Origin of the sequence: Hyphomonas sp., assembly GCF_017792385.1 — a bacterium.
Classification (GTDB): Bacteria; Pseudomonadota; Alphaproteobacteria; order Caulobacterales; family Hyphomonadaceae; genus Hyphomonas.
This window is the reverse complement of sequence record NZ_CP051230.1, coordinates 3759087-3816757: the sequence shown is the minus strand read 5'-3', so window position 1 is coordinate 3816757 and position 57671 is coordinate 3759087. Positions and strand designations below refer to the sequence as shown.

General features: G+C 62.7%; 46 protein-coding genes and 1 tRNA gene (2 of these 47 cut by a window edge). 32 read left to right on the top strand and 15 right to left on the bottom strand.

What is annotated here, in order from left to right:
- Positions 1–402, bottom strand: partial view of a YceI family protein gene (locus HF955_RS18355; RefSeq protein WP_291077017.1) — the 5' portion only. Its footprint begins 336 nt before the window's first position; only the first 402 of its 738 coding nucleotides appear in the window; the start codon lies at positions 400–402; its stop codon lies beyond the left edge, outside the window.
- A gap of 121 nt (positions 403–523) precedes the next feature.
- Here HF955_RS18355 and HF955_RS18350 point away from each other — a divergent pair, with 121 nt between their 5' ends.
- Positions 524–2296 carry an acyl-CoA dehydrogenase gene (locus tag HF955_RS18350; RefSeq protein ID WP_291077016.1) on the top strand — a complete coding sequence of 591 codons (1773 nt, stop codon included), beginning with the start codon at positions 524–526 and terminating at the stop codon, positions 2294–2296.
- 7 nt (positions 2297–2303) lie between these two features.
- Here HF955_RS18350 and HF955_RS18345 read toward each other — a convergent pair whose 3' ends face one another.
- Positions 2304–3479 carry an MFS transporter gene (locus HF955_RS18345; RefSeq protein WP_291077015.1) on the bottom strand — a complete coding sequence of 392 codons (1176 nt, stop codon included), beginning with the start codon at positions 3477–3479 and terminating at the stop codon, positions 2304–2306.
- A gap of 123 nt (positions 3480–3602) precedes the next feature.
- Between HF955_RS18345 and HF955_RS18340 the strand changes: the two genes are divergently transcribed.
- The 13 genes from HF955_RS18340 (at position 3603) to HF955_RS18280 (ending at position 16027) form a co-directional block, all read left to right on the top strand.
- Positions 3603–4619, top strand: a complete 1017-nt coding sequence (locus HF955_RS18340; RefSeq protein WP_291077014.1) for a pseudouridine synthase — start codon at positions 3603–3605, stop codon at positions 4617–4619.
- Positions 4616–5107 carry a gluconokinase, GntK/IdnK-type gene (locus HF955_RS18335; RefSeq protein ID WP_291077013.1) on the top strand — a complete coding sequence of 164 codons (492 nt, stop codon included), beginning with the start codon at positions 4616–4618 and terminating at the stop codon, positions 5105–5107. Before HF955_RS18340 ends, HF955_RS18335 begins: the two co-directional genes overlap by 4 nt.
- Positions 5108–5155: 48 nt before the next feature.
- Positions 5156–6220, top strand: a complete 1065-nt coding sequence (locus tag HF955_RS18330) for an MBL fold metallo-hydrolase (protein ID WP_027836544.1) — start codon at positions 5156–5158, stop codon at positions 6218–6220.
- Between the two features lie 117 nt (positions 6221–6337).
- Positions 6338–7192 (top strand): signal peptidase I, encoded by an 855-nt coding sequence (gene lepB / locus HF955_RS18325; protein ID WP_291077012.1) that lies wholly within the window; start codon positions 6338–6340, stop codon positions 7190–7192.
- 89 nt (positions 7193–7281) lie between these two features.
- Positions 7282–7764, top strand: coding sequence for a histidine phosphatase family protein (locus HF955_RS18320; protein ID WP_291077011.1), 483 nt, complete (start codon positions 7282–7284; stop codon positions 7762–7764).
- Between the two features lie 78 nt (positions 7765–7842).
- Positions 7843–8088: an exodeoxyribonuclease VII small subunit gene (locus HF955_RS18315; protein ID WP_291077010.1), complete on the top strand. Its 246-nt coding sequence runs from the start codon at positions 7843–7845 to the stop codon at positions 8086–8088.
- Between the two features lie 12 nt (positions 8089–8100).
- Positions 8101–8997, top strand: coding sequence for a polyprenyl synthetase family protein (locus HF955_RS18310; protein ID WP_291077009.1), 897 nt, complete (start codon positions 8101–8103; stop codon positions 8995–8997).
- Between the two features lie 41 nt (positions 8998–9038).
- Positions 9039–10961: a 1-deoxy-D-xylulose-5-phosphate synthase gene (dxs, locus tag HF955_RS18305; protein ID WP_291077008.1), complete on the top strand. Its 1923-nt coding sequence runs from the start codon at positions 9039–9041 to the stop codon at positions 10959–10961.
- Between the two features lie 57 nt (positions 10962–11018).
- Positions 11019–11630, top strand: coding sequence for a hypothetical protein (locus HF955_RS18300; RefSeq protein WP_291077007.1), 612 nt, complete (start codon positions 11019–11021; stop codon positions 11628–11630).
- Between the two features lie 96 nt (positions 11631–11726).
- Positions 11727–12377: a hypothetical protein gene (locus tag HF955_RS18295; RefSeq protein WP_291077006.1), complete on the top strand. Its 651-nt coding sequence runs from the start codon at positions 11727–11729 to the stop codon at positions 12375–12377.
- 196 nt (positions 12378–12573) lie between these two features.
- A complete protein-coding gene (locus HF955_RS18290; protein WP_291077005.1) occupies positions 12574–14328 on the top strand; it encodes a class I adenylate-forming enzyme family protein in 1755 nt (584 codons plus the stop codon).
- Positions 14328–15338: an aldo/keto reductase gene (locus tag HF955_RS18285; protein ID WP_291077004.1), complete on the top strand. Its 1011-nt coding sequence runs from the start codon at positions 14328–14330 to the stop codon at positions 15336–15338. Before HF955_RS18290 ends, HF955_RS18285 begins: the two co-directional genes overlap by 1 nt.
- A 74-nt stretch (positions 15339–15412) precedes the next feature.
- Positions 15413–16027: a DUF938 domain-containing protein gene (locus tag HF955_RS18280; RefSeq protein ID WP_367279808.1), complete on the top strand. Its 615-nt coding sequence runs from the start codon at positions 15413–15415 to the stop codon at positions 16025–16027.
- Here the strand turns inward: HF955_RS18280 and metG are convergent.
- Both metG and HF955_RS18270 read right to left on the bottom strand, forming a co-directional pair.
- Positions 16018–17748 (bottom strand): methionine--tRNA ligase, encoded by a 1731-nt coding sequence (gene metG / locus HF955_RS18275; protein WP_291077002.1) that lies wholly within the window; start codon positions 17746–17748, stop codon positions 16018–16020. The genes HF955_RS18280 and metG overlap by 10 nt on opposite strands.
- A 224-nt stretch (positions 17749–17972) precedes the next feature.
- Positions 17973–18446 carry a hypothetical protein gene (locus HF955_RS18270; RefSeq protein ID WP_291077001.1) on the bottom strand — a complete coding sequence of 158 codons (474 nt, stop codon included), beginning with the start codon at positions 18444–18446 and terminating at the stop codon, positions 17973–17975.
- Between the two features lie 244 nt (positions 18447–18690).
- Between HF955_RS18270 and HF955_RS18265 the strand changes: the two genes are divergently transcribed.
- Positions 18691–18766: transfer RNA gene (locus tag HF955_RS18265), tRNA-Thr, on the top strand.
- A 173-nt stretch (positions 18767–18939) separates the two neighbouring features.
- Positions 18940–19875 carry a LysR family transcriptional regulator gene (locus tag HF955_RS18260; protein ID WP_291077000.1) on the top strand — a complete coding sequence of 312 codons (936 nt, stop codon included), beginning with the start codon at positions 18940–18942 and terminating at the stop codon, positions 19873–19875.
- On the opposite strand, the gene HF955_RS18255 is transcribed toward HF955_RS18260, so the two are convergent.
- The 3 genes from HF955_RS18255 to HF955_RS18245 form a co-directional block, all read right to left on the bottom strand.
- A complete protein-coding gene (locus HF955_RS18255; RefSeq protein ID WP_291076999.1) occupies positions 19872–20240 on the bottom strand; it encodes a helix-turn-helix transcriptional regulator in 369 nt (122 codons plus the stop codon). The genes HF955_RS18260 and HF955_RS18255 overlap by 4 nt on opposite strands.
- A gap of 245 nt (positions 20241–20485) precedes the next feature.
- Entirely contained in the window at positions 20486–24571 is a 4086-nt protein-coding gene (locus HF955_RS18250) for a translocation/assembly module TamB domain-containing protein (RefSeq protein WP_291076998.1), read from the bottom strand.
- A gap of 26 nt (positions 24572–24597) precedes the next feature.
- Positions 24598–26433: an autotransporter assembly complex family protein gene (locus HF955_RS18245; protein WP_291076997.1), complete on the bottom strand. Its 1836-nt coding sequence runs from the start codon at positions 26431–26433 to the stop codon at positions 24598–24600.
- A gap of 221 nt (positions 26434–26654) precedes the next feature.
- Here HF955_RS18245 and HF955_RS18240 point away from each other — a divergent pair, with 221 nt between their 5' ends.
- Positions 26655–27677: a calcium/sodium antiporter gene (locus HF955_RS18240; RefSeq protein ID WP_291076996.1), complete on the top strand. Its 1023-nt coding sequence runs from the start codon at positions 26655–26657 to the stop codon at positions 27675–27677.
- A gap of 1 nt (position 27678) precedes the next feature.
- Entirely contained in the window at positions 27679–28146 is a 468-nt protein-coding gene (gene queF, locus HF955_RS18235) for a preQ(1) synthase (RefSeq protein ID WP_291076995.1), read from the top strand.
- Here queF and HF955_RS18230 read toward each other — a convergent pair.
- A complete protein-coding gene (locus HF955_RS18230) occupies positions 28143–28772 on the bottom strand; it encodes a nitroreductase (RefSeq protein WP_291076994.1) in 630 nt (209 codons plus the stop codon). The two genes, queF and HF955_RS18230, sit on opposite strands and share 4 nt — an antisense overlap.
- 135 nt (positions 28773–28907) lie before the next feature.
- Here HF955_RS18230 and HF955_RS18225 point away from each other — a divergent pair, with 135 nt between their 5' ends.
- The 9 genes from HF955_RS18225 (at position 28908) to HF955_RS18185 (ending at position 41567) form a co-directional block, all read left to right on the top strand.
- Positions 28908–29618, top strand: a complete 711-nt coding sequence (locus HF955_RS18225) for a TetR/AcrR family transcriptional regulator (protein ID WP_291076993.1) — start codon at positions 28908–28910, stop codon at positions 29616–29618.
- Entirely contained in the window at positions 29615–30799 is a 1185-nt protein-coding gene (locus HF955_RS18220; protein ID WP_291076992.1) for an efflux RND transporter periplasmic adaptor subunit, read from the top strand. The genes HF955_RS18225 and HF955_RS18220 overlap by 4 nt, the downstream gene beginning before the upstream one ends.
- A 5-nt stretch (positions 30800–30804) precedes the next feature.
- Entirely contained in the window at positions 30805–33924 is a 3120-nt protein-coding gene (locus HF955_RS18215) for an efflux RND transporter permease subunit (RefSeq protein ID WP_291076991.1), read from the top strand.
- A gap of 70 nt (positions 33925–33994) precedes the next feature.
- Positions 33995–34807, top strand: a complete 813-nt coding sequence (gene cysE, locus HF955_RS18210) for a serine O-acetyltransferase (protein WP_027836523.1) — start codon at positions 33995–33997, stop codon at positions 34805–34807.
- A gap of 204 nt (positions 34808–35011) precedes the next feature.
- Positions 35012–36157 (top strand): OmpA family protein, encoded by a 1146-nt coding sequence (locus HF955_RS18205; protein ID WP_291076990.1) that lies wholly within the window; start codon positions 35012–35014, stop codon positions 36155–36157.
- A 30-nt stretch (positions 36158–36187) separates the two neighbouring features.
- The gene (locus HF955_RS18200; protein WP_291076989.1) at positions 36188–37936 is read left to right on the top strand and encodes a hypothetical protein; all 1749 of its coding nucleotides are present in this window, start codon (positions 36188–36190) and stop codon (positions 37934–37936) included.
- A 116-nt stretch (positions 37937–38052) separates the two neighbouring features.
- Positions 38053–39783 (top strand): SUMF1/EgtB/PvdO family nonheme iron enzyme, encoded by a 1731-nt coding sequence (locus HF955_RS18195; protein WP_291076988.1) that lies wholly within the window; start codon positions 38053–38055, stop codon positions 39781–39783.
- A gap of 3 nt (positions 39784–39786) precedes the next feature.
- Positions 39787–40194 (top strand): hypothetical protein, encoded by a 408-nt coding sequence (locus HF955_RS18190; protein WP_027836521.1) that lies wholly within the window; start codon positions 39787–39789, stop codon positions 40192–40194.
- Entirely contained in the window at positions 40191–41567 is a 1377-nt protein-coding gene (locus tag HF955_RS18185; protein ID WP_027836520.1) for a hypothetical protein, read from the top strand. The genes HF955_RS18190 and HF955_RS18185 overlap by 4 nt, the downstream gene beginning before the upstream one ends.
- 15 nt (positions 41568–41582) lie before the next feature.
- Here the strand turns inward: HF955_RS18185 and HF955_RS18180 are convergent, their stop codons facing one another.
- Positions 41583–42605, bottom strand: coding sequence for a TIM barrel protein (locus HF955_RS18180; protein ID WP_291076987.1), 1023 nt, complete (start codon positions 42603–42605; stop codon positions 41583–41585).
- 307 nt (positions 42606–42912) lie between these two features.
- Between HF955_RS18180 and HF955_RS18175 the strand changes: the two genes are divergently transcribed.
- Positions 42913–43119 carry a DUF3126 family protein gene (locus HF955_RS18175; protein WP_027836519.1) on the top strand — a complete coding sequence of 69 codons (207 nt, stop codon included), beginning with the start codon at positions 42913–42915 and terminating at the stop codon, positions 43117–43119.
- 86 nt (positions 43120–43205) lie between these two features.
- Here HF955_RS18175 and HF955_RS18170 read toward each other — a convergent pair whose 3' ends face one another.
- From HF955_RS18170 to xseA, 3 genes are all read right to left on the bottom strand, one after another.
- Positions 43206–44258 carry a glycerophosphodiester phosphodiesterase family protein gene (locus tag HF955_RS18170; protein WP_291076986.1) on the bottom strand — a complete coding sequence of 351 codons (1053 nt, stop codon included), beginning with the start codon at positions 44256–44258 and terminating at the stop codon, positions 43206–43208.
- Positions 44259–44320: 62 nt separating this feature from the next.
- A complete protein-coding gene (locus HF955_RS18165; RefSeq protein ID WP_291076985.1) occupies positions 44321–46756 on the bottom strand; it encodes a TonB-dependent receptor in 2436 nt (811 codons plus the stop codon).
- A 343-nt stretch (positions 46757–47099) separates the two neighbouring features.
- Complete coding sequence (gene xseA, locus HF955_RS18160) at positions 47100–48515, bottom strand: exodeoxyribonuclease VII large subunit (protein ID WP_291076984.1); 1416 nt, start codon at positions 48513–48515, stop codon at positions 47100–47102.
- 121 nt (positions 48516–48636) lie between these two features.
- On the opposite strand from xseA, the gene HF955_RS18155 reads away from it, so the two are divergent.
- Positions 48637–49644: an HWE histidine kinase domain-containing protein gene (locus HF955_RS18155; RefSeq protein WP_291076983.1), complete on the top strand. Its 1008-nt coding sequence runs from the start codon at positions 48637–48639 to the stop codon at positions 49642–49644.
- Here HF955_RS18155 and HF955_RS18150 read toward each other — a convergent pair.
- The 3 genes from HF955_RS18150 to HF955_RS18140 all read right to left on the bottom strand — a co-directional run bounded on the left by HF955_RS18150 (position 49637) and on the right by HF955_RS18140 (position 54025).
- Positions 49637–51493, bottom strand: a complete 1857-nt coding sequence (locus HF955_RS18150; protein WP_291076982.1) for a PAS domain S-box protein — start codon at positions 51491–51493, stop codon at positions 49637–49639. The genes HF955_RS18155 and HF955_RS18150 overlap by 8 nt on opposite strands.
- A gap of 232 nt (positions 51494–51725) precedes the next feature.
- Positions 51726–53141: a pilus assembly protein gene (locus HF955_RS18145; protein WP_291076981.1), complete on the bottom strand. Its 1416-nt coding sequence runs from the start codon at positions 53139–53141 to the stop codon at positions 51726–51728.
- 188 nt (positions 53142–53329) lie between these two features.
- The gene (locus HF955_RS18140) at positions 53330–54025 is read right to left on the bottom strand and encodes a hypothetical protein (protein WP_291076980.1); all 696 of its coding nucleotides are present in this window, start codon (positions 54023–54025) and stop codon (positions 53330–53332) included.
- 227 nt (positions 54026–54252) lie between these two features.
- On the opposite strand from HF955_RS18140, the gene HF955_RS18135 reads away from it, so the two are divergent.
- The 3 genes from HF955_RS18135 to HF955_RS18125 all read left to right on the top strand — a co-directional run.
- Complete coding sequence (locus HF955_RS18135; RefSeq protein WP_291076979.1) at positions 54253–54906, top strand: fatty acid desaturase CarF family protein; 654 nt, start codon at positions 54253–54255, stop codon at positions 54904–54906.
- Between the two features lie 58 nt (positions 54907–54964).
- Positions 54965–56254 (top strand): phosphoribosylamine--glycine ligase, encoded by a 1290-nt coding sequence (gene purD / locus HF955_RS18130; protein WP_291076978.1) that lies wholly within the window; start codon positions 54965–54967, stop codon positions 56252–56254.
- 97 nt (positions 56255–56351) lie between these two features.
- Positions 56352–57671, top strand: the 5' portion of a protein-coding gene (locus HF955_RS18125; protein ID WP_291076977.1) for an amidohydrolase family protein. The gene runs 114 nt beyond the window's last position; only the first 1320 of its 1434 coding nucleotides appear in the window; it begins with the start codon at positions 56352–56354; its stop codon lies off the right edge, out of view.

The following is a 57671-nucleotide window of genomic DNA, read 5'->3' as shown; positions in this document are numbered from 1 at the left end:
CTGGGCGTTCCAGGATTCGTACGGGGAATCGGCATGGCTGGCCTTGTAATCGCCCGGATAGTCGGTCTCCACGGAGGCCGGATCAACGGTGACGGTCAGGGACGTGGCGCTGGCATCGTCCGGATTGAATTCCAGGGTGGCGTCCATCTTGGTGAAGCGGGCTGTGTAGCTGGACAGGCCGAAATGGTCGACGGTCCAGGTAAGGGAGGCGTGAGTCGGATCCAGCACATAGGTGCCGGCCGGGCCGATTTCCGGGGCCGGCTCTGCGGTTTCTGCAGGCGCCGCGGTGGTTTCAGCGGTTTCGGTCGCCGGGGTTTCCGCTTCGGCGGCCGGGGCGGTGGTCTCGGCCGCGCCGCAGGCGGCGAGGGCGAGCAGGGATACGGATAGAAGGGTGGTGCGCATGATGAGTCTCCTGGAGTGCTGCTTGAAACGTCCCAGTGATTATAGGGCGCAGTTGGCGCCGGGCCATCCCCGCGCTAGACGTCACGCAGGATATAACTTATTCAGATTCTAGGAGTAATCCATGGCATATGATGCCCCGCTGAGCGATATGGCATTCGCCCTTCAATCCGTCGCTGGCGTCTCGCGGCTGGAAGGGCTCGCGCCCTTTGCGAATTATGACCCGGACCTGATTTCTCCCATCCTGGAAGAAGCGAACAAGCTGGCGCGGGACGTTCTGGCCCCGTTGAACATGGTCGGAGATGCCCATGGCGCCCAACTGACCGAAGACGGGGTGAAGGCGGCGCCGGGCTTTGCAGACGCCTATGCCCAGTTCCGCGACGGCGGCTGGATGGGCCTGTCGGCGCCGGAAGAATGGGGCGGCCAGGGCCTGCCCAAGGCGCTGGCCCTGGCCGTGATGGAAATGTTCCACGCTGCGAACATGTCGTTCGGTCTCTGCCCGATGCTGAGCTTCGGCGCGATCGAGGCCCTGCTCGCACATGGCACCGATGACCAGAAACAGACCTATCTTCCAAATCTCGTCGCCGGCACCTGGACCGGCACGATGAATCTGACCGAGCCGCAGGCCGGTTCGGATGTCGGCGCGCTGAAGACCAAGGCGGTGCCGAATGATGATGGCAGCTATGCCATCAGCGGGCAGAAAATCTACATTACCTGGGGCGATCATGACATCGCCGAGAACATCATCCATCTCGTGCTCGCGCGTCTGCCGGATGCGCCGGCCGGGTCTCGCGGCATCTCCCTGTTCATCGTCCCGAAAGTGATGGTGAACCCGGATGGCAGCCTGGGCGACCGGAATGCCGTGAAATGCATCGGTCTGGAAAAGAAGATGGGCATCCACGCTTCGCCGACCTGTGTCATGGAATATGATGGCGCCACGGGCTGGCTGATCGGGCAGGAGAACAAGGGGCTTGCCTGCATGTTCACGATGATGAACTCGGCGCGCCTGAATGTCGGCCTTGAAGGAGTCGCCGTCGGTGAAGCGGCCTATCAGACGGCTTTCGAATACGCTCAGGAACGCAAGCAGGGCAAGGTGTCCGGTGTGGACGGGCCTGCCCCGATCCTGCACCATGCCGATGTGCGCCGTACCCTGACTACCATGCGGGCCCGCGTCGCTGCCGCTCGGTCAATTTGCTATGCGTGCGGCGTGGCGGCAGATCTGGCCGAGGCGGCTGTAGACGAGGAAACCCGCAAGGCTGCGAAGATGCGCGAAGACCTGCTGACGCCGATCGCGAAGGCCTGGTGTACGGACATGGGAGTCGATGTGGCCAGCCTGGGGGTCCAGATCCATGGCGGCATGGGCTTCATGAATGAGACGCTGGCTGGTCAATTGTATCGCGACTCCCGGATTGCGCCGATTTACGAGGGCACGAATGGTATTCAGGCCATCGACCTGGTCGGCCGCAAGCTGACCGGTACCAATGGCGAGTCGATGCGGGTCATGCTGGGCGAGGTGGAGGCAACCGCCGCCGATGCGCGCGCCACGAACGATCCGCAACTGGTCCAGATTGCGGACCGTCTTCGCGCCGGGGCAGATGCCCTGCGCGAGGCAAGCGACTGGATGCTGGAGGCGATGAAGGATCGTGATCAGGCCAAGGCGCTTGCCGGGGCAACCGCCTATCTGGCGCTGGCGGGGGATGTGATTGGCGGCCACTTCCTGACGCGGGCCGCAGTGGCGGCGCGCAGCGAAGATGGCAGCTTCCGGGCCCGTCAACTGGCGCTGGCCGGGTTCTTTGCAGAGACGGTTCTGGCCACCGCGCCGGGGCGTGTGTCCGGCATCACTGATGGCGGCTCCCCCTTCCTCGAGAACAGCGAAGCCCTGTTCGGCATCGCCTGACCGGGCCTCAGGCCTCCAGTTTCGGCAGGGCCAGAAGGCAGAGCACCGAGGCACACGAGACCGCAGCGGCGACGGCCGCCAGCGGGGCTGCGCCAAGTGTCACGACCGGGGCGGCAAGGGCCGTTCCGACAGCCGCCGTGACCAGAATGGCCACCAGTACCAGGGCGGATCCACGCGCATCGTCTCCGCGGGCCGCAATGACGGCGCGGAAGAATCCCGGGGGTCCCCGAAAGCCGAGGCCGAGGTTAACCGGGACGAACAGCGCTGCCAGCACAAGCGGTTCCGCGCCGCCGAGCAGGGCGAAGGCCAGAACGCTGATCAGTCCGCAGGCGGACAGGATCGAGCCGAACAGGATCATGGTTTCCGGACCGAAGCGCTGGGTCAGTTTGCCGGCCAGGTTTGACCCGATGATGAAAAAGGTAATGCCTGCCACCTGCATGATGATGAAGTCATTGAGGCTGCCGTTCATGCCCTTTGTGATCATGGCAGGGGCGCCGAACACGAAGATCAGCAGCCCGCCAAGAGTGAAGGCCTGGCTGAGCGCGTAGCGCAGGAAGACGGGATTGGTGAGATGCCGGACATAGCTGCCCGGCGCACGCGTGGAGGGCGGTGGCGGCATCCGGTGGCGCAGCAGGGCGACCGACGCGGCCACTGCGAGGCTGAGCCCACCGAGCGCGAGGAAGGAGCTTTTCCATCCGAAGGCCATCAGCAGCCAGACGCCGAGCACGGGCGCGAGGGCGGGGATGAGGGATTCGATGCTGGCCATGAAACCCAGTGCCCCCACGGCCTTGTCTTCCGGAAACATGGCCCGGATCATGCCGGGCGCGAAGACGGCGGCTGCCGATCCGGCGAGGCCCTGAACGAAGCGCAGACCGACCAGGACCGGCAGGCTGGGCGCGATCATGCAGGCCAGGGAGACCAGCGCATAGGCGACCAGGGAGCCCACCAGAAGGGATCGCTGGTCGATGCGGGCGCCCAGTTCTCCAAAGGCCAGCAGGCCGATGCAGCCCCCCGCCACGAAGGCCGCCAGCACAAGCTGGGCCATTGCCTGGGTGCCGCCCAGCGTATCCGGCAATGACGGCACCGCCGGCAGAACGAGGTCGGTTCCGGCCAGGCCGAGGATCGTGCCCAGAACGATCAGGGCAAAGGCAATTCCGGGGGTGGCAGCGCGGGGATCAGACATCGGACAGGCTCTTCGAACGGGGCGCCCGCCTATGCCGCAAATGCGCCAGCCTGTCGACCGCGAGTTGCGAGCAGCGCGCCACGCCGATAAGACGGGCCGCAACAGTGCAGGAGGCGCCCCGTCATGGCGTGGACCAAGACCTATACCGGCGATGAGCCCTTGCGGATCAACAAATGGCTGGCGCTTGAAGGCGTGTGCTCGCGCCGCGAGGCGGATGCCCTGATCGAACAGGGCCTCGTCAAGGTGAACGGCGAGACTGCGATTTCCGGCCAGAAGATCGAGACCGGCCAGACGCTGGACTTGGCGCAGAAGGCCTCCCGCCGGCTCGACAATCAATTGTCCATCCTCTTCCACAAGCCGGTGGGCATTGTGTCCGGCACGCCGGAAGGTGACGAGATCCCGGCGGTGCGCCTGATCACGTCTGAGTCCTTGTCTGGGAAGAGTCATGCCATTCCGGGCCGCTACAACAAGCTGGCGCCGCTGGGCCGGCTCGACAAGGATTCACGCGGCCTGCTCATCCTGTCGGAGGATGGTGTTCTGGCGAAGGCCGTGATCGGCCCCGAAAGCCAGCTCGACAAGGAGTATATCGTCAAGGTCAAGGGCGAGGTCACGCCCGAACGGCTGGCGAAATTGCGCCACGGCCTGGAACTGGATGGGCGCAAGCTGAAGCCCGCCATTGTCGAGCAACTGAAACCGCAGGAGCTGAAATTCGTCTTGCGGGAAGGTCGCAACCGACAGATCCGGCGCATGTGCCAGCTGGTCGATCTGCGCGTGGTGGACCTGATGCGGGTGCGGGTCGGACCGCTGGAACTGGCAGGCCTGCCCGAGGGCAAATGGCGGCCGATCAGTGGCCGGGAACGCGCCGCCCTGCTGAAGGGCGAGGCGCCACGGGCCCGCAAGCCCCGGACGGACCGGCCTGATCGGCCCGGACGGCCCGAGCAAGCGGACAGGTCAGACCGGGATGCCCGGCTGGACCGGCCTGCGCGCGGCGAACGCTCGTCCCGTCCCGGCAAGCCCGGCGCACGCAGCAGCGGCAAACTGGCCTCCGCCCCTGCACCGGACCGGAAGGTGTCGCCCCTGAAAGGCGAGAAGTTCAAGCGTACGAAGCTGAAACCGCGCAAGCGCACGCCCATCAAATGACGGACCTCGTCATCATCATGGGCGTGGCCGGCAGCGGCAAATCGTCGATCGCCGAAGCGCTCGCTGCGGCCGGAGGATGGCCGTTTACCGAGGCAGACGACCATCATTCCGCGGCCAACAAGCAGAAGATGGCCTCTGGCACGCCGCTCACCGATGCTGACCGGGCAGACTGGGTCGGCAGCCTGTGCCGGGCCGTCTCCGCGCGACCGGAGGCACGGGTCATCCTCGCCTGTTCGGCGCTGACCCCCTACGTCCAGGACGGGTTGCGCGCTGGAGCCGGACGGGCCTGCCGGTTTGTCCTGCTGGACGTGCCGAGAGAGGAACTGGCGCGGCGTATCGCGGCCCGCCAGGATCATTTCATGCCCGTCTCGCTGCTCGACAGCCAGTTGGAGGCGTTGCAACCCCCGGATGACGTTCTGGCGGTCGACGGCACAGGCCGTCCGGACGTCCTGTTGGCGCAGATACAGGCAATTCTTGCAGAGGCATGACCTTGCGGTACGGCTCGACGGTGGAGAAAAGCTGCGTATCCTCCTGATATGGACGGTACAGAACTCAGCAAGCCGAAACGGCCGCGCCTCGAATATCCGCTTGGCCAGACGGTGCCGGCAATCGGAGAAATGAAGGAGGTCGCCCCCGGCCTGCACTGGGTGGCCATGCCGCTGCATTTCTCGCTCAAATCCATCAATGTCTGGCTGATCGACGATGGCGACGGCTGGACGATCGTGGATACCGGCATTCCATATGATGAAACGCGCGATGCCTGGCGGAGCCTGCTGACGGACCGCATCAGCGAGGCGAAACCGCTCAAGCGCGTGATCGTGACCCACATGCATCCTGACCATGTCGGAACCGCCGGTTGGCTGTGCCACAAATGGGGTGCCGAATTGTGGATGACCCGGCTGGAATACACGACCTGCCGCATGCTGGTGTCGGATACGGGCCGCAGCGCGCCCAAGGCCGGCCTGGACTTCTATCTGAAGGCTGGCTGGAACAAGGCCCAGATCGACCAGTACAAGGAGCGTTTTGGCGGATTTGGACGCGGTGTGATGCCGTTGCCGGATTCGTTCCGGCGCCTCGTCGATGGCGATACGTTCGAGATGGCCGGACAGGTCTGGGAAGTCGTCACCGGCAGCGGCCATTCGCCGGAACATGCCAGCCTGTTCTGCCCGTCCCTGAACATCGTGATCTCGGGGGACCAGTTGCTTCCGAGAATCTCCTCCAATGTGTCGGTGCACCCGACCGAGCCCGCGGCCAACCCGCTGCTCGACTGGCTGGAGAGTTGTGAAAAGCTGAAGGCGCGCCTGCCGGAGGACGTGCTCGTCCTGCCGGCCCATAATGAGCCCTTCACCGGCGCCCACAAACGCCTGCAGCACCTGATTGACGGGCACCATGTGGCGCTGGACCGGCTGCTGCAACGGCTTGGCCGGGGGCCGATGAAAGCGGTCGACACCTTCACCACCCTGTTCGGACGGTCGATTGCCGATGACGAGGTGTCCATGGCGACCGGCGAAGCGCTGGCGCATCTGAATTACCTGATCTATCGCGGCGATGTTTCGGTGAACCGCAGCGAGACCGGCGTGGACCTGTACAGCCTGAACTGACCATGACGGTCTCACCCGGCCAGCTTTTGCAGCGCCGGGCGTGTTTTGGTGTTCGCAATCGCCTATCCTTTCGTCTAAGACAGGGCGCACGTCCAAACGGCGATGAATGAGGGTCCCATGGCATCAGACAGCAATTCTGCGGCAGAAAACGGCGTGTCTGAAAAGCCGAGCCTGGGAGCCAAGCTGAAACAGGAATTGCGGGAATGGGGCGCCACGCTGGCCGTCTTCGTGCCGGTGTTCCTGCTGTTCTCCGGTCTCGCCTACGAGCAACGTGTGATTCCGTCCGAGAGCATGGTGCCGACCCTGCAGGTGACCGACCGTGTGGCAGTGGCGAAGTTCGCCTATGGCTATGACCGCTACTCGCTGCCCTTCTCGATGGGCCGGTTCATCCCTCTGCCGCCGGGCCGCATCTTTGCCAGCCAGCCCAAGCGCGGTGATGTGGTGGTCTTCGAGCACCCGCATACCGGCCGGGTCATGATCAAGCGCCTGATCGGCCTGCCCGGGGATCAGGTCCAGCTGATCGGCGAACAATTGTTCCTGAATGGCGAGCCGGTGGAAACCGAATATGAGCGCACCGTACGCTTCGTGCCGCACCGCGGTGTCGCCATTGAGGCGTCGCATGAATGGCGCGAAACCATCGGCGACAAGAGCTGGTCGACCTATCGTCAGGAAAAGGGCGGCCGGGGCGACAATACCGACCTGTTCATCGTGCCCGAAGGCCATGTCTTCATGATGGGCGACAATCGCGACAATTCCCTCGACAGCCGGTTTCCGAGCGGGCACTGCCCTGCCATTGACGGCGTGATCGACCGCGCCGGCTGCCAGCCGCGCGTTCCAGCGGTTGAGGCCTCCATCGGCTTTGTTCCGATGGACCATCTGATCGGGCGGGCGGAAACCGTTCTGGTCAGCTTCCACAAATGCAAGCTGCAGGACGATGAGCCCTGCCGCAAGCGGGTGTGGAAAGGGCTGTAGTCCGCTTGGCCCGATGGAGACGCCGCGCCGGTTGAGGTGAAACGCGCCTTGCCCGGCCGCACCAACCCCGTTAGGGCATTTTGGAACGAGTGGTCACTGGGGGCCCGCAAGTCTGCCCGCTGGCGGATGACCAGGACGCGCCGGATGCGCTGAAACAGGTCGTGGCCGATGCGGACATCGTGTTCGCTTCCGCCCGCCTGCGCGCCCAGCAGACCGCCGCCAAGGCAGCCCCGCACCTTCAGGCGCTGTATGATCCGGTGTTCAACGAGGCGCCGCTGCCGCCGCCTTTGCTGCCGGGGGTGCGCTATCTGCCGAAGACATGGAATGTGCTGGCCCGGGCCGTGTGGCTGAACGGCCATGCGCTTGACGGGGAAAGCGTAAAGGAAGCGCGCCTGCGCGCGGCATCTGCCGCCGCCAAGCTGGATGAGGCCTCCAGCGAGGGAAAGGTCTATCTGGCCGCACATGGCTGGTTCAATCGCATGATCCGGCCGGAGATGAAGAAGCTGGGCTGGAAATGCACCTTTGATGGCGGCGATGCCTATTGGAGCTTCCGGGTCTACGAGTTCAAATAATTCTGCCCCTAAAATGGTTGTGGACCACAGGTGGGCGAATTAGTGTCACGGAAATTTCAGGAAGGATGAGGCGGCAGAATGGCTGACGCGAAAGAGAAACCAGTCGACAAACTCAGCTTCGAGGAAGCCCTGGCGGAGCTGGAAGTCATTGTGCGTCAGCTGGAAGCCGGTGAGGTCGAACTGGAAAAATCGATCGCGATCTATGAGCGCGGTGCGGCCCTGAAGGCGCATTGTGAATCGCGCCTGAAATCCGCCGAACTGAAAGTCGAACAGATCGTGCAGGGGGCCAAGGGGCCGACCACTGAAACCGCCAGTTTCGACTAGAGGGGCGTCGACATGGGCGATGCCCAGGAATTCGAGCAGCGCCTGAAAGAGGTCGCCGACCGGGTCACCGTGGCCCTCGACCAGTTGATCCCGCCGGCCAGCGGGCCCGAGGCCAATCTGATGCGCGCCATGCGCCATGCCGCCCTGGCCAATGGCAAGCGGATGCGGCCTTTCTTTCTTCTCGAGACCGGGGCCATGTTCGAGGCCCCGGAAAAGACCTTGCTGAGGGCGGCTGCGGCGCTTGAATGCGTGCATTGCTATTCGCTGGTGCATGATGACCTGCCCTGCATGGATGATGATGATTTCCGGCGCGGCCAACCGACCGTGCACAAGGCCTTTGACGAGGCCACGGCGGTCCTGGCGGGTGATGCGTTGCTGACGCTGGCATTCAAGATTCTTGCATCCTCGGAAACGCATGAGGATGCCGGTATTCGCGCGATGCTGATCGAGCGCCTGGCCGACGCGTCCGGCGCACGGGGCATGGTGGGCGGCCAGATGATTGACATGCTGGAGACCGACAGCCCCCGTGATCTGAACACGATTACCCGGATGCAGCGCCTGAAGACAGGCGCGCTGATTTCCTATGCGACCGAGGCCGCTGCCATTGTCGGGCGGGCCCGTGAAGCCGAGCGCAATGCGCTGGCCGGCTTTTCGAACGATCTCGGGCTGGCCTACCAGATTGCCGACGACCTTCTGGATGCGACCGGCGATGAAGACCGGGCCGGCAAGCCGCTTCGCACTGATGAAGCTGCAGGAAAGGCCAATTTCGTGACCATTCTGGGGATTGAGGGCGCCCGCCAAAGGGTGCGTATTTTGGCCTCACAGGCGAAGGAACACCTCGCAATCTTTCATGAAAAGGCCCATATACTGCTGCAATCGGTCGATTTTGTGCTCGATAGAACGCATTAAGACCTGGTCAGAACAAGAATTCGAACCGAGCAAAGACTGGAATGACCGACGCCCGCCCCAACAGACTGCTGGATTCCATCCAATCGCCGGATGACCTGAAAGGCCGGTCGCGGGCGGAGCTGAAGCAGATTGCCGACGAGGTGCGGGACGAAGTCATTGATGTCGTGTCGGTCACCGGCGGGCATCTCGGATCCGGTCTTGGCGTAGTGGAACTGACCCTGGCCATCCATGCCGTGTTCGACACGCCGGATGACAAGCTGATCTTTGACGTCGGCCACCAATGCTATCCCCACAAGATCCTGACCGGACGCCGCGACCAGATGCGCACGCTGCGCCAGGCGGGCGGCCTGTCCGGGTTCACGAAACGGTCGGAAAGCGAATACGACCCCTTCGGCGCGGCGCATGCCTCCACCTCGATCTCGGCCGGCCATGGCTTTGCCAAGGCGCGGGACTTGCAGGGGGGCAAGAATCACGTCGTCTGCGTGATCGGCGACGGGTCGATGTCTGCCGGCATGGCCTATGAGGCCATGAACAATGCCGGGGCCAACAAGTCGCGCCTGATCGTGATCCTCAACGACAATGACATGTCCATCGCGCCGCCGGTCGGTGCGATGAGCAACTATCTGTCGAAGCTCGTCTCGTCGCGGCCGTATCGGGGGCTGCGCCGGATTGCCAAGAAGGTGGTCTCGCCAATGGGGTTGGAAAGCCCGGCGCGCCGGGCGGAAGAATATCTGCGCGGCTTTGCGATGGGCGGCACGCTGTTCGAGGAACTCGGTTTCTATTATGTCGGCCCGATTGACGGGCATGATCTCGATACGCTGCTGCCGGTGCTGGAAAACGTGAAGGCCATGCGCGATGGGCCGATCCTGATCCATGCGGTGACCCAAAAGGGCAAGGGATACGCCCCGGCAGAGAATTCCGCCGACAAGTATCATGGCGTGTCGAAATTCTCGGTGATCACGGGTGAGCAATCCAAGCCCCAGCCGAAGGCGCCGAATTATCAGAAAGTGTTCGGCCGGACGCTGGCCCAGCTGGCAGAAACCGACGACCGGATTTGCGCCATTACGGCCGCCATGCCGTCCGGCACCTCGACGGATATTTTTGCAAAACAATTCCCGGACCGCCATTTTGACGTCGGCATTGCCGAACAGCATGCGGTGACGTTTGCGGCCGGACTTGCGGCGGACGGCATGAAGCCATTTGCGGCGATTTATTCGACCTTCCTTCAGCGCGGCTATGACCAGGTCGTCCATGATGTGGCGATCCAGAAGCTGCCGGTTCGTTTTGCCATCGACCGGGCCGGCCTGGTAGGCGCCGATGGGGCCACCCATGCCGGAAGTTTCGATATCGGCTATCTCGGCGCGCTTCCGGGCATGGTCTGCATGGCCGCCGCGGACGAGGCCGAACTGGCGCGTATGGTGGTGACGGCAGCCGGGATCGATGATGGTCCGTCTGCGTTCCGTTATCCCCGCGGAGAAGGCACCGGCGTGACCGTGCCGGACAATCCGCAACCTCTCGAAATCGGCAAGGGCCGCATCGTCCGTGAGGGAACGAGTGTCGCAATCCTGTCCTACGGCACACGCCTCGGCGAAGCCGTGAAGGCCGCGGAAATGCTCGCCGCGCAGGGCCTGTCCGCCTCGGTGGCCGATGCGCGTTTTGCCAAGCCGCTGGACGCGGATCTTGTTGAACGCCTTGCGCGTGAGCATGAAGTCCTGATCACGGTCGAAGAAGGTGCCATGGGTGGTTTTGGAAGTTTCGTGCTGGAACACCTGGCCCGCGCCGGCGCATTGGATGGCGGGCTGAAAATCCGCCCGATGACCCTGCCGGACACGTTCCAGGACCAGGACAGCCCGTATCAGATGTACGAGACAGCGGGGTTGAACGCCCGCCATATTGCGGCGCAGGCAATCGAAGCGCTGGGGCGCGGTGACCTTGCCGAACTGGAGCGCGTGGCCAGCGCCTGACTATCTTGCTGAAAAGCAATTTGCGGCTGCGCGCGAACCGGTCTTATGTGCCGCCCCATGAGACGTCTTCAAACCAGTACACTACTTGCCGCCGCGCTGTTTCTGGCCGCCTGCGCCACCGCGCCGGATCCGGTCGATCCCGGTCTGCCGCCGGAAACTGTGATCGCGCAGGCCCTGTCGGAACAAAACCCCTATACTGCCGAGCGCCAGCTAAGCGGTCTCCTCAATCGTGACACGCTGACGACGGAGCAGAAGGTCCAGGCTTTGTACCATCGGGGCAGCCTGCGTCGCCAGTCGGCCGACAATCGGCGCGGCGCCGTTGAGGATTTCGAGGCGATGCTGGCCCTGGCTCCCGACCATGCGCTGGCCGCCAATGCCCGCACCGAACTGGACTATGCGCGTACCGATGTGGAACGGATTGAAACGTCCATGAACCGGTTTTTGAACCTGCCGGACTGGTTTGACGGCATGTGGGTGCTGGGCGAGCATGAGGCGGCCGTGGCCCGGTTTCGCGACTCCGGTCTCGCGCCGACCCCGGAACAGGTCGAAAAACTGGTCGCCGCCGGCTATGTCTGCGATGCGGATGATCCCGATGCCCGTCTGCACACCTATGGCGACGATCGCGACGATCTGAAGGGCCTCGACTGGTGCGCGGCACTGACCGGATAAAGATCACATAAAATCCACAATACCGCCCTGTCCGCGCGCAGGTTGGCAGATTAGGACTGGTGGTCGACCCCTTTCACTTCCTGCTGGAGACGCCCCATGATTCGTATCAGCCTTCTTGCTGCTGCTTCCGCCCTGGCCCTTGCGGCCTGTTCCTCGACGCCTGCGCCGGCTGGCCCGGATGCGACAGCGCCGTCCGTCGCAGACGCCCCGACCGGGTACACGCTGGCCATGATGACCGTGGAGGGCCTGCAGGAGGCTGGCAACACACAGACCGCGATTGACCGCCTTACCCAGCTGACCGGCGACCCCAAACTGTCGCGCGAGGAACTTGCCGAGGCGCTGGTTCGCCGCGGCGAGCTGCGTATGGGCGCTTCAGGCTATGATGTCATGGGCGCCGTGGACGATTTCGAGGAAGTCGTGAACACGCTCGACGACACGCCTGCCTACAACCGCGCCCTGCCGCTGCTCGAAACGGCGCGCGGAAAGGCGGATTCGCTGATGACGCTGCTCAATCAGCCGGAGACGACCCGCCAGCAGAAATTCGACATCCTTATGCAGCTGGGCCGGCATGAGGACGCCATCGACCTGATGATCGCCAGTGACCTGACACCCGACAATCAGACGCTGATCGCCATGTACCAGATCGGCTATCTCTGTGATGGCGACGAGCTGACCGGACGGGCCTATGATGCGGTCGAGCCGGATGGAACCGAGCACGCGCTGCGATTCTGCGATTTCGGGAAATAAACCGAGACTTTTTCAGGTCCTGGACCGGAAACGCTGCGGGCACCGTCAAACCGGCGGTGTCCGTATTTTGCCTGTGGCGACGGGCGGCGGAATTCGCTCTTCCTCGCGAAAAATTGTCGGCTGAACGGACAGTTTTTCCTTCAACAGTCGGGTCCGGCGTGATTGTGTGGAGGAAACACACATTCAGAGGAAACCCATGCCCGCAGACACCTTGCCGAACTGGCCCGCCATGTCCATCGCCCAGGCGAACGACCTCCTGGCCGGACCAGGCTCTCCGCTTGAACTGGTTGATGGCGTCGTCGATGGCGTCGAGATGAAGCTCTACAAGAACGCGCCGCCTTCCGTGCCGCTGATCCTGCAACTGGCGAGCGTCCAGTACGCCGACCGTGACTATATCGTCTATGAGGATGAGCGCGTCACGTTCAGCGCACTGGCCAAGGCGGTGGTGAAACTGGCCGGGGTCATGCAGGAAACCTATGGCATCCAGAAGGGCGACCGTGTCGCGATCATCATGCGGAACTATCCGCAATGGCCCGTGGCGTTTTTCGCTGCATCCATGATCGGCGCCATCGCAACGCCGATGAATTCCTGGTGGACCGGCGAGGAGCTGGAATACGGCCTCTCCTTTGCCGGCGTGAAGCTGGCGGTTGTGGACCCGCAGATCTATGAGCGCATCCGGGCGGCATGGGAAAACCTGCCGGACCTGAAAAATGTGATCATCGCGCGCGACCCTGAAGGCGAATATGGCGATCCGCGTGTGGCCCAGATGGAAACCCATATTGGCGGAGCGAATGACTGGGCAGGCCTGCCCGACGTGTCCTGGCCGGCGATCAATGTCGGGCCCGATGACGACGCCACGATCATGTACACGTCCGGGACGACCGGAAAGCCGAAAGGGGCGCTCGCCACCCATCGGGCGGTGGTGTCCAACATGTTCAATTCGATGACGTGTCAGGCCCGCATGTTCCTGCGCAAGGGAGAGCCGGTGCCGGAGCCCGATCCGAACGAGCAGCGTGCGACGCTTCTGGCCATTCCATTCTTCCATGCGACCGGCGCGTTCGCGATCATGATCCCGTCCCTGATGCGCGGTGACAAGATTGTGTCCATGTACAAATGGGACGCCGGCAAGGCCCTGCCGATCATCGAGCAGGAAAAGGTCACGGCGGTCGGAGGAGTGCCGGCAATCGCCTGGCAGCTTCTCGAACATCCGGACCGGGACAAGTATGACCTGTCCTCGATTGCCGCCATTTCCTATGGGGGCGCGCCATCCGCACCGGAACTCGTCTCCACGATCAAGAAGCGCTTCCCGGATGCGGCGCCCGGCAATGGCTGGGGCATGACGGAGACCTGCGCCACGGCCACGCTGAATATCGGCGAAGACTATGTGAACCGGCCCGGCAGCGCCGGGGCGCCGCCCAAGGCGGTCGAACTGAAAATCTGCGATTCGGATGGCAATGAGCTGCCCCAGGGCGAGGTCGGCGAACTCTGGTGCAAGGGTGCAATGAACTGCAAGCTGTACTGGAACCGTCCGGACGCCACGGCGGAAACCTTCCGGGATGGCTGGGTCGTGACCGGAGATCTTGCGCGTCTGGACGAAGAGGGCTTCCTGTATCTGGTTGACCGGGCAAAGGACATGCTGATCCGCGGTGGGGAGAATGTCTACTGTATCGAGGTTGAAAACGCCCTGTACGAACATTCCGCCGTTATGGACGCAGCCGTCGTCGGCATCCCGCACAAGGTGCTGGGCGAGGAAGTTGGCGCGGTGGTGCAACTGAAGCCGGGTACGTCGGTGACCGAGGATGAGTTGCGCGCTCACGCCGCTGGTCATCTGGCCGCGTTCAAGGTGCCGGTGAAGATCATTTTCATGGAGGAGCCGCTGCCGCGCAATGCAAACGGCAAGATCCTGAAGCCGGTCCTGCGCGAGCTGTTCCAGAAACCGGAGCCGGCCTGATGGCGCCGGTACGGCAGGTTGGCGGCCGGGATGTCTTTCCGGTCGGCCTGGGCTGCATGAACATCACGCACGCCTATGGTCCGCCCATGGACGAGGGCGCGGCCAAGGCATTGCTCGTGCGTGCGCTCGATCTCGGCTATGATTTTCTGGACACGGCGACACTGTACGGTTTTGGCCGCAGCGAAGAACTGATCGGCGAAGCGCTTAGGGACCGCCGCAGCGAATACCTGCTCGCCAGCAAATGCGTGCTTGGCTTCAAGGACGGCCAGCGCACGCTGGATGCCCGCCCGGAATCCATCAAGGCGGCCTGCGAAGCCAGTCTCAAACGTCTCCAGACCGATGTGATCGATCTCTATTACATGCACCGGCCCGACCCGAACGTGCCCATCGAGGATTCTGTCGGTGCGCTTGCCGATCTCGTGCAGGAAGGAAAGATCCGCATGATCGGTCTGTCGGAAATGGGGGAGGCGGATCTGCGCCGGGCCCATGCCGTCCACCCCATCGCTGCCATGCAGAGCGAATACTCCCTATGGGTGCGCAATCCGGAAATCGCCATTCTGCAGGCATGCCAGGAACTGGGCGTGGCACTGGTGGCCTTTTCGCCGGTTGGGCGGGGCTTTCTGGCAGACCCTCCAGTCGATCCGGCCAAGTTCCACGCATCGGATTTGCGCGGCTCGATCTTTCCACGCTTCTCCCCGAAAAATTATGCAGGGAATTTGCCATTGCTGGACGTTGCGCGCGAATGTGCCGGAGATGTGGGGTGCAGCGTCGCTCAACTCGCGCTCGCCTGGACGTTGGCAAAGGGCGACCACGTGGTTCCAATACCGGGCACGACGAACTTGCAGCATCTCGAGGAGAACTGGCGGGCAGGGCAAATTGAACTTTCAGGCGACATCGTCGCAAGGCTTGATGCGCACTTCCTGCCGGAGAAGGCCGTTGGCCCGCGCTACAATACGATGGGCCAGTCAGTGGTGACCACGGAAATGTATCCGTTCGAGCAGACGCAATGAACGGCGATCCGGATCAGGCCTACCCGAAATCTGAAAATGGCAAGCCGGTCGCCCTCGAGGCGCGCGGCGCGGAAATGGATGGCCGCCGCTTCTCGCCGTCCGTCGCCCGCAACCGTGACCCGATCCTGAAAGTATTCCGGGAGCATGTGTGTACGGATGGTCATGTCCTGGAGGTGGCATCCGGCACCGGCGAGCACGGCGCCTATCTGACGGAAGCGCTGACGGACCTCCACTGGACCTATTCCGACATCGACCCGGAAAGCCGGACCAGTCAGGCTGCGTGGCGGAAAAGCGCGGCGCATGACCGTCTTTCGGGCCCCCTGATCCTGGATGCCAGCAAAAGCGATTGGGGCGAAGCCGAGCGACCGGGGCACTGGGATGCGATCGTGTCGGTCAACATGATCCACATTGCGCCTTTCGAAGCCGCGCTCGGCCTCATCGCAGGCGCGGGCCGCCTGTTGAAGCCCGGTGGCCGCCTGTTCCTGTACGGACCCTTTGCGCGCGATGGTGACATCGCGCCGTCAAACGCGGCGTTCAGTGAAAATCTTCAGGCGCGTGATCCCGCCTGGGGCGTCCGGGATCTGGATCGCCAGATTGTTCCAATGGCAGAAGAAGTGGGGCTGTCAGTGGCGGGCATTCTGGAGATGCCCGCCAACAATTTCAGCGTGGTGTTCCGGCGTCAGGCCTGATCACCACCACCGAAGCGTTCGGTCCACTCCGCGACCTGGGTATCCTCGATTTTCTGGAACAGGACGTCCGGCGGCGAAATCTCCATTCCGTGGGGTAGGCTGTCGAGCAGTCCGGCAATGTCGCGGAACCCGAAAGTGCGATGCTCTTCCGGAATGCCGAGAGCGTCCAGAATCTTCTTTCCGGCCTCGGGAATGATCGGCAGAGCGAGAATGCCAAACAGCGCAGCGAGGTTTAGGCCGGTGCGCACGCCGACCGCGGCGGCATCGACATCCGATTTGTACTTCACCCAGGGTTCGGCCTTGGTCAGGTATTCATTGCCTGCGGCCCAGATGGCGCGGGTCTCGGCGGCGGCCTTGCGGAATTCCATCGCTTCATAATGCTCGATCAGGCGCGGCAGCCGGTCTTTCAGTTCGGCGACCATCCAGGCTTCTGCCTCACCGGCCTGTCCGGCTTCCGGCACCTTGCCGTCGAACTTGGACACGGTGTATTTGGTGATCCGGTTGACGAAATTGCCGAGCACGTTTGCGAGGTCGGAATTGATGGCAGCCTGGAAGCCTTCCCAGGTGAAAGCAGCGTCGGAGCCTTCAGGCGCATTGGCGATCAGGTACCAGCGCCAATAATCGGCCGGCAGCAGGTCCAGTGCCTGATCCATGAACACGCCGCGCTTGTTCGAGGTCGAGAACTTTCCGCCATACCATGTGACCCAGTTAAAGGCCTTTAGCTTGTCGACCGTCTTCCACGGCTCGCCGGAGCCCAGCAGCGTGACCGGGAAACTGACCGTATGGAAGGCGACATTGTCCTTGCCCATGAACTGGACATATTCGGTCTCGTCTGCGCCCTTGTCGGTGCGCCACAGGGCTTCCCAGTCATTGCCCGTGGCTTCGGCCCATTCCTGGGTTGCCGCGATATATTCAATCGGCGCATCGAACCAGACATAGAAGACTTTGTCTTCGAATCCTTCGCGGGGGGCGCCGTCTTTTCCGACGACCGGGACACCCCAGCTGAGGTCCCGCGTGATGGCCCGGGCGATCAGGCCCTCATCCAGCCATTTGTTGGCGATGGAGACGGCGAGGCTGGGCCATTTGGCGCCCTTGCTGTTGACCCAGTCGCGGATCCTGTCCTGCATCCGGCCCTGAAGCAGGTAGAGGTGATTGGTGTCGCGGATTTCGATATTGCGGCTGCCGGAGACCGAGGAATACGGGTCGATCAGGTCGACCGGGTCGAGCAGGCGTCCGCAATTGTCACACTGATCGCCGCGCGCTTTTTCGAACCCGCAGGTCGGGCACGTCCCTTCGACATACCGGTCCGGCAGGAAACGGCCGTCATCAATCGAATAGACCTGTTTGGAGGTACGCTCCTCGATCAGCCCGTTCTGTTCCAGAACTTGTGCAAAATGCTGTGTCAGCACGCTGTTTGCCGGGCGTGAGGAGCGGCCGAACCAGTCATAGGACAGGTGAAAGCCTTCGCCCGCCTTGCGCTGGATTTCGTATTGCTCGTCGCAATAGGCCTGTACGCTCATTCCTGCCGCCTGGGCGGCCAGTTCGGCCGGCGTACCGTGCTCGTCAGTGGCGCAGATATAGGTCACGTCATGGCCCATCAGCCGCATCACCCGGGCATACACATCGGCTGGCAACATCGAGCCGGCCAGATTGCCGAGATGCTTGATGCCGTTGATGTAGGGCAGGGCGGAGGTGACGAGGATGCGCCGGGTTTGCGTCATGGAGATGCGGTCTTTCCCAAATAGCGTTACAGGCAGAGCCGGGCCGGGTGCCCGACAGCCCAGCACGTTTTAGCGGCGCGCGCAGGAAAGGAAAGAATGCCCGGCTGTGAAATGTCAGGCATTTCCGGGGAAAAGAACGCCCCGAACGGGCTGCAATCCATTCGGGGCGAGGCAGCTCCGGGATGCGGTGACGTGTCCGGAGCCTGTGGGAGGAAGCTTGATGGCTACAGTCCGTAGCTGGTCGACGCCTTGACGGTCAGGTCCACACGGCGCGCCATGGGGACGGTGAGGTCCTCCGACGGATTCGCCAGATGGGCCGGTACAAAATCGGTGTGGATGTCACGGGCACGGATGCCGCGGGCGTTCAGCGCTTCGAGCACCACGGCAGCGCGCGCTTCGGACAAATTGGCCGCTTCGGAATTATCGGCCGCATCGGCGGAGACAACCCGCGCCTGGATATCGGTCACGGCGCATCCGGCCAACTCGTCCCCGGCGGTATTGAGCGACCGGACAGCATAGGAAGAGAGGATCGATTCGTATTTCGAGAAATAGACGGTGATCTGCCTGTCCTGGCATGTCTTTTCGTACGGCACATGCACCGGCTCGGAGGGGGGCGCCTTGGGCGCATCCGACATGGCGGGAAATGCCAGGGCGATGGCGGCGATGCTGAATCCGGCGAGGAGTTGCGCGCGTTTCATGTGCAGTCTTCCTTCAGGCTTGTTGTGTCGGCTGACACCCATCCACGCCACATCTGTCGTGTGGCCTCATGACAAACTGGATAGACGTTCAATGGGGCGGAAATGTGCGGCTGGCAGGGCGATTGGGGCAAACTGGCGGTTTTAGGAAGGATTCTGCGCGCTGCTGCAGGAAGCGTGATAACGGACTGGCGCTTTCACTTGCGCCGGCTGCACGATCGAAGTAGTGACAGCGGTTCCAGCGGTGGCCGGCTTAGCTCAGCTGGTAGAGCATCTGATTTGTAATCAGAGGGTCGGGGGTTCGAGTCCCTCAGCCGGCACCATCAGACAGTCATCAGCTGCAAAATCCTGCATCAGCTGGTGTCGTGTCATTGTAAAACCCCGCCTGTCAGGTAGTATTTTCTTGTAAACACCGTATTCGCCTGTGGCGAAGCAAGTTCTTTGCGTGAATGCTGGGCTCATTCCTCGAAGTTACTTGCCCTAAGCTGGATGCAACATGACGAACCTTCGCATCGATTGGGACAAGCTGCGTGTCTTCAAGGCCGTGGCCGAGATCGGCAGCATGACGTCTGCGGCGGCCAGACTGAAGGAATCGCCTCCGACGGTGAGCCGCAAGATCGATGAACTCGAGGAATTCCTGAACAGCAAATTGTTCACGCGATCGACGCGCGGGGTGGAACTGACAGAAACCGGCAAGGTGGTGTTGCGCTATGCCCAGTTGATGGAAGACGCCGCCAATGAAGTGCTCAGCCAGGCCATCGGGAAAAGCAGCGGCCTGGAAGGGCGGATCCGGATTGGCACGGGCGATGGTGTCGGCCCTTACTGGATTGCGCCGCGCCTGAAGGAGTTCCAGGAAGCTCATCCCAGCGCACAGATACGTATGCATATCGATGAGCACGAACCGGACCTGTTGAACGACGAGGCGGACATATCCATCCAGTTTTCCGAACCGCGCGATCCGGAAATCATCAGCCACAAGCTGGGAACGCTGCATTATATCGGCTTTGCCTCGCAGGAGTATCTCAACTCACGCGACAGTCAGCCGTCCAGCCTGTTCGAATACCATCATCACCGCTGCATCCTGCACGAATCATACGTCCAGCAGGTCGAGCGTTGGGCGCCAAAGGCCGAAGAATTGAAGAAGATGATCGATTTTGCCTTCGTCACCAATTCGGCCAGCGCCATGATCGAGCTTTGTCGGCAGGGCGGGGGAATCGCCTTGTTGCCGACCTATCAGCAGGACGTCTTTCCGGACCTTGTTGCGCTCGACATGTCGGAAGTCGCGCCGATCCAGTTCTGGATGGCGTATACCGAGCAAACGCGGCGGTCATTACGGATGACTTCATTCATCCCAAACAGGTCGCAAAACTGCGGCGGCAAACGGGCGGCAGCGCCGCCCGGCTCACGGCATTCTGAAGGACCGGGAGCCTAGTCTGCCGACATTGCCCGAAGGACACGCGCCATCATGCTGAGGCGTTCCTTCGACGGCGTCCGGTCAATCCAGGAATGGCATTCGGCGCGCACCTTGGCAGAAGGGTCTACCTTCTTGCCATCGTTTGCATTTTCGTCCTCAAACAGGCTCGCAATGGAGACGCGCAATACCTCCGCGACATTGGCCAGCATGCCGGCGCTCAGGCGGTTGGTGCCGGTCTCGTACTTCTGAAGTTGCTGGTGGCTGATGCCCAGCTCCGATCCCAGTTCGGCAAGCGTGAGATTACGGTCAAGACGAAGTTTTCGGATCTTCTCGCCAACCATTTGATCGACCGCGGTCGGGGCTCTGGAAGTAGATTGCTTCATGTCTCTGTCGCTCCGTATCTCCATCAGAGGTAAACAATTTTCGCGCAAAGGGTGTTATGGCAAGATCACCAATACCCAAGAAAACGGAATGCAGCGCGGAATCTGTATTACATCCTGATATCCGTTCCGATATTGGACTAATTTTTTCGGCCAAAAAACCCAAAAAAAGCAGCGTCTTGTGTAATTGGCTGATTTAGATCAACTTAACCGGCATCCCACTTTTGGTGGATGCGCCTGAGCGAAATTTAATAATCCTTCTTCCACTCTACGGAGAGCTTTGCCTCGCCATCTGTAGTAGTTTCTGAAGTAACAGAGACTTGAGGTCTTGGTTCCCACTCAACTTCAACGGAGCTTCCTGCAGCTCCTGCGGAGTTCAACTCGAGATATACATCCTCTGCGATGTATTGTCCGACACCTACTTGTGCCGTTCCTTCTTCGGATGTGCCAAAAGACAGCCGGTCGACCCCCAAAGCCGCCTGAATCTGCGAAGTCGGATCGAATCCCGAGCCATTGCCACTGAGTCGCGCAATGGAATTGGCGAGTTGGGCGGCCTCCAGCGCCGACAGGTCAACCGAGGATCGCCCGAACAGGAGTCGCGAAAGAATCTCGTCTTCCGGCAGATCGGGCGAACTGCTCAATTCGATGCTCGGATTGGTGGGCGAGCCAGTCAGGTTCACCTTGGCTTCGAAGCCATTCACCGTGCGGTCGGCTTCGATATCCAGCCGGGCCCGCTGAATCGGGCCGTCAAAGGTGATGGTTCCCGAATCAAACACGAACGGGCGTCCGGCCAGGTCCAGCGTACCGCGCCGCATCGTGGCTGTTCCATTCAGGCGGGGGCTGGCGGCCGTGCCGGACAGTTTCAGGTCTGCTCCCCATTCGCTCTCCAGGCCGCGCCCGTCGACATATACGCGCCGGTCGGCCGTGATCTTGATGTCGAGCGTCAGGGACTGTCTCAAGGCACTTTGAGCGGAGGGTTCATCGCCATTTTCCTTCCAGTGCACATCAATGGCCTGGGCCCGTGAGGAAGGCAGATTGTCCAGGTTGAAGCGTGCCGATTGCACGGTCACCGTTCCGGACACGTCACGTCCGGTCGGCGTTCCGGTGATCGTCACCTCGCCGCCGGCCACCAGGCTGTCACCGTCGCGATCATAGACCAGGAGGTCGGTGAAGTCCGTTCTCAAGTCTGTCGATTCGCCTGACACCTTGCCGGAAACACGCGCTGTGCCGCCTTCCGCGCCTTTCCCCGTCCCGTTCACGGTGAGGACCTGATCTGCGTATCGGGTCGCAAGGTCGAGATCGACAAGGCGGAGACTCGTGGCGCCGAATTCGTAAATACCGTCCGTCACGTCCGCACTGGCGTCCAGACGCGGTTGCCGCAAGGAACCGGACAGGCTGGCCGACGCGTCGATTGTTCCGCCAAGATCGTGCCCGTAGGCCAGCGCCAGTGATCGCAGGTCCGACAGGTCTCCGGCGAGGCGGGCAGTGCCCGAAACCGGCTGGTCCAGATCGAGCCGGGCCATGCGATCCGGTTGGGCCCTCACCGGCAGGACGGCGGTGCCGTCAAGATGCAGGGCGCCATAGTCGCCGTCGCCCGTGACCCGCAGCGCGCCATCGCGCAGCCGCCCGGTGACATCCACGGCCAGGGTCCGTTCCAGCCCCGGCAGAGGGCCCGCCACCACAAGGTCGAACTGGCCGGTCGGGTTCGCGCCAAACAGATCGAATTCGCCTTGGCCGTTGACCATGACCTGCCGGGTCGCCAGTCCGGCCGACGCAAACAATGGCGCGAGATCGACCTCATCCACGCTGAGCCCCAGCCGGGGATTGCGGTCGTCTTCCGATATGTCTGCGCGGATGGTTCCCCCGAACAGCGCGAGATGGGCCTCGATGGCGGGCGTGTCGCCCAGTTGCCAGTTGACCGGCTGGATGGACCGGACCTGTTCCCCGAGCAGCGTCCCGTCGAGTTCGATTTGGCCGCCCGTATACTCAGCCGAGAAGCTGGCCTCGCCCATCAGGCTTAGGTCGGTGGGGCGCGTGTCATGGGACCGTTTCAACTGTACGGTAAAATTGTAGCCTTCCGGCGCATTGCGAACCTGACCGTCCACGGAATCAAACCGCAGGGACGGCGACAGCCATATGTCTGCCACCTGCCCGGAGGCGATGATGGACACATCCGTGTCCGGAGCGCGGTCAACGGCCAGACGTATGTCAAACGCTCCGATACGGCGATCCCCGAAAGCGAAGCGGTCGCCCGCCAGGTCAATATCCAGGTCGAGGCCGGTGTCTCCGCCATAGGAAAGTTCGCCGGACAATTGGGCGGACTCGTAGTCGGACCGGATATCGCGAAGGGCAAAGATCCCCGATTGCCAGGAAGCGCCGGCGGTTATCTGAACCGGCTGGGTGTCCATCAGTCCTGCCACGGCAATTGGCCCGGCCCACCCATCCTCTCGGCGTGACAGGGATACATCCGTCGTCAGGGCATCGATATCTATTCCGCTGCGCTGGAAGTTGCCGTCATCCGAGGTCAGGCGGATCTCGTGCATGCCGTTCGAGCCGGACACATCGAAGCTGCCACCAGACAGATCGATTTCCGTGCCGGACAATGTGACTTCGCGCGCCTGAGTGAACCGGCCGCGGATCGCGACCGGGCCGCTCGGTGTGTACTGTCCGGACGCGGTTGCGGACACAACCTCTCCCTCAAGTGTGGCGGAAAGGATGCGAAAAGCGTCGCCTGATTTCTCCGCGGTCGCTTTCAGACGGGGGGCGCTGCCAAGCAATTCGGCCAGGGTCGTGTTCAGGGTTTCAAGATTCCGGATCGTCAGGTCGGTTACTGCGCCCGGTGCGGAGAAGTTCCCCGCCAGGCGAACACTTCCGGATGCGGAAACAGATGGCGCCGACGCGACAAACCCGGAGACCCCGTCCAGCCGTGCGACCAGATTCAGGGTGCGCGCGCGTGTGTCGACCGTTCCGTTTGCAGCGATGGCCCCGCGGGCAAGGCGCGCGGTTGACGGGGACAGTGTGAGCAGGCCGCTGTCGCGATTGTATCTGGCCGCGATGTCCGCGCGTGGTGTGGATCCCAGAATGCGCCGCGCCGTCGAGTTGGATTTCAGAAGACCGGCGGCGGCGAGCGAGGCCGTCAGGTCTACATCCGAACCGTCAGTCTGGACGGTTACGGGTCCTTCAAGCCGCTCAAAGGGAAGTCCGGAGTCCGCGGCGGCGGCCAGGCTGGCAGTGCCAGCCAGCACGGGACTCCCTATCGGACCGTCCACTGTCCCCTGGAAGGAAATGCGGGCATCGACGTCTGACAACTCCTTGAGGCCGTCGAAGGCGACATCAAGGGAAACGGGGCCGTCAAAGTCTGATGTACGGCGTCGATAAGTGCCGCCGGCGGCGACGGTTCCGGCCTGTCCTGCGGCAGACACGTCAAAGGGAATGTTCCGCTTTCCGATTGTTGCGTCGAGCGTCATGCTGGCTTGAGGGCCAATCAGTTTCGTCAGATTGTCTGGCAGCGGCAATCGACTCCCGTTGACATTCGCACTGGCCCGCAAATCGCTGTCGCTGATCTTGCCGGTAATTTCGCCCACGGTCTCACCGGACAGGCTGACTTCGGCAAAGCCGTCGCCCTCCCGCAATGTGCCACTGGCGCGGGCAATGATTTGCGCGCTTTCTCCTTCGGGAAGCCCGGCCAGAGAAGCCAGCGTGCCGCCGGCTGGGGCCTTAATCTCCGTATCGAGACGGTAGGCGCCGGAAACCGCGCGCTTCAGCGTTGCGTCGATCCGGTCGCCTACGCCCTCAAGAGGCAGGGCGGTAACCGACAGGTCGAACGTCTTTTCCTTGGGCAGGCGGAACCGGCCGTCTATCGTGAACACGGCGCGCGGCCCGGCGACTCCCTCCTGCAACAGCAATTCGTCAATCTTCAACTGGTCGAGCGACACGGCCCAGTCGCCGGAAGAGCCATCAGTCTGCTTGTCGCGTGTTTCCGTGACGGGGCGCCGGCGGATGTCCACCTTTCCGGCGCTGACAAGGTCGAGCTTTACCGTTCGCGACATCAGCCGGGCGGGTGACCAGGCCAGATCAACATCCTCGATGGACAGCCAGACCCCTTCGGCATCTGTCAGGGTGATCCGCGCGGCGCCGAACCGATCAAGTGGGTCGCCTGACAAGCCTTCTATGTCGATCCGTCCGAAGCTTCCCGCCTTGCGTCCGTCGATCTGCGATTCGATGAAGGCGCGTCCGCCGCTGGACCCGATCCAGAGGCGCGCTGCGGCCAGGCAGGCCAGCACGACCATCAGGACCGACAGGCTCACCACCAGCCAGGGGCGACGACGAACCATTCCAAGGAGCGGCGAGAGGACTGACATCAGAATGCCTGCCCGATCGACACATAGATCTGAACCGGATCTTCACCCTCCTGCCGGTCCAGCGGCGTCGCAATGTCGAACCGGATCGGACCGAACCCCGGATAGAAGCGAATGCCGAAGCCAGCAGACATGCGCATCTCGCTGATGGCCTCATCAATCGAGCCAGCGGCGTAACCCGAATCCACGAAGGCGACGTATCCCCAGCGGTCGGAGTGCCGGAACCGGAGTTCCGCGGACGCTGCAAACATCGCATCGCCGCCAATGATGTTGCCGTCGGTATCGGTGGGAGACAGGGATTGATATTCGAAGCCACGGACAGAGCCGCCGCCTCCGGCGTAGAATTTCCGGTCCACCGGCACATCATCATCGCCAAGGAAAGTGCCGGCCTCGGCGCGGACAGCCGCCACAAGCCGGTCGGTAATCTTTCTGTAGGTCGATGCCGATGTCGTAATGCGTGTGAAGGGCGCCTCGCTGTCGCCAACTGAGACGCCCGGCTCTACACCCAGTGCGATACGATTGCCGGCCTGCGGGTCCAGCGGCTGTTTCACCGTGTCGTAGGTCGCGCCCAACGGGAACGAAAAGGTGACCTGTTCGACATATTCATCCTGGCCGGCGGATCGCAATTCATAGTCGGTTGACCGCGTCGCGTCGATTGTTGCGCCTGCGGACAATGTGAAGTGATCATTGAAGGGTTGCGACAGGCTGGCTGTGGCACTGACGCCCTGCAGGTCGTAGGCATCCGTTTCTTCCGCACGAATGCCGGTCTCGGCTGAGAAATCGCGGCCATATCTGCCGATGTTCGGGCGTTCATAGCTCAGTGTCAGTTCGCTGGTCAGGGTGGCGATCTGGGCGTCCACGCCCAGCGTGTCGCCGACACCGGTCAGGTTGCGGCGTTCCCAGCTGGCCGTGGCGCCCGCGCCTTCCGAAGTGGACACGCTGAGACCTGCGCTGATCGACCGGCGTTTGCCTTCCGAGAGCTGCAGCTCAACGGAGTGATACCCGTCAGTTCCCGGATTTTCAGCAATCTTGACCCCGATCCCGTCGAACAGGTCCGTGCTGCGCAGGCGCGTGCGCAGTGTTTCCATTGTGTCCGGCTTGTAGAAGTCTCCGGGTTGCCAGTTGCGCAGGGTGCGGATGGCGCCCGGACGCGTTTTCAAGTCCACCGGAACAATCAGGTCTCCCAGGCGGACGCGCGGTCCGGGGGAGAGCGAATAGGTCAGCTCCAGTGTCGAATCCGCCCGGGATGCCAGCGCATCAATCCCTTCGCTTTCGGCAAAGGCATAGCCGGCCTTGCGCAATGTGGTGACCAGGCGCTTGTCGAGACTTTCGATGTCTTCGGTCACGGCCCAGGTGCCGATGCCCAGCTCATCTGAGACAAGCTCAAGTCGGGTCAGCACCTCCTCCGGCAGGTCGCCGGTGCCAGCAAGAGTGACCGATGCGATGGTGAAACGCTCACCGGGATCAACATCCAGCCGGGGCGTCATGTCCATGTCTTCGACCAGATCAGGCGTGACGACCGCAGCGAAATAGCCTTCGGATGCGAGGTATTCCTGAAGGGTGTCTGCGGCCTGATTGGCTCTCCGGCGAACGTCCAGAAGACTGGTGGGGGCACCCGCCCGGATCGATACGGCATCGCGTGCGCCGTCTTCCAGGGAGTTTGGTACACCGTCGAAGGTTACGGGCATATATGCCGAACCGGAGGTGGCAGACTCGCCAGTTCCGTTTCCGCGCAGATACGCACAAGCTGGCAACAGGCCGAGCGCCACGCAGCACACAGCCATTCTGCCAAGTTGCAGGCGGCGCGTGTCGGTCAGGCGTTCTGCCCGGTTTACCATGTCGACGTCAGTCCCTGAATATTCACGGCGAATTGTGCGCCATTGAGCTGAGTGTACGGTGAACAAGTTTGCTGAAATTTGTCGCTTCCAACCCGATAGCTGTTTTTTTTGCGGCTTTGCGACGCCAACCGTTCCCGCAGAAATACTTGGCAAGGGCCTGATTGCGGCGCGTCGCGCATCCCCCCATATTTGCACTTCAACTTTTTCCCACGGGGATTTTCATGACATATCTGATGGTTCTTGGCGGCCTCGTCCTCCTGTTTGTCGGGGGCGAAGGGCTTGTCCGGGGATCGGTGAGTGTTGCGCGCAAGCTCAATATCTCCGAACTGGTGATTGGTCTGACACTCGTCGGCTTCGGAACTTCGGTGCCGGAACTGGTGACCAGCCTCAATGCCATCAACGCCGATGCCGTTGGTATAGCGGTCGGAAACGTGGTCGGTTCCAATATTGCCAACATCCTGCTGGTACTAGGTGTGGCGGCCGTAATTCATCCGATCATCACCAACCCTCGCGCCCTCATGCGGGACACGCTTCTGATGTTGTTGGCCACGCTGTTGCTTTGCACGATGATCTGGTTCGATCTTTTCTCGCGGCTCGGTGGTGCGCTGCTCGTTACTGCTCTAGCGATCTATATTGTGTTTTCGCTGATGGCAGACCGGGCCAGCCAGGGCGCGGTGGCCGAAATGCATGCTGGGGAAGGGGAGACGGTCGAGGCGAATTACGGCGTTGCGCTGGGCGCGCTGATTGCGTTGGCCGGTCTTGCGGGTGTTGTGCTTGGCGCCAAATTTCTGGTAGATGGCGGCGTCGTCATCGCGCGGGAATTCGGTGTCAGCGAAACCGTGATCGGCCTGTCGATTGTTGCAGTCGGCACCAGCCTGCCGGAACTCGCGACGTCGGCCATCGCCGCTTTCCGGGGCAAGGCAGACGTCGCGCTGGGCAACATCATCGGCTCGAACATCTTCAACATTCTCGGCATTCTGGGGCTGACCGCCCTTGTGCACCCGTTCAGCGTGCGCCGCGAACCGAGTGGCGATGTCACCGCCGATGCAATGGCCTCCGGCATCGGCAACAGCCTGATCAGTGTGGGCGATATTGCGGCGCTGGTCCTGTCGGTCGCGCTGATGGTGGTGTTTGCGATTACGGGCAAGCTGGTGGCGCGCTGGGAGGGAGCGGTTCTCCTTTTCGCCTATGCGCTCTATATGGGGCTCACCTTCAACCTCATTCCCGTACCGGCGATCCTCTAATATGGCTGACAATCCGATTTATCAGGGGCTGGGCCAACTCGGCCAGCAGACCCACCAACCGCAGAGTCCTGAAGAGGCCCGGCTTGAACGTGTGGCCAATCCCCATGCGGACACATTGTACCTGACCCGGTTCGTGGCTCCGGAATTCACATCGCTGTGTCCCGTGACCGGCCAGCCTGATTTTGCCCATCTGGTGATCGACTATGCGCCCGGAGAGTGGCTGGTCGAGTCCAAAAGCCTGAAGCTCTACCTCACCAGCTTCCGGAATCACGGAGCCTTCCATGAGGAATGCACTGTATCCATCGGCAAGAAGATCTTCGACTTCACCGAAGCGAACTGGCTGCGCATCTCCGGATACTGGTATCCGCGCGGCGGGATCCCGATCGATGTGTTCTGGCAGTCGGGTGATGTGCCGGCAGGACTCTATGTGCCCGAGACCGGCGTCGCGTCCTATCGTGGCCGGGGCTAGCGCGACCAGCGTGTGACGATGTCTGACATGCAGGCGCGTCCGCGTTCGGGCGGGGCGACCCTGGATGTGCCGAGATAGATGAAGCCGGCCACGCGCTCCGTGCCCTCCAGGCCGAGTGCGTCGGCAACTTGCGAGTCAAAGGCCGGCCACTCGCTGAGCCATGCGCCCGCCCAGCCGCTGGCATTGGCCGCCAGCAGAAGATTGTAGCAGACGGCACCGGCAGACAGCTCCTGTTCCCAGACAGGTGTTCGCCCGTCATCTTTCGGCGAGGAGATGACGGCGACGACAGTGGGGGCGCGCAGGAACAGGCCGGCGGCTTCCATCAAGTCCCGGGATTCTGCATCTTCAAGCGTTTCGCCGCGAATGCGGGCGAGTTCCTGACCGAAATCCGCGCGGGCCTCGCCCTCGAACACAATGAAACGCCATGGAGTCAGTTTGCGATGATCTGGCACGCGGGCGGCGATTTCCAGCAACTCGTCGAGCGCGTCCGGTGATGGGCCTGGTTCGTTGATGAAGTGCTTTCCAGCAGACCGGCGGCGGGCCAGGAGCTGGCGTGCCTCGGCGCTGGGACGGGTGGCCAGCATGGGCGTACCAATGGCGGGGGCGGGGGGGAATCGCTTTGTCATTGCCGCAACATAGGTGCCGCCGCGATGATCTTGAAGGCGGCCATTAACGAATTGCGTGTTGTGATTTCAGGTGGATGGGAGTACAAGAGTGAACAGTGTTCACTTTCTGAACACTCTGCTTGAGCGCTGGATCAAATGGAAACAGACAACGCCCCCGAGGTAACGCCGGCTGACCGCCGCCGCCTGCGCGTGCGGGAGTCGATCATCTCGGCTGCCGAGCGCGTTTTTGCGCGGGAAGGCGAGACAGGGCTGTCGATCCGGCGTCTGGCCGACGAAATCGATTATTCACCGGCAGCGATCTACAAGTATTTCGGTTCCAAGGAGGAATTGATCGACGAATTGAAGGAGGCGTTCTTCGAACGGCTGCTCGAGAAGGTCGACAACAGTTCCAGCGCTGACCGACCATTTCTGGAGCGCGCGAAAGCGTGTGTCGCGACCTATGTTGAAACGGCCGTGACGCGTCCTTTCCATTATGCTGCGGCCTTTTCCAGCATCCAGCATGACCTTCCCGAGAACGGAGCCGGTATCCTGTCCTGGGAGGGCTTCGTCGCATCCCAGAAAGGGCAGGCATTCGGCGTGCTGATCAGCATGGTCAGAGAGGGACAGGAACTGGGCGTGTTCGATCCCGTACTGGACCCGGTCATGGCGGCAAAGTCCCTCTGGGCGGGGTCCCACGGGCTCGCCCAGCTGCTTATTCACGTGCCGAAATTCCACCAACTCGTCCCGGACGAGAACCCGATTTCGGCAAGCGATTTCATCGAGTTTCATGCAAGCCTCCAGATCCGCAGCCTGTTGAAGCCTGCGGTGACGGACACCAATGGCGACCTTCCAGGACATACTTCATGACAGAGACTGATCCCCACACCGGAGACGTGTCGCGCGACAAGCGGCCGACAGCCCTGAAAGGGTTGTTCTTCATGATCGTTCTGGCGTTGGTCTGCGCCGGTCTCGTCTTTGCTGCGACCCGTCTGCGCAGCGAGGAGGGGCCGAAGATTGCCAAGGCGGCCCCGGCGCCCATGACGGTTCAGGTTGCGCCCGTCGAACTGGTCACAGCCTTCACGCTGAACGAGACCTATTCCGGTCTCGCGGAAGCCAGACGCAGCAGCGCGCTGGGATTCTCCAGTGGCGGGCGGATCGAGACCATTGCGGTAGATGTCGGCGACCGGGTCAAGCGCGGCAGCGTGCTGGCCAGCCTGGATACGCGTGGTCTGCGGGCCCAGCTTGCGTCAGCAGACGCGGTGATCGAGGAAGCTCGCGCGGCGCATTCTCTTGCCCTCAGCACAGTTGAACGGCAGCGGAAGCTGAAAATGCAGGGACATGTGTCCCAGCAGGCGGTCGACGAAGCCGAAGCGCAGGCTGATACCGCTCTGGCTCGAGTGGAAGCCGCGAAGGCGCAGGCCGACATTTTCCGGGTCCAGATTGACCTCTCCCGTATCACAGCCCCCTTCGACGGAGTGGTGACAGCCCGCCTGGCCGACGAGGGCACGATTGCCGGAGCAGGCCAGCCCGTGCTGGACCTTGTGGAAGCCGCGCATCTGGAAGCGCGCATCGGCTTGCCGGCCGGGAGTGCAGCGCGCCTGAGCCCTGGCGAAACCTATCAGCTGCAGGCAGACACCGGTCCGGTGGAAGCCGTTCTACGCAGCGTGACCGGTGTCATCGATCCGGCGCAGCGAACCGTGGCCGCCGTGTTTGAAATCGACAATACCGGCGCTGTGGCCTCTGGCGCCGTCGTGCGCCTGACCATGCAGCGTGACATCGATGAGCCGGGCTTCTGGGTGCCAGTGAAATCATTGTCGACCGCTTCCCGCGGCCTGTGGACGATTTATGTTGCCGAGCCGGCCGGATCCGGCTGGACCGTTGCCACACGGCCCGTGGAAATGGTGCACACCGACGGGGACAGGGCCTTTGTACGCGGCGCAGTCGAGGCCGGAGAAAGAGTCATCACGGACGGCCTGCAGCGGATTGTGCCTGGCTTGCCGGTGGAACCGCGCGACGTTCATCGCGCGGCGGCTGTGAACGGCGGCTGAAGGTCATGTCGACGCTGTTCTTCAAGTTGCCGCGCCTGGCCATTCTCGCCATCCTGGTGGTCCTGATTGGCGGTCTCGGGGCCATGCTGACTCTGGGGCGCCAGGAGGATCCGACCCTGATCGAGCGCTACGGCTTCGTGCTGACGCCGTATCCCGGCGCAGATGCGGAACGCGTCGAGGCGCTGGTCACCGAGCCGGTCGAGGCCGCCTTGATGGAGCTTGCCGAGATCGAGGAAGTCACGTCCACCAGCCGGGCCGGTTTTTCGCAGGTCCGCATCCAGATCCGCGAAGACCTGTCGGAGGGCGAAGTGGACGATACCTGGACGCTGATCCGGGGGCAGGTCGAGGAGGCGCAGGCGCAGTTTCCCGCAGGCGTCGGATCGCCGGAAGTGGAGCGGCTTTATGTGGGCGCGGCGACGCTGGTCGTCGGACTGACCTGGACGGGCGAAGGCGATCCGCCCCTCACCGTCATGCGCCGATTGGTGCTGGATCTCGAGGACAAGTTCCAGCGCCTGCCCGGCACGGAGGAAACCGAAACCTACGGCCTGCCCGAAGAAGAAGTGCGTGTGGTGGTCGACCCGCAGGCGCTATCGGCAGCCGGCCTGTCCTTCCGCGACGCGGCGGGACTGATCGCATCGGCGGACAGCAAGACTCCGGCCGGGCGTCTGCGCGGGCAAGGCGGTACAATCGGCCTGGAAGTCGGCGGTGAATTTGATGGCATATCCCGGGTCCGTCAGGTGCCGCTTCTGCAGCGCGCCGACGGATCGGCCGTGCGCGTTGGCGATGTTGCCCGGGTCGAGAAAGGCTATGCGGACCCGGCGACGAAACAGGCCTATGAGAACAATCTGAGGACGGTGCTGGTGGGTGTGTACATTTCACCCGGGCAGCGTGTGGACAGATGGGCGGAAAGCGCGCGGGCGATCGCGGACGAGTTTGCAGCCTCTGCACCGCCGGGGCTGAAGGTCGAGACCGTGTTCGACCAGAGCCGCTACACCAATGACCGGTTGAACGGCCTTGCGCAAAGCCTGCTGTTCTCGGCCTTCATCGTCGTGCTTGTCCTGTTCGTCACGATGGGGTGGCGCTCGGCCATCGTGGTCGGCATGGCCATCCCGCTGACGATCAGCCTCGTGCTGATCCTGTTCAGCGTGTTCGGTCATCCGCTCCACCAGATGTCGGTGACCGGCCTCGTCATTTCGCTTGGACTTCTTATCGACAATGCGATTGTCGTGGTTGACGAGTTCGACCAGTTGCGGGCCAAGGGGAAGAACCGGTTCGAGGCCATCCGGCAGAGCCTTGGCCATCTGGCTGCGCCGCTGGCGGCGTCCACACTGACCACAGCCCTGGCGTTTGCGCCGATTGCCCTGCTTCCCGGCGGCGCCGGAGAATTTGTGGGCATGATCGGCCTGTCGGTTGTGTTCTCGATTTCGGCTTCCTTCATCGTCTCCATCACCGTGATCCCCGCCATGGCCGGCTGGTTTGACCGCAAGCGCGGCTGGGAAACCGGACAGGCGAAACGCCCGCGCCGCTGGTGGCGGGACGGCGTGATGAACGATTTCATCTCGGATGGCTATCGGGCCTCCATCGAAGCGACGCTGCGATTCCCGCTGCTCGGCATCGCCATCGGCGTGGCGCCGGCAATCTTCGGGTTCTGGCTGGTGGGTCAGTTGCCCTCTCAGTTCTTTCCGCAGACGGAGCGCGACCAGTTTCAGGTGACGTTCCAGCTGTCACCTGAAGCGGACATACATGACACGGTCGATGTGGCGCACCGCGCAACGGACATGATCAGTGCCATCGAGGGGGTGGAGGATGTGACCTGGGTGCTCGGCCAGCCATCTCCGCGTGTCTATTACAATGTCCTCAACAATACCGAAGGCGTTGAAGGGTTCGCCACCGGCTGGATTCAGCTGGATTCGAATGAGCGCACGCACGAGATCGTCGGCGAAGTGCAGCGCATGGTGCGTGAGGAGTTTCCAAGCGCGCGCTTCCTGGCCCTGCCATTCGAACAGGGACCTCCAGCGGATGCGCCGATCGAGTTGCGCATCATGGGCAATGATTTCGATACGCTGGACAGGATCGGCGACGAGATCCGCGGCGTGCTCGGCCAGACGCCGGGGATCACCTACACGGTTGCCTCGCTCGAGCTTGGCGCGCCGACCATGCGCCTGCAGGCCGATGAGGCCGCTTCTGCCATGGCGGGCGAGCGTCTGACGGATATTGCTGCAGATCTGAGCGCGGAGCTGGAAGGCGTCCGGGCCGGCTCCGTTCTGGAGGGCACCGAGGAACTGCCGGTGAAGGTGATTGCCCCCATGTCGCGTCGATCCGGCATGGCGGATCTGCGCTCCGCCACGGTTGGCACCGGTGCCGGCACGCCCATTTCGGCCCTGGGCGATGTCACGCTCGTCCCGGAGACTGCCGTGATCACGCGGCGCAATGGCCAGCGCATGAACCAGATCCTGGCCTATCTCGATCCCTATACCTTGCCGGCGCCTGTGCTGGCGGATTATCAGGCGCGCTTCGCGGACACCGGATTCCACATCCCGGCGGGCTATGACGTCGTGATTGGCGGGGAGGCGGAGAATTCCAGCGACGCCCTCGGCAATCTCGCCGCTGTTGGCGTGCCGCTGGTGATGGTGATGGCAGGGGCGATCATGCTGGTGTTCAATTCCTTCCGCATGATGCTGCTGGTGCTGGCCTCCGGGTTCCTGTCGCTGGGCTATGCCTTTTTCGGCGTGTGGCTGTTCAACCTGCCATTCGGGTTCAATGCGATCATCGGCGGGCTGGGCCTGTTCGGCATTGCGATCAATGGCTCCATTGTCGTTCTGTCATTGTTGAGGGCCAATCCCGGCGCCATGGCGGATGATGTGATCGCCCAGCGCGAAGTTGTGGTGGATGCCACACGGCATATCGTGGCGACCACGTTGACCACGATGGGCGGTTTCGTGCCGATCCTGCTGACCGGGGATTCTTTCTGGATGCCTTTGGCGGCGGGCATTTCCGGCGGGGTCGGCGGCTCGGCACTGCTGGCATTGTACTTCACGCCGGCCATCTTCCGGATCACGACGATGAAACCGGTGCGGAAGGCCCTGCGCCATATGTTCGGCGGCCGCGAAGTGCCAGCAGAGTAAACCGGCAACAGGGGTTGCACTCGGGCCAAAACGGCCCATTTCGATAGATCAGGGACCGGAAGGAAGAGACATGCCAGAGAACCCGGATATCGGCGCCCCGGCGCCCGCCTGGAACCGCCTCAGATTCGAGGCCCGCGCCGCTGCGGCAGATGAGCCGACCCTGGCGAGCTATCTGAATTCGGCCATCCTGGCCCATGCCACACTGTGTCAGGCGCTTTCATTTCATCTCGCGGAGAAGCTGAAAAGTCCGGTGATGAGCACCCAGCAGGTGCGTCAGATCCTGGGCGAGACCTATGACACCCATCGCTCGCTGGTCGATGCGGCGGAAGCCGACATGCAGGCCGTGCTGGAGCGGGATCCGGCCTGCCGTGGCATGTTGCAGCCCTTTCTCTATTTCAAGGGCTTCCTCGCCCTGCAGACCTATCGCGTGGCCAACCTCCTGTGGCGCGAAGGGCGGGAGACACTGGCCTTCCATTTTCAGAGCCGCGCTTCGGAACTGTTCGGAGTGGACATCCATCCGGCCGCCCGCATCGGCACCGGCGTCATGCTCGACCACGCGTCCGGCATCACGATTGGTGAAACGGCGGTCGTGGGCGATGGCTGTTCGCTGCTGCATGGCGTCACGCTGGGCGGCACCGGCAAGGAAGTCGGCGATCGCCATCCGAAGATCGGCAAGGGCGTGCTGCTCTCGGTCGGTGCCAAGGTGCTGGGCAACATCCAGATCGGCGACGAGGCCAAGGTGGCGGCCGGCAGCGTTGTGCTGAAGGATGTACCGGCGAAATGCACGGTGGCCGGTGTTCCGGCGCGCATTGTCAGCGGCCCGTCCTGCTGTCATCCGGCAGAAACCATGGACCAGACGATTCCCGACGACATCGGCAAGTAAAGCCCCGGTTCGCGTGACAGGCGTTTGCCTTGATTACAACTCTCGCCCCGGCTGAATCCCAAGAAGAATTGTCAGCAATATTGTCTTCGCGGACGTTTCATTTCGGGATCGGAATGTTGTTGGAGCCCTTTGTTTCGGCTAGTGTTTGACGCAATTCCCGAAATCGGGTGGGGCGTGGATAACAGGCGTGATGAGGGTTGCAGTTTGAGTGACAGCACCGGCACCGGGGGACGGTTCCTGCAAACGCGCAAGGTGCGGCGGGCATCCGGCGAGCCTGTGCCATTCTTTCCATTGGGCGGCATTCCGCTGATTGCGCTGGGGCTGTTGTTGCTGTTCGCGCTCTGGCCGTTCGCCTTTGGCGTTGTGCAGTCGACCGCCGGGCGGACAGCTGCCGAAGCCCTGATCGAGGCAGATGCCGCGTGGGCCCGGGCCAATGTTTCGGGACAATGGATCACGCTGGAAGGGCGCCCACCCAGCCGGGAGGCTGCCGAAGCGGCCGTCGCCGCCGTGCGGCGGGCTCGCGCACCGACCCTGTTCGGATCTGCGCGCCCGGTCACGCGTGTGCGGGACGCGTTCGATTATTCAAACCTGGGCGAGGGCACTCCGGCCACGGCAATCGACTGGTCGTTCCGTGTCGCCAACGGCGTGCTGACGCTGGACGGGGACATGCCGGACAATTCCGTCCGACAGCAAATCGTCTCCGCAGCCCGGGCGAAAATCGATCCGCCGCGTATCCTCTCGATTCAGGACAGTCTGTCGATCACCCAGGATGCGGCGCCGTCCGGATTCTTCGAAGTGGCGCAGCGCGGCCTGAACACGGTGACGCGGTGTGACCGGGGCGTGGCGGGGTTCAATGACAACCGGTTCTCGTTGAGCTGTGAACTGCCGGGGGCCGAGGCTGCCGCGGTTCGCGAGATGGCAATTGCGCCGATCCCGCTGGGAGAAGTTGGCGCGGTGGACATCATCGCGCACGAGGCCGTGGCGACTTGCGAATCCTCTCTCGCCGATCTGCTGGGGGACACGCGGATCGAGTTCCAGTCCTCGAGCGCCGTGATCGGTGCATCCAGTGCGGGCCTGCTGGACAGCGTGGCGGAAGCCGTGCGGTCCTGTCCGGGGACTCTGCGTATTGCGGGCTATACGGACAGTACCGGATTGCCGGACATGAACCGCGCGCTGAGCCAGGCGCGTGCAGAGGCAGTGCGCAATGCGCTGATTGCGCGGGGGGTGCCTCCCGGCCGGCTTGTGGCCACGGGCTATGGGGATGCCAGCCCGGTTGCCTCCAACACCACACCGCAAGGGCGGGCCCAGAACCGCCGAATTGAAATACGGGTGATCCGTGTTTCCGAATGATTTCCTCCTGATACGTCGAAAGTAAACATCATGTGGTTCCTTCTCATCCAGATCTTCCTGCTGATGCTGCTTGCCGCCCTGGCAGGCGCTGCGCTGGCCTATTGGTGGTTCCGGAACCGCTATGAGGATGTCACCGAAACCTACGAAACGCTGATGGATGAGAGCGCCGAAGCCGACGCCCTGCCGGCCGTGTCACGCGACGAAATCGCGTCGTATTTCTCCATGATCGAGGAGCGCATTTCGGCGCTGCCATCGCCGGTCACGCGCGATGAGTTCCATGCCAATATTCACAGTATCGGTGACCGGCTGACCAGCCTGCCGCTTCCGGACATTTCGCCCCTGCATGCACGTCTTGATGCGATCGAGGCCCGGCTGACCGACAGCGGTGCCGGCTTCGACCCGGTCCTGTCGCGCCTGTCCGACCTGGACCTGGCCGTGGGCCAGCTGAAGAACACCGACCTAGAGGATATCGAAGGCCGTCTGTCCCGGATCGAGGACAATGTGAATGTTCTGGTCAATTCGGAACCGGCGCAGATGCCGGAACCGGACCTCGGCCCGATTCACAGCGGGCTGGCGCGGCTGGAACTGGCCATCGAGAATCTCGACCTGCCGATGACCGACCTCGAGCCGATCCGCAGCGATTTCGGCCAGATGGAATCCCGGCTGGCCGAGTTTGCCGAACGGCTCGACGCGCAGCGCAAGGCGGACAATGAAAGCATGACCATTCGTCTGCAGACCCTGTCATCCTCGCTTGCCTCCCTGCGCGTGCCGGATGTCGACAGTCTTCGCGACCGCCTGGCCAAGCTGGAAACCGCCATTGGCGAGCTGTCACTTCCGGAGCCGGATTTCGGGCCGATCACGGAAACGCTGCGTCAGATCGAGCGCGATTTGAAAACGGCGCCAGACCACGTGCGGGTCACCAACAACAAGCTGGCGGATCTGGAAGGCGGCACGGCGGCGCTGCATTCCAAACTGGCCTCGCTGGAGGCTCATGTCTCGACGCTGGATCGCACGCCGGTCGATTTCTCGCCCCTTCAGGCGCGTCTGGCAAATCTCGAATCCTCGCTGGCAACCCTGCGCATCGACATGCAGGCGCTGCCGGATGTGGCACCGCTGGAGCGCCGTCTGGCCGCCCTGCAGGAAACGGTGGTCACGCTGCAGGACCCGGACCTGTCGAGCATCACCAATTCCCTGCGCAAGATGGAAGCGCGCCTGAACATGGGCGCCGTGGAAGACCGGCTGACCTCCATCGAGTACGGCATGGCGGCGATGCATCACATGGTGCGCACGCTGCAGGAAACGGCGTATGCCCGCACGGATATCGATATCAGCCAGCGTGTGCCCCTGTCGCAGGCGCGGTTCACCCAGACGACCGTGAACGAAACCCCGGCCGCCCCGCCGCCGCCTCCACCGCCTCCACCCCCGCCAGCGCCGCAACCCACGACCACAGTGCGCAGCGTGGAGATCCTGCGGGGGCAGGACCCTGTGCGTCAGGCCATGCGGCCGGATGACAAGGCCAACCTGCTGGTCGAAGCGGCCTTCGGGCAGGAGGACGATCTGGAACGGGTCAACGGCATCGGCCCGATGCTGGCCGAATTGCTGAACGAGATCGGCGTCTATTATTTCTGGCAGATTGCCGAATGGGGGCCAGACGAAATCCAGTGGGTCGACGACAAACTGGAACACTTCAAGGGCCGGATCCTGCGGGACGACTGGGTCGGGCAGGCGAAACTGCTCGCTGCCCAGCCCGATGTTGCCCAGCGCCCCGGCGCGGCCTGACCCCCTGGCCCGGACGGGCCGATCCAACTGACCCCTTTTCTCGTGCCGGGAATTGGGGTTAGTTAACGCAGCGCGCTGGGGAGGGATGTCGCGACTTGCGGAAGGGGACGCCCGCCATGCTTCGGACCATTGTTTCAGCCCTGTTTTGCCTGATGCTGGGGCCACTCGCCCTGTCGCAACCGGCTGACGCGCCGCGCTATGCGCTGGTCATCGGCAATTCCAACTATCAGCAAACCGGCTGGCAATTGCCCAATCCGGCCCGCGATGCCCAATTGATGGCGGACACGTTGAGCACGGTCGGCTTCACGGTGGACCTCGTGATCGACGGTACCGAAGACGAGATGGAAACGGCCTTTGCCGCGCACGGGGCCCGTTTGAAAGCGGCCGGGGCGAGTGCGGTGGGGCTGATCTATTATGCGGGACATGGGGTGCAGTCACAGGGGCTGAACTATCTGGTGCCGGTCGATGCGAATGCCCGCTCCGAACAGGATATCTGGCGACAGGCACCGCGCCTGGGCGATGCGCTGCGCTATGTCGAGCATGCCGGGAATGCCGTCAATTTCGTGATCCTGGACGCATGCCGGGACAATCCGCTGCCCAGCGCCACACGCAGTGCGGCCGGGGGGCTTGCGGAGGTGAAGCCGGCGCGTGGCCTGTTGATCTCCTATTCCACAGCGCCCGGCTATGTCGCCTATGATGGGGAAGGCCGCCACTCCACATTTGCCGTCGCCCTGTCCGACACGATCCAGCAGCAGAATCTGATCGCCGAACAGGTGTTCAAACGGGTTGCCGACCGTGTGAACCAGTCGACCAATGGCCTGCAGACGCCTTTCTACAATTCCGGCCTGACCGGCGCCGATTTCTGCTTTGCCGGCTGCAATGGCGGCGCGGCGCCCCAGCCCGTACCGGTCACCTCAACTTCGCGGCTGCCGCCGCACGGCGCTCGCACGTCCGCTGCCCGCAGCGCGGGAGATACGCCCGGCACGCCCGCCAGTGAAGACATTGCGCCGGGATTTACCGAGGTGTCGACCCTGCTGCGCCGCGCCGCTTTCACCGCGGCCGCGGCTGGCGGATCCATTGAGGAGCGCACATTCCGCGACTGTACCGATTGTCCGGAAATGGTGGCCATTCCAGGCGGTGAGTTCCTGATGGGATCGCCCGAGAGTGAGGCCGAACGCAAGGACAATGAAGGTCCGCAATGGCGGGCCACCCTTGCGCCCTTTGCCGCTTCGGCGACGGAGATTACCTGGGCCCAGCTGGACGCCTGCATCGCGGATGGAGGCTGCGCAGGCAACAAGGCCGCCCAGGAAACCCGCAGCCAGCAATGGCAGCAACCGGGCCTGCCCGTGATCAACATTACCTGGGTCGAGGCGATGGCCTATGTTGACTGGCTGAACACTCGCGTGGAGGGCGAACCCTATCGCCTGCTGAGCGAGGCGGAATGGGAATATGCGGCCCGCGCGGGAACCCGCACGCCGTTTCACACCGGAGAGACGCTGAGTGACCAGCAGGCAAACTTCAATGCCGGGCGCATCTACAACAATGGCCCCAAGGGCAGTTGGCCCCGGCGGCCCATGCCGGCCGGCTATTATCCCGCGAATGGATTCGGCCTGCATGAGATGCATGGCAACGTCGCGGAATGGGTCGCGGACTGCAGCGTGCGGAGTTATCTCGGCCGGTTCGGTGCGGCGAGCGTGTATGACGAGCAGGGCTGTCGCAGCCGGGCTGTGCGGGGTGGCAGCTGGGAGAAAATTCCCTCCTATGTCCGTTCGGCCTTCCGGGACGCCTTCCCGGATACCGGGCGCGATGACGGAATTGGCTTCCGGGTCGCGCGGGATGGGGAGTAGGGCATGAAGACGATCAGCCCCCTGATCAGCCACCACCGGGCCGAGCTCAAATCGGAAGCCCGGCTCAACAGGTACTTGCTGCTGGGGGCCATCTTCATGGCGCTGGTTTCGTTCAGCGTCTTCGTGTCGACCCTGCTGGGCCATTATCCATTGCCGGTGGGGGAAGACCTGTTCGCCGACAATCCCGAGCGCATGATCGGCGCGTCCAATTTCTTCGTGGCCACGGCCATCGGCGCCGCCCTGCGGATGTGGCGCAAGCGCCAGATGCGCATCAAGCTGCTGATTGCGGAAGCCTTCATCCGCGAGGAGGATTCCGACACGGGACTGCGCCTCCTGCTGGAGCCGGTGTTCGGCCCCTCGGTCTGGGACGGCAGCGACCGGCCCATCCTGTCAGAAAGGCCTGTCGCATGAGCCCCGTTTCCGACTCCGCCCAGAGCCCGGTCACCTCTCTTGATCTGCTGCGGGAATTGCAGGGAGAGCAGAAGGCGTTCCGTTTCCTGATCCGCGCGCTTGCCGTGCTTCTGGTAACTGCGGCCGTCATCGCTGTCGGCAGCGTGATCTATTTCTACATGGCCCTGCAGGGACTGAAATCGGAATATGCCCATCAGGCCCGTCTCAACGAGATCAATCTGCGCATCGTCGCCGGAGAGGCGAGCCGCCAGCGCGAATCGACCCAGGCGCAACTGGTCGCGATCCGCGAGGAGAACGAGGCGGCGCGTCGCCAGGCCGAACTGTCGCGCGAATTGCAGCAGGCGGGCTCGGCCCGGCAGATCGCGGCCTACAAGGACCGCGCAGTCAACATTGCCCGCAGTCACGTATTGGGCAAGCCGATGAATGATGTCACCTCCCAGGTGGTGAGCATGGTGTTACGCGCCGATGATGGCGATGTCCGTTTGTTGAGGGATGAGGAACACCTGTTGCTGCAGGCGGCCCTGAACGATTGGGGCGGGGAAGTTGAATCCAGCGATGTGCGCGCGGCATTCCAGCAATTGATGGCGGCGGACGCGCTGCCCGACCAGGCGATGGGCGCAGCCGGTCTGGCCATGCTGGAATATCGCGAAGCCAATGACGCGTCCCTGATCTGGAACCGCGGATGCTCGACCGTCGTGGACTATGTGAACCAGGCCACGGCGCGGGATCTGGACGCGCCGATGCTGCTGCTCTGGAAGGGGCAGTGCCTGCGCAAGCGCGGGGATGCGCTGCTGGCCTATCGCGCCTTCAGCGAAGCGGCGCACCTGATCGGGGCGGACCCCGAAGACATCACTCTGGAGCAGGAGCAGATGGCCCACCATGGCGTCGGCACGACGCTGGTGGCGCTGGCGGCGCAAAGGCAATTGCCGGAAGGCCGCTTGTATGAAGAGGCGCTGCAGGAAGCCCTGTCGGAGCTGCGCACGGCGGCACGTATCCGGGCCGAGCGCGGCGCAACGCAGGTCGGTGTGGCCTACACGGAAGAGAATATCGGGTTCATCCATGTGCTGGACGAAGACTGGCCGGCCGCGCTGGAACACACGCAGCGCATTGATGACATCCTGCCGCTGGCGTGGAACCTGACAGTACGCCACATCGCGGCGCGGGAGAATGCCGCCGCCTTGATGCAGGCCGGCGCCAGCCGGGAAGCGCTGGATGCCATGCAGACCATTCAGGACGAGACCGCCATGGTCCTGTCCCTGATGGCGTGTGACCAGATCGACAAGGCGGAGCTGCAGCGCCTGTTGCCGGCCCGGTTCGAAACCGTGCTGGAGGACTTGTCGGCGCACTGCACGGTGGAGACCGGGCGCACCTGAGCGGCGCGTGACTCGCTAGATCGACTTCAGAAGGCCATCCAGACGGCGATAGGTGAGGATCAGGTCTTCCTCTGCCGCCGGGTCGATCGAGGTCACGCCATGCTCCATCCCCAGCACGCCGCGATAGCCCTTCTTCCAGACATGCTGCAGCACATTGGCATAATTGGTCTCGCCCGTATGCGGCTTGTTCCGGCCAGGATGATCGCCGAGCTGGAAGTAGGCGATCTCCGACCAGCACGCATCCATGTCCCGGATGATGTTCCCGTCCATGATCTGCTGGTGGTAGATGTCGAACAGCAGCTTGCACTCCGGCCGGTCGACGGCCTTGCTGATCAGGAAGCCGTCCGACGTCCGATTGAGAAACACACCTGGAAAATCGACATTGTTGATCGGTTCAACGACCATGGTCAGCCCGTGCGGCGCAATGCGGTCGCAGGCCTCGCGCAGGGCATCGACGATATGGGCCATCTGGTACTGGCGCCGCAATCCGGGCGTGGCAAGGCCCGGCAGCACGGTCATCCGGGTGGCGCCGGTCCGCTCGGCCACGCCAATCGCATTGTCGACCTGGGCCATGAAGTTCCTGCGGGCCTGCGCATCGCCGGATGTGAGGGTCGGGCTTTGCCAGCCTTGCCTGTCTCCCAGAACGAAGACGCCCATTTCGATGCCAAGCTCGCGCATTGCGTTGCCCAGCCGGATCTGGTCGGCGAGCGGGCGCACGGCCATGCTGTTGTCTTCCCAGGCACGGAACCCCTGATCATGGGCGAATTTCAGCTGGTCCACGAAGTCTGGACCGGCCAGGCCCTCGAACATGCCGAAATGCGGTGCGAACCTGGCCGTGAACGGGCCGGTGGAAGGTGGGATGTCCTGAAGGGTGCCAACCGGACGGTATGCCCCCTCGCCGACGCTGAATCGGTCAAGCAGCGGCTCGGCGGTCTCGTCACGCCGGGAACAGGCGGCGAGCGACAGGGCCGGAATGAGGCCGCCCAGCAACGTGCGCCTCGACAGGCGGCGGGTGATGGGCAAGGGGCGATCAGGCATGGGCGTGTGGCCATTTCTGCAGGCCCGGGAATCTCGCCAGTCGGGCAGACTGGCCATATGCCGGGTCAAGTCACTGATTTCGTTCAATAGTCGTGATGAACGATGCGAGATTTGTGCCATATCGGGAAGCTTCGTCCCCCGAACTGCAGATGCCCGCAGCGAAAGCCTGGACGGGGTCATCCGACCCCTGTGACGGGACGCAAGGAGGGTGCGGGCACGCGCAGCTGATTTGCAGGCTTTGCGGTTGCAACGCCGGTCAAAATCTCTAGGTTCGCGGCGAACCCGAAGCCCCAGAGGAGCCCGATTTATGGAGCGCGAAGAAACGCTGCGCCTTGAAGCCTATCTCAAGGAAAAACTGCACCCGGGCCTGCGCCTGGTTGCGCGCGACAAAACCGATGATTCCGTCGAGTGCTATCTCGGCGCGGAATTCCTGGCCGTGGTCTACAAGGATGTGGACGAGGGCGAGACATCCTACCAGTTCCAGATGACGGTTCTGTCGGAAGACATCAGCTAGGCTGTCTCCGCCTCGACAGATGCACAGGAAAAAGGCCGGCGCTCCTTTCTGGAGGCCGGCCTTTCGCTTTTTGAAGCGCTGTCGTGTTAGTCGATTTTCTGTCGGACGGTCACGGCAGTCTCGGGATAGTCGGTCCAGATGCCGTCGACGCCGGCTTCGATCAGGACGGTCAGCTCCTGCTCAGCCGTTTCAAACCCTTCGGCCGGGTCGTCATCGCGCACGGTGTAGACGTGTACAAGTTTTCCGAGGGCGTGGGCGCGCTCCACGAAGTCTGTCGTCCCGCCTTCCGGCGTCAGGATCATCGCCTTGTGGGCACCGACGCCTGGTGTCGGAATATCCTCCAGCTTCATGTCCAGGCCGAGCAGGGCAGCATAGGGCGGACCAACGAGGTTCTGCACGAGGGGCAGATCGCTTTTGGCGGCGACCTTGGCGAGGAAGTCCGGTTCGAAACACTGGATGAAGATCGGGAACCCGGCTTCGACGAGACCGCGCTCTTCAATCGTGTTCAGGATGGGGTCCACCATGTCGAGACCGGCCGCCGAGAAATTGGATGGCCATTTGGCTTCGATATGGAGGCCGACCTTCCGGCCTTGCGCCGCATTCTCCTCGACGAGGTCAATGATCTCGTCAAAGGTCGCGATCCGGAACTGGTCATTAAAGTCCTGCGGACGGCCCTCTACGCGCTGAATGGCGTTCAGCGTCTTCAATTCGGCGAGCGTAAAATCGTCAGACCACCAGTCTTCCTTGTCGCCAAGGGGTGTCTGGCGGACGCTCTTGCGGTCTGCGAATTCTTCGTGATCGGCAATGTCGGTTGTATCGGAGAGATAGCCGTCATGATTGGCGATCAGCACACCATCCCTTGTCATCACCAGATCGGGCTCGATGAAATCGGCGCCCTGGTCGATGGCGACCTGATAGGCTTTCAGCGTGTGTTCGGGATAGAGCCCGCTGGCACCGCGATGGGCGATGATGATGGGCGGGGCGCCGGTCAGCGTCTTGAATGCGGCTTCGGTGTCGCTTGCATCGGCCGGGGCTGTCTCTGCTGGCGCTTCAGCTGCGGGCGCCGCGGGTGCGACCGTTTCGGCTGCGGGATTGCAGGCCGCCAGCAACACGCCGCCGAGGATGAGATATTTCTTCATGGATCAGGATCCTGTCTGGAAATGACGGGGCGAGCTCAGACCCGCCCCGATAGGACATCAGCCTAGAACTTGATGTAGGCACCGGCTTTCAGCATTTGCGGCTTGCCGCGAATGATGGTGTGCAGGCCAAAAGCACCGCCAGTGTTGCCCACATCGATCAGATATTCCTCATCGAAGAGGTTCTCACCCAGGAAATAGACCCCCCACTGATCGTCTGCGCTGTCGAATCCGATGCGGAGATTGGCGATGCCATAGGCGTCCTGCTCTTCCTCGACAAAGGTGCCGTCCGGATAGGCCTCACGGACCCGGACAAACCCACCATTTCCGTCAGCGGCATAATTGTAGCCATTGTCGTCTTCGAAATAGTGATGATCCTTCCACACATAGCTCGGCACGATCGAAAAGTCGCCACGTTCGCCAGCCGGGATCGTGATGTCAGCCGCCAGCGAAAAGCTGTGCTCCGGGCTGATCCGGAAGCTGTTGCCGGCAAATTGGAGCGGGTTTCCATTGTCGTCTTCATCGTCATATTCCGAATGCGTGTAGGCATAGGTGCCGAGCAGGCGGACATTGTCGGTGATGAGGGCCTGGCCGTCGAATTCGAAGCCGTACTGGGTGGCGTTGCCGGAATTCTCCGTGATGAACACACCATTGATCGGGTCGAAACGCGTGGTCTGGAAGTCCTTGTATTCGCCATAGTAGATCGAGCTGGTCATCTGGACACGGTCTTCCCAGAGTCGGGCAAAGACCCCCGCTTCCACATTGTCCAGTGTTTCGGCGTCGATGACATTGTAGGTCGCACCGGAGGCCGACAGCACTTCGGGACGGCGGCCCCGGCCATAGGCGACCCAGGTGTTCACATTGTCGGACACGCGATAGGCGGCATTCAGTCGCCAGGTGAAGGCCCCGTCGGTTTCTTCCGATGCGGAGGCCTTGTTGTTCAGCGTTTCAGAGCTGAGCAGCAGGGTTGGCGCCAGGGTGACGCCGTTCAGGCCGCCGAGATACGGATTGGACTTCAGCACATAGCCGACCGAGCTGGCCGCAAGGTCTTCCTTTGTATAGCGCAGACCGCCGGTCAGTTCGATTCGGTCGGTCAGTTGGTAGGTCACGTCGCCGAACAGGTCATATGTATCGCGATCATTGGTCGATATCTGCTGTTCCAGATGCTCGTCATAGAGCGGTACGAGAGCGCCCTGCAGCAGGGCGGCAAGGGCGGAATACTGGAGCGGATCGTCGAAGCTGCCGAAGTTTGCACCGCCCGGAACGCCTGCCAGGGTGAGTGCGCCCTGGACCTGTCCGACTGTCAGTCCGGCGGCGCCTGCAAGGTTGGGCGCGAACAGGGACTGGGCATAGGCCTCATCGGTGGAGAAGCGCAGTTCGTCCTTGCCGTTGACGGTGAAATAATTGCCGCCGAAGAAGGCAGACAGCTTGCCGCCGGCATCATAGTTCAGGCGCAATTCCTGGCTGAACGTATTGGCCTGACGTCCCTGGTAGAATTGCAGCAGGTTGAAGGCGGCGCCATCAGAATCCCATGCCTCGTTCGAGAACAGGTTGCGATAGTCGGTCAGGGAAGTCAGCGACCAGTCATCGTTCAGGTCATACTCCACATTGGCGGTGACATAGAACAGTTCACGGTCATTGCCGAGCTTGCCGCGGACCTGATCGTCATTCACGTTCATGGCGGTGGCACCATACGGATCGACCTTGCCGTTCACTTCGAAATAGCCGGAAGTGAACTGGGTGCCGGTGGAGTCGTCGTCCTGATAGTTGATGAACAGGTCGGCGCGCAGCTGGGGGCTCGGCTCCCAGTGCAGGGCGGTGCGCAGGGCAAGCGTGTCCTGTCCCATCAGGTCCGGCGAGTTGGCCGTATTCGGCACATAGCCGTCCATGTTCTTCAACTGGCCGGCCACGCGCAGGGCGAGCGTGTCATTGATGACATAGTTGTAGTGGCTTTCCGCGCGGACGAAGCTGTAGTCGCCGCCTTCGATGGAGGCTGCGCCGGAATTGCCGGACAGGGAGGCGCGGTTCTGGATGAAGTTCACGCCGCCAACCAGTGCGCCCTGACCGAACAGGGTGGCCTGCGGGCCTTTGACGATTTCGACGCGCTCCATGTCGTAGATGGCGAGATTGGTGGCGAAGGAGACGTTGCCGATGGCGACACCGTTCTGGAACATGGCGACGCGGGGCGTGCCGCCATCGGAGACGACGCCGCGCAGGGAATAGCTGGGCGCATTGAGGCTCTGGGCCTGAACCTGAAGGCCTGGCACGAAATTGCCGAGGTCCTCGAAATCATCGGCCGCGAGCAGGTCGATCAGGGCCTGGTCGGCCACAGACACGTTGATCGGAACGTCGATGAGCGCCTGCTGCTGCTTCTGCGTCGTCACGGTGACGACGTCCAGATGGCGTGCCTTCTCGGCCCCCGCTTCCTGTGCGTGAGCGGACAATTGTCCAAAGAGCCCAAGCGCTGCAATTGCCGTTGCGGTGAGATAGGAATGTTTCATGATTTGACCCGTTAACTAGGCGCACTGTGCGCAGTCGGGCGCTGCCTACTCAGCGGTTCAGAGTGGCTCAAATCAAAGTTTTACAACAAGAAATTCGAGAACATTTCAGATTTCCCAATGTGATGGGCTTTCGTCGAAAACATCACAAAACCTTGTTGAAGATGCTCTTTTTCGTACGGGGTGAGTGTATACGGATGAAGGAAATCAGACATTCGACCGAATGTCGAAAGTCTTGTATTTTTTCCGTATGTGCAGCGTTGATCAAATAGCGTGCACATTGCGAAGAACGATGGGATGAACCTTCCGTAGGGGGAGGTCAGGGGTGCCGATTTCCTGATTCTCCCTAGAACAGGGAGCCCTGGTCCGTTTTCGGCTTGGCCGGTTTTGCTGCTTTGGGTGCTGCAGGCGCAGGCGGGGGAGGCGGCGCCTCTCCGTCCGGACGGGCCATGACATCGCCATCGCCAAAGCTGACCTTGAAGCTGGGGGCGCCTGCAGCCGTACTGGCAGAGCGAATGAGATTGCCTGCCGGATCCCGCACGATGGCGTAGCCCCGCTTCAGCGTGGACTGGTAGGACAGCGTCTCCAGCAGCTTGCCTTGCGCGGCAAGCGTATTCCGGCGCGCCTCGATCAGGCGGGTGAGGGCCGGACGCGCGCGGACGGCAGTGTCACGCAGGCGCTGTTTCGAGGCCCGTATCTCGGCGTTGAGGCTGGCCGGACTGATGGCCAACCGGGAGACGCGCAGGCGGGCCTTCTGAACGAGCGCGAGCGCGGCCTTGGGCAGGCTGGCGCTGGCATAGTCGAGCCGCTGGCGTTTGGCCTGCAGCAGGGATTCCGGCCGGGGCAGGCGGGCCGCCGCCAGCTTGTCACGAGACTGGCCGGTGCGCCGGGCAAGGGCGCGTTTCAGGCGCTCGCCATGCTCTCCCGTCATCAGCAGCAATTCGGAGCGAACGGGCACCGCGATTTCGGCCGCGCCGGTCGGGGTTGGCGCGCGGGCATCAGACACATAGTCGATCAGGGTCGTGTCGGTTTCATGCCCCACGGCAGAGATCAGCGGAATCTCGCTGTTGAAGGCTGCGCGGACGACATTTTCCTCATTGAAGGGCCAGAGATCTTCAATCGAGCCACCGCCGCGGGCGACGATCAGCACGTCGGGGCGGTCTGCGCCGGTCATGGCGTTGAACCCTTCGATGCCTGCCGTGATCTGGCCTGCCGCGCTGTCGCCCTGGACCAGCGCCGGCCAGACGATGACGCGCACCGGGAACCGGTCGCTGATACGGTGCAGGATGTCACGGATGACGGCGCCGGTGGGGCTGGTGACCACGCCGATGGTGCGGGGCAGGTAGGGCAGCTTTTTCTTGTGGACAGGATCAAACAGCCCTTCCGCCGCCAGCTTCTTCTTGCGCTCTTCCAGCAGCGCCATCAGAGCGCCGGCACCGGCCGGGCGCATGGAGGCGGCAATCATCTGGTAGTTTGATCGGCCCTCATAGATGGACAGGCGGCCGGTGGCGATCACTTCAAGCCCTTCCTCCGGCTTGAACGGCAGGCGATTGACCTGACCTTTCCACATCACCGTGTTCAGCACGGCCTTGTCGTCCTTGAGGTCACAATACATGTGGCCGGACCGGGCAATGGTCACCCGGCCAAGCTCGCCTCTCACCACAACATGATCGTAATTTGTCTCGACGGTTCGCTTCAGGCTGGCTGACAGCTCCGAAACGGACAGGGCAGCATCGTTTGGCGTGGGGGAATCCTGCGGCATTGCCCCAGTCATAAGGCGCGCGCGCCGGAGGGCAAGAGCTGCTTTGCGGCCTGGTCCGGTCATACGGGGTTAACGTCTGTCCGGAATGATCCTGGAAGCTTGAGTCGAGGACAGACGCATCATGGATGAAGAGTCAGCCAAAGCCGAAACGCGGGCGGATCTGAGGTTCCGGCAGGTCGCAGACCAATGGTCCCTGCCGCTGATGGCGCTGGATCGGGACCTGCGCTTTGTCTATGCGAACCATGCCTATATGGAAACGACCAATACGGACTGGGCGACTCTGAAGCACCAGTTCATCTTCGATGTCTTTCCGGATGTGCCGGAACGCAGGGATCCGGTGGAAGCCAAGTTCCGCAGGGTATTTGCCGGCGAGCAGACTCGTCTCGACGCCCAGCCCTATGAGCTGAAAATGCCGGACGGCAGCATCTCCACCCGCGTCTGGCAGACCATTCAGGACCCGCTGTGTGACGAGACCGGCAGGGTCACCCACATGATCCAGCGGGCGGAAGATATTACGGCGCAGATGGAACTGAAGCGCCAGAACGAATTCATGGAAAGCGAACTGGCGCACCGGATTCGCAACATGTTCGCGGTGATCATGGCAACCTCCCGCATTTCCGGTGCGGTGGCGGAGGACACGAAGACCTTCATTCACGACTTCAACGACCGGCTGGCTTCCATGAGCCGGGTCTATACGAAGCTGACCGAGAATGACTGGCGCGGCCTGGACCTGCGACAGGTGATGCAGGATGAGCTGGACGCCGTCACCCGCCGGAGCCGGCATCGCTACACGCTGGAAGGCAGGAGCGTGATCCTGACAGTGAAAGCCAGCAAGGACGCGGCGATGATCATTCACGAACTGGCAGCGAACGCCCGCAAATATGGTGCGTTCCGGTATCCGAACGGGCATGTGACGGTGAAATGGGAGGTCTCGGATCAGGTGTTGACGGCGGTCTGGACCGAGAGTGGAGTGGGTGTAGTGCCTGAGCCTGAACGCAAGGGGTTCGGCACGATGCTGTTCGACATGTTCCCAAAACTGACGATGAAGCGCGAGTTCGGGCCGGACGGGGTACAGGTCACCATCCGGGTCCCGCTGCTGAAATCCCCGATCGATCCGCCGGTCAGCTGACCGATGCCGCAGGCGCCGGCACGAGCTGGTCAAGCTTTGCCAGAAGCTTGCTGGTGATGATCGGCTTGGACAGGAACGGGCTCTGGCTGAATTCGTCGCCGGTGGATTCCGGAGTGTTGCCCGAAACCGTGACGAAGGGAATGCCGTCTGCAAGCAGGCGGCTGGCCACCGGAGCCGAGGTTTCGCCGGCCAGATTGATGTCCAGCACCGCGCAATCGCAGGGTTTCTCGTCGAGCAGCTGCATGGCCTCGAACACTGAGCCCACCGGGCCGATGACGCTGAAGCCGGCATCTTCGAGGGCGGCGGCCATGTCGATGGCGATGATGGCTTCGTCTTCGACCACAAGCACCCGGCGCTGCCCGGACGCCGGCGCCGGTGCCGGGGCGCTCGGCCGGGCGGGCGCAGACAGGTCTGCCGGTGAACTACTGGCTTCCTCGGCCACGAAATCGGATTCGAAGACGCGGTCATCGACGCTGATCAGATGCCAGTGCAGGCCTTCCGGTGCGAAGTCCAGTTTCACGGGGTAGCCGAATGCGATGCGGGTCATGCGCTCGATAACGGTGGAGCCGAAGCCGCGCCGGTCCGGAACGGTAACGGGCGGGCCGCCGCTTTCGGTCCAGCAGATTTCGAACCGGTTCACGCCTTCGTCCTGACGGACATTCCAGCGGATATCCACCTTGCCGGTATCATTCGACAGGGCCCCGTACTTGCCGGCATTGGTGGCCAGCTCGTGCAGGGCCATGCCGAGCGATTGCGCGGCGGCGGAATTCAGGCGGACATGCGGGCCCTCCAGGACAATCCGCGTGCCGATGAAGTCATCCAGATGGGAGAGCTGGGACTTCATGATGTCTTCGACGCGGGCGCCGCGCCATCCGGAGCTGACCAGGAGGTCCTGGCTGGAGGCGAGGGACCGCATGCGTTCGGTGAACCGGCCCATGAAATTCTCGCCGCTCGCCATGGTCTGGCGGGCGATGGCCTGTACGAGGGTCAGCATGTTCTTGGCGCGGTGATTGACCTCGCCCATCAGAAGCTGGATCCGCTCCTCGCGTTGTTTCTGGTCCGTGATGTCGGTATTGGTGCCGAACCACATCTGGATGTTGCCATCCTGCCCGCGGATCGGATGGGCGCGGGACAGGAACCAGCGGAACTTGCCATTCCTGCCGCGCAGCGGGAACGTGTCTTCCCAGACTTCGCCGGCCTTCAGGGATTTCAGAAAGTGCTGCGTGGCGCGTTCTTCATGTTCCGGATGGTGCACCGAGCGCCAGCCATGTCCGAGCGTCGAGGCTTCGTCGGCGCCTGTGTATTCATACCAGCGCTTGTTGTACCAGAAGATGTGCCCTTCCGGATCCGACATCCAGGCGAGCTGGGGGATGTTGTCGGCAAGGGCCTTGAACTGAGCCTCGCTCTGGCGGAGGCGTTCCTGGTTCTCGTGTTCGCGCGAGATGTCCCTCACGATCTTGGACGCGCCGACAATCCGGCCATCGGCGTCGTGGATCGGGGAGACGGTGACCATGATGTGCAGTTCAGACCCGTCCTTGCGCAGGCGGACCGTTTCGAAGTTGGAAATGGTCTTGCCGGCCTGAATGGTGGCGAGGATTTCATCCTCTTCCTGCTGGCGGTCCGCCGGGATCAGGAGCCGAATGGACTTGCCGATCATTTCCTGGGGGGTGTAGCCGAAGACACGCTCGGCCGCCGGATTCCAGCTGGCGATGATGCCGTCGAGGGTCTTGGAGATGATGGCATCCGTTGAGGATGTGATGATGGCGCTCAGCCATGAGCTTTCCGCCGCCGAGAGCGCAGGGGCGTGGGCCACCGGCGAGGGAGCGCTGGACGTTTCATCCCGTTTCATGACGGGGCTCCCGACAAAAGTGTGTGCAGCGCCGTTTGCGCTGATTTCACCGTCAACTATGTCGGAATGATGCGACTTGTCCACAACTCAGATCAGGGTTCTGGCCGGAACGGCCGCTTTCAGGGCGTATTGAAACACCTATGCCTGAAGACCTGATAAGGTTCCCGGAAATCGCGAAAATATTCAGGAAAGTAGCTGGCAGCGATGCCGGGGCACCGCTGCCAGCCTGAAATCAGTAGCGAATGCGCAGGTCCGAGATGGACTGGGCAATCTTCGTGTAGGCTTCCTTCAGTTCCTCGGAGCTTTCCGGTGTGAAGGCAAAATCGTCTCCGGAGGCGCAATAGGCGAGGATCTGCTGACCGGCCTTCGGCGCGTTGAAGGCGACCGTATATACCTTGATGTCTTCTGCCTTGATGGCGTCGCACATCTTCTGGGACTGTTCGAAGGAGTTGCCTTCGGAAGAGTCATACTGGGTGTTGAACTCACCATCGGTCATGATGATCATGGCCTTGGCCGAATCCGGCTCGTCATAGGGGTAGGGGTCGGACCCCGCCGGCCAGACCGTGTCCCAGTCCGGCGCGATCAGGTACCAGCCCCAGGCGATGCCCAGATGGCCTGCCGTGCCACCCGTCGCGTTCAGATCATCGATATAGTCGAACAGCTTGTCACGGTTGCTGGTCATCGGAAGCGGACCGATCGGGTTGCAGGTTTCCTCATACCATTTGACTCTGCCGTTCTGCATGTAGCCATAGGCTTCGGCGGCCTCGATCCAGGCATAGGCGCCCGGATCTTCGTCCGTGAACTGTTCGTCGCCAATGCGTTCCTTCACGCAGGTATTGTTGATGGTCTTGGACTCCGTCACCTCGACATCATCATAGACGTCGCGCGTACCCCACCGGCGGCAGGTTCCGTTGCGGCGATACCGGCGGCAATAGGTCTCTTCACCGACTTTCTGGCGGTCCGTATAGGTATAGTAATAGGTCCGGCTCGGGTTCAGATTGGTGACCTTCTTGAAATAGTCGTCTCCGGCATCGACCATGGAGGAATAGGACGCCATGCTGATCCGGACTTCACCGGTCGTGCCATCATCATCTTCCGGAATCAGAACGTCGATGGCCGTGTCGGCGGCGTCCTTCAGCGCGCTCATCTTGCTGCCATACATGGAGCCCGAGACGTCGAACACAAAGGCGATGTCGACCTTGCCGATACCATAGGTGGAGGCCGAGGTGACGCCGAAGGCGATCTCGCGCGTGCCCATCAAATGCATGATGGAGGTCGGCTGATCACATTTCACAGTGACCGAAATGTCCTGCGAGTCGCTCACGATGGTCGAAACCGGATCGGCGCAGTCGACATTGTTGCCCTGCGCTTTCATGGCGGATTCGAAATAGTTCTTGATGTATTTCTTGATCTTCTCGTCGCTCTTGCCGGCCTGCATCTCACGCGCACCGGCGATCACGGCGCTGTCGAGAATATACTGGACCCGGTTCTTCGACGTGTTGACCTGTTGCAGGTCGACCGCGAAGCCCATCAAGAGGAAAAGCGGAATGGTCAGCAGCGCGAAAATGATCGCGATGTTGCCTTCGGTTTCTGATTTCCAGCGGCCGATCATTGCAAGGGCCTGTTTGGCGTTTCGTTCTGGTTTCATGGTTCCCACCCCTGAGCAGGCCGCACCCGGCCGTGAAGGTTATCCCCGGGAATGTCGCACATCGGGATAACTTCTGAGTGAAGACCAGGGGGGAAATTGATCTGTCACCGGAAAGAAAGATTTAACCACGAGCCGTGTCGCGGATACCGCCTGGCACCGCGCAAAAACAGCCATGTTTTAAGGGCTGGTCAGGATGTATCCGGAGCGCTGAAACTCCGCGTCGCAGCATGGAGTTGGCGGGCGCTTTCCTGTTGCAAATGCCTCAGTTTGCGCGATCGGAAGATGGGTGGCATGGCCGGGCGCAGGACGGGCGAGGCCATACCGAGACACTGGCGCATTTTTTTGATGTAGCGGTCTGGAAAATCCAGCGCGTGGTTAATGGCGAGGAGCCGGCGCACCAGTTTTCCGCATGGGAGAATGTCTACCGGATGTGCAGAATAGTCCCGCAGATCTACCGGGTGGGGCGCGTCCAGAAAGCGGATTCGCGGACCTGTCCGGAATTTCCGTGGCGGCGGCGTGGCTTGCACGGGGCGGGCGCATTCACGAAGCCGGAAGATGGGGGCGGCCGGCGGCCAGGCAGCGCGGGTGGGAGTTTGTGCGGGCGTGCGGGACGTGCCCGATCCGGCTGGTGCGACGGGACCGGGCTGTGTGCCGGCCGGCAAGGCGCCGAGCCCGGCGGCCTCCAGCCAGAACAGACGCCGGAGCACGGCTTCGAGAAAGGTGATAAGCGCTTTCAAGGATTCCTGCTCGGCCCGGGGCAGGAACGGCTTGACCGGAATGGGCCAGAGGCCAAGCCGCCGACGCGCCTGCGATGCAAGATAGCCGGCCGCTGACCACCAAAACCAGGTCAGGCCGCGCAGGCGAGGAGAAAGATCAGCGTCCATGCCGTGACCCTGACAGACACGCTGCCGCGCCGGATTTAGTCACGAGAATGTTGTGGCGTTTTGTTCGTAGCGCATTGAAAAAACATATGTTCTGGATTGCGGGCGCTGCCGCCTGCTGGGCATAGCGGCGCCGCCATCCCCGCTTTTCGATCGGGTGGGCGCATTCGGGCTTGAACTCGGACACGTCCCAGCCTAGAAAGTGATCGTTCACAAACAGAGGTTCGATCATGCCATTTGTTCCCGAGACCTTGGTGGAGTCGGTCATTCTGGCGGCCCGATTGCCGATTGCAGCCTGGCTCTGGGCAGCCACTGTCGTCCTCGTGCAATTGCTGGCAGGCTGGATGTTGGCGGATTTCGGCAGCGGCGTGATCCATTGGGCGCAGGACCGGTATGGTTCACCGCGCTGGCGATGGGTGGGCCCGATTGTGCGCGACACGATCCGGCACCATCGCAAACCGCGCGGTTTTCTGAGCCAGCCCGTACTGGTGCGCAGCGGGCGCATGATCGGACTGGCTGTGTTCATGGGCGGGGTATTCCTGTTGGCCGGTATGCCCGCCGCCTTCACCCTGTCGCTGGTGACGGGGATTGCGCTGTCGAACGAGATTCATGCAGCGGCCCATGCGCGGGCGAGCGATTTGCCGGCCTGGGTGCGGGGATTGCAGGCACGAGGGCTCATCCAGTCTCCGCAGCACCATGCCGCCCATCACCGCGCCCTGAAGAATGTCCATTTCTGCACGCTGACCGACTGGACCAATCCGGCGCTGGAACGGGTGCGGTTCTGGCGGCGGCTGGAGGCCTTGATGCGGATGGGCGGAGGCATTCGCACGCGGCGGGACCCGGTGGTGCGGCGCCAGCAGAGGCGGCGATGGCGCACGGCCTGAGGCGCCACGGCCCGGCGGGGCTTGATTCCGGTCGCCAACCCGCGCAATGAGCGCGGCCATGAACATTCTTCTGATCGGATCGGGCGGGCGTGAACACGCCCTGGCGTGGAAAATGGCTCAGTCGCCATTGGTGGACAGGGTTCACTCGACCCCGGGCAATCCCGGCATGGACGAGGAAGGCCCGTGTTTCGACGTGGCCGTCACCGACATCGACAAGCTGGTGCAGTTGACCCTGCAGGTGGAGCCGGACCTTGTGGTCATCGGGCCGGAAGCGCCCTTGGCCGAGGGGCTGGCGGACAATTTGCGGGCGCGCGGCTTCGACGTGTTCGGGCCGAGCCGGGAGGCCGCGCAGCTGGAAAGCTCCAAGGCGTTCTCCAAGGCGCGCATGGTGCAGTATGGCGTGCCGACGGCGGCCTATGGCGAGTTCACCGACCCGGTGCTGGCCAAGTCCTATCTGCGTACGCTGGAAGCGCCTTATGTGCTGAAGGCCGATGGCCTGGCCGCCGGCAAGGGCGTGGTCATTGCCGAAACGCTGGAGCAGGCCGACGCCGAGATCGACGAGATGCTGTCCGGCAAGTTCGGCGATGCGTCCGCAACGCTGGTGATCGAGGAATTCATGCATGGCGAGGAAGCCAGCATTTTTGTCATCACCGACGGGACGGGCGCGGTCTATCTGCCCGCCGCACAGGACCACAAGCGCGCGGGCGATGGCGATACCGGCCCAAATACGGGCGGCATGGGCGCGTATGCCCCGGCGCCGGTGGTGACCGATGACATCCTGGCGCGCGTGAAGACCGAGATCGTGCAGCCCATGCTGAAAGGCATGAAGGCCGACGGCATGCCGTATCAGGGCGTGCTCTATGTCGGCATCATGGTGACGGAAACCGGGCCAAGGGTTGTCGAGTTCAATGCCCGCTTCGGAGACCCCGAATGCCAGGTGCTGATGAAGGGCCTGAAAGGCGATATCGTGCCCGCCATTCTGGGCGCGGCGACGGGCGGCCTTGAGGGCAATGAAGACGCCTTCGAGGCGCTGCTGGAGCTGGACGGATTCGAGCCGACCGCGACGGTGGTGCTGGCCACGCAGGGCTATCCGGGCAGCTATGCCAAGGGGTCGATCATTCGCGGCGTGAAGCCGGCCAATGAATTGCCGGGCGTTACCGTGTTCCATGCCGGCACCGACATGGACGACAGCGGCGCGCTGGTGGCGAATGGCGGACGTGTGCTGAATGTGACAGCGAGCGGCGAGACGCTGAAAGAGGCGGTCGAGCGTGCCTATGCCGGAGTCGACCTGATCGACTGGCCGGAAGGCTTCTGCCGCCGCGACATTGGCTGGCGCGCGCTGGGCTAGCGCCGCTGGTTCCGATACGTGTTTTCACCAACAGTCTGGTTCCAGCCTCCTGTCCGGTTATAGTCTGACCGACTTGGCATCGGGCAGGGAGACGGACATGAGGCAATTCGGGATATGGGGCGGTGCGGCGCTCTGCGCGCTGGTTGCGGCGTGCGCCTCGCCGGGGCCGGAGACGCAGCCCCTGCAGGGCGACCTGCTGATCTCGAATGTGCGGGTCATCGACTTTTCAGGCGAGGCGCCGGATGTGCGCGACGATGCGTTCGTGCTGATCGGGGCGGGCGGGATTCTTGCCGTGGCCGATACAGGTGAGGGGCTGATCGCGCCGGAGGAGCGGGAGGCCGGCGGGCTGACCCTGATCCCCGGCCTGACGGACATGCATGTCCATCTCTGGGACGAGGCGGAGCTCGGCGCCTATCTCTCCTGGGGGGTGACGCGGGTGCGCAACATGTCGGGCCTGCCGTTTCACCTGACACTGGCCGAGCAGATCGAGGCGGGCGCCATTATGGGCCCGGACCTGATCACGACCGGGCCGATCCTGAACAGCGCCGGGCCGAATGCGCAGCTGAACCATCAATTGGTCGAGACCGACGCCGAAGCCCGCGCCGCGATTGCGTGGCAAGTGGAACAGGGCTTCACGCGGCTGAAAGTCTATTCGAATTTGACGCGTGACGCCTATGAGGCGGCTCTGGACGAGGCCGCAGCGCGGGGCCTGACCGTGAGCGGCCACACGCCGGAAGGCGTGCGCGGACCGGGCGTGCCATGGGAGGCGCCGTTCGATATCCAGTTCAGCGAAATCCTGGATGATGGCTTCGAGACGATCGAGCATGTCGAGTCGATTGTCTGGCACGGCCTGAACGACCGGGAGGATGATGCGGCCGCTCAGGCCCTGGCGGAGCAGATTGCGGAGGCCGGAGTGACGGTGACACCGACGCTGCTGGCCTTTCACAATCTGTGGCGCGTGGCGGACACGCAGGGCACGGCGCTGACCCGGCCGGGCACCGAGATGCTGAACCCGCTGGTGCAGGCAACCGAGCAGGACATGTATGACTACTGGGCGGGGGCCCCGGCGGGGCCCGCCGCGCAACGGGACGCGTTTCACATGCGCATGACGAATTGGCTGCACGAGGCCGGCGTGACGCTGGTGGCGGGGTCCGATGCGGGGATTTTCGTCAATGTGCCCGGCCTGTCGCTGGTCGAGGAAGTGAGCCTGCTGGGCGCGGCCGGGCTGGGGCCGTTCGAGGCGATCAAGGCCGCGACGGACACGCCGGCCCGTGTGCTGGGACTGGACGAGACCGAGGGCTGCGCGCGTGCCGGCTGCGTCGCCGATCTGGTGCTGTATGCCTGTGATCCGCTGGAAGACCTGGCATGCCTGGAGCAGCCGGAGGCGCTGGTGCGCGCCGGGACCTGGCTCGGCCAT

Coding starts and splice junctions, on each gene's coding strand:
- HF955_RS18350 (WP_291077016.1), top strand. CDS start 524: ATGGCATATGATGCCCCGCTGAGCGATATGGCATTCGCCCTTCAATCC.
- HF955_RS18345 (WP_291077015.1), bottom strand. CDS start 3,479: ATGTCTGATCCCCGCGCTGCCACCCCCGGAATTGCCTTTGCCCTGATC.
- HF955_RS18340 (WP_291077014.1), top strand. CDS start 3,603: ATGGCGTGGACCAAGACCTATACCGGCGATGAGCCCTTGCGGATCAAC.
- HF955_RS18335 (WP_291077013.1), top strand. CDS start 4,616: ATGACGGACCTCGTCATCATCATGGGCGTGGCCGGCAGCGGCAAATCG.
- HF955_RS18330 (WP_027836544.1), top strand. CDS start 5,156: ATGGACGGTACAGAACTCAGCAAGCCGAAACGGCCGCGCCTCGAATAT.
- lepB (WP_291077012.1), top strand. CDS start 6,338: ATGGCATCAGACAGCAATTCTGCGGCAGAAAACGGCGTGTCTGAAAAG.
- HF955_RS18315 (WP_291077010.1), top strand. CDS start 7,843: ATGGCTGACGCGAAAGAGAAACCAGTCGACAAACTCAGCTTCGAGGAA.
- HF955_RS18310 (WP_291077009.1), top strand. CDS start 8,101: ATGGGCGATGCCCAGGAATTCGAGCAGCGCCTGAAAGAGGTCGCCGAC.
- dxs (WP_291077008.1), top strand. CDS start 9,039: ATGACCGACGCCCGCCCCAACAGACTGCTGGATTCCATCCAATCGCCG.
- HF955_RS18300 (WP_291077007.1), top strand. CDS start 11,019: ATGAGACGTCTTCAAACCAGTACACTACTTGCCGCCGCGCTGTTTCTG.
- HF955_RS18295 (WP_291077006.1), top strand. CDS start 11,727: ATGATTCGTATCAGCCTTCTTGCTGCTGCTTCCGCCCTGGCCCTTGCG.
- HF955_RS18290 (WP_291077005.1), top strand. CDS start 12,574: ATGCCCGCAGACACCTTGCCGAACTGGCCCGCCATGTCCATCGCCCAG.
- HF955_RS18285 (WP_291077004.1), top strand. CDS start 14,328: ATGGCGCCGGTACGGCAGGTTGGCGGCCGGGATGTCTTTCCGGTCGGC.
- HF955_RS18280 (WP_367279808.1), top strand. CDS start 15,413: ATGGATGGCCGCCGCTTCTCGCCGTCCGTCGCCCGCAACCGTGACCCG.
- metG (WP_291077002.1), bottom strand. CDS start 17,748: ATGACGCAAACCCGGCGCATCCTCGTCACCTCCGCCCTGCCCTACATC.
- HF955_RS18270 (WP_291077001.1), bottom strand. CDS start 18,446: ATGAAACGCGCGCAACTCCTCGCCGGATTCAGCATCGCCGCCATCGCC.
- HF955_RS18260 (WP_291077000.1), top strand. CDS start 18,940: ATGACGAACCTTCGCATCGATTGGGACAAGCTGCGTGTCTTCAAGGCC.
- HF955_RS18255 (WP_291076999.1), bottom strand. CDS start 20,240: ATGAAGCAATCTACTTCCAGAGCCCCGACCGCGGTCGATCAAATGGTT.
- HF955_RS18250 (WP_291076998.1), bottom strand. CDS start 24,571: ATGGTTCGTCGTCGCCCCTGGCTGGTGGTGAGCCTGTCGGTCCTGATG.
- HF955_RS18245 (WP_291076997.1), bottom strand. CDS start 26,433: ATGGTAAACCGGGCAGAACGCCTGACCGACACGCGCCGCCTGCAACTT.
- HF955_RS18240 (WP_291076996.1), top strand. CDS start 26,655: ATGACATATCTGATGGTTCTTGGCGGCCTCGTCCTCCTGTTTGTCGGG.
- queF (WP_291076995.1), top strand. CDS start 27,679: ATGGCTGACAATCCGATTTATCAGGGGCTGGGCCAACTCGGCCAGCAG.
- HF955_RS18230 (WP_291076994.1), bottom strand. CDS start 28,772: ATGACAAAGCGATTCCCCCCCGCCCCCGCCATTGGTACGCCCATGCTG.
- HF955_RS18225 (WP_291076993.1), top strand. CDS start 28,908: ATGGAAACAGACAACGCCCCCGAGGTAACGCCGGCTGACCGCCGCCGC.
- HF955_RS18220 (WP_291076992.1), top strand. CDS start 29,615: ATGACAGAGACTGATCCCCACACCGGAGACGTGTCGCGCGACAAGCGG.
- HF955_RS18215 (WP_291076991.1), top strand. CDS start 30,805: ATGTCGACGCTGTTCTTCAAGTTGCCGCGCCTGGCCATTCTCGCCATC.
- cysE (WP_027836523.1), top strand. CDS start 33,995: ATGCCAGAGAACCCGGATATCGGCGCCCCGGCGCCCGCCTGGAACCGC.
- HF955_RS18200 (WP_291076989.1), top strand. CDS start 36,188: ATGTGGTTCCTTCTCATCCAGATCTTCCTGCTGATGCTGCTTGCCGCC.
- HF955_RS18195 (WP_291076988.1), top strand. CDS start 38,053: ATGCTTCGGACCATTGTTTCAGCCCTGTTTTGCCTGATGCTGGGGCCA.
- HF955_RS18190 (WP_027836521.1), top strand. CDS start 39,787: ATGAAGACGATCAGCCCCCTGATCAGCCACCACCGGGCCGAGCTCAAA.
- HF955_RS18185 (WP_027836520.1), top strand. CDS start 40,191: ATGAGCCCCGTTTCCGACTCCGCCCAGAGCCCGGTCACCTCTCTTGAT.
- HF955_RS18180 (WP_291076987.1), bottom strand. CDS start 42,605: ATGCCTGATCGCCCCTTGCCCATCACCCGCCGCCTGTCGAGGCGCACG.
- HF955_RS18175 (WP_027836519.1), top strand. CDS start 42,913: ATGGAGCGCGAAGAAACGCTGCGCCTTGAAGCCTATCTCAAGGAAAAA.
- HF955_RS18170 (WP_291076986.1), bottom strand. CDS start 44,258: ATGAAGAAATATCTCATCCTCGGCGGCGTGTTGCTGGCGGCCTGCAAT.
- HF955_RS18165 (WP_291076985.1), bottom strand. CDS start 46,756: ATGAAACATTCCTATCTCACCGCAACGGCAATTGCAGCGCTTGGGCTC.
- xseA (WP_291076984.1), bottom strand. CDS start 48,515: ATGCCGCAGGATTCCCCCACGCCAAACGATGCTGCCCTGTCCGTTTCG.
- HF955_RS18155 (WP_291076983.1), top strand. CDS start 48,637: ATGGATGAAGAGTCAGCCAAAGCCGAAACGCGGGCGGATCTGAGGTTC.
- HF955_RS18150 (WP_291076982.1), bottom strand. CDS start 51,493: ATGAAACGGGATGAAACGTCCAGCGCTCCCTCGCCGGTGGCCCACGCC.
- HF955_RS18145 (WP_291076981.1), bottom strand. CDS start 53,141: ATGAAACCAGAACGAAACGCCAAACAGGCCCTTGCAATGATCGGCCGC.
- HF955_RS18140 (WP_291076980.1), bottom strand. CDS start 54,025: ATGGACGCTGATCTTTCTCCTCGCCTGCGCGGCCTGACCTGGTTTTGG.
- HF955_RS18135 (WP_291076979.1), top strand. CDS start 54,253: ATGCCATTTGTTCCCGAGACCTTGGTGGAGTCGGTCATTCTGGCGGCC.
- purD (WP_291076978.1), top strand. CDS start 54,965: ATGAACATTCTTCTGATCGGATCGGGCGGGCGTGAACACGCCCTGGCG.